This is a genomic window from Variovorax sp. P4_B11 (assembly GCF_056402355.1).
Map to the genome: position 1 here is coordinate 56,452 of NZ_JBFUHO010000017.1, position 55,759 is coordinate 112,210.

Genomic DNA, 55,759 nt, shown 5'->3' on the forward strand with positions numbered 1-55,759 from the left:
GGTGCTGCCGATTGCTGCCGAGAAGCTCAATTGCGGCCATTTCCACGACACGCGCGGCCTCGGCATGGCCAACGTCTATGCGGCGCTCGAACTCGGCATCAGTCGCTTCGATGCCTGCTTGGCCGGCATCGGCGGCTGCCCGCACGCGCCGGGCGCCAGCGGCAACGTCGCGACCGAGGATCTGGCCTACATGCTGTCCAGCATGGGCATCGAGACCGGCCAGGACTTCGACGCGCTGCTGACCCTCAGGAAGAAGGTCGCGCAGTGGCTCGAGGGCGAGACCCTGCACGGCACGCTGTGGCGTTCCGGACTTCCAAAGACCATGACAGAGGAACAAGCCGCATGACCGATCAGTTGCAAGTCGCTCAGCCTTTGAAGGGCCTGCGCGTCGTCGAGTTCACCCACATGGTGATGGGCCCCACGTGCGGCATGGTCCTTGCCGACCTGGGCGCGGAGGTGATCAAGATCGAGCCGGTCGACGGCGACCACAGTCGCCGCTTGGTCGGCGCCGGTGCCGGCTTCTTCCCCATGTTCAACCGCAACAAGAAGAGCATCGGCATCGACCTGCACACCGAAGAAGGCGCCGAGATGGCGCGGCGCCTGACCGCGACGGCCGACGTGGTGGCCGAGAACTTCAAGCCCGGCACCATGGCCAAGTACGGGCTCGACTACGCATCGCTTGCAAAGGTCAACCCGCGCATCATCTACGCCAGCCACAAGGGCTTCCTGCCCGGGCCCTACGACCATCGCACCGCGCTCGACGAGGTGGTGCAGATGATGGGCGGCCTGGCCTACATGACGGGGCGCCCCGGCGATCCGCTGCGCGCGGGCACCAGCGTCAACGACATCATGGGCGGCCTGTTCGGCGCAATCGCGGTGCTAGGTGCCCTGATCCAGCGAGGCATCACCGGCCGCGGCATGGAGATCCAGTCAGCACTCTACGAGAACAATGTCTTCCTGATGGGCCAGCACATGCTGCAGTTCGCGGTGACCGGCAAGCATCCGGCACCGATGCCCGCGCGCGACAATCCCTGGGCGGTCTACGACGTGTTCACCGTCAAGGACGGCGAGCAGATTTTCCTGGCCGCCGTCAGCGATACCCAGTGGCAGACCTTCTGCGACACGCTGGGCTTCGCCGACCTCAAGGCCGAGCCTGAACTCGCCACCAACAATCAGCGGGTCTCGCACCGGCCTCGCCTGCTGAAGACCATCGCCCTGCGCATCGCCGAGCGCAGCGCGGGCGAACTGGCGCAGGCGATGGAAAAGGCCGGACTGCCATTCGCGCCCATCCGCAGGCCTGAAGACCTCTATGACGACGAGCACTTGCTGGCCACCGGCGGCCTGGCCGACATGCGCCTGTCGGATGGACCCAAGGCCGGCCAGACGGTCAAGACCACCCTGTTCCCCATCACGCTGGAGGGACGCCGGCTCGGCGTGCGCATGGACCCGCCTCGCCTGGGCGAGCACACCGTCGAGCTATTGAAGGAAATGGGATGCAGCGACGCAGAGGTCGACGCCATGCGCAGCCGCAAGGTCGTGGCCTGATCGCGGCAGGACGGCAGACTGGCAGAAAACAAAGGAGACAGACATGAGCACTTCGCGCTTTCGTATTTCGCGCCGGTCGCTGCTGGCGGCTTCGGCGGCCGCCTTGGCTATCGGTCCGTGGACACTGGCCGCGCACGCGCAGTCCGGCACGGTGCGGTTCATCCTCCCCAATGCCGCCGGTTCGGGCGTGGATGCGATCACGCGCGCGGCCCAACCGGCCCTCTCCAAGGCCTTCGGTGCCTCGGTGATCGTCGACAACCAACCGGGTGCCGGCGGCATCGTCGGCCTGCAGGTGCTTGCGCGCTCGGCACCGGACGGCAACACGCTGTCGGTCGTGTCGAACAACGTCGTGATCTTCCCCAGCGTGATCAAGTCGCTGTCCTTCGACATGCCGGGCGACTTCACGCCGATCGCGATCATCGGCGCCACGCCCATGGTGTTGGTGGTCAATCCGTCGCGGGTCCCGGCCACCAACAGCAAGGAGTTCATCGCCTTGCTCAAGAGCAAGCCGGGCGAGCTCAATTTCGCCTCGGGCGGCAACGGCACGATCCTGCACCTGGCTACGCAGCTGTTCCTCGAGGAAGCCGGCGTATCGGCCAAGCACATCCCCTACAAAGGCGTCGGGCCGATGGTGGCTGGCCTGATCGGCGGACAGGTCGACTTCGGGACCGCCGCCCTTCCCAGCGTGCAGCCGCACATCAAGAGCGGCACGCTGCGCGCGATCGGCATGCTGACGGCGCAGCGCACTCCGGCGGCGCCGGAGATTCCCACCTTTGCCGAGCAGGGGTTGCCGAACTTCGTCGTCGACGCATGGTTCGCGGTCATCGGGCCCAAGGGCATGAGCCCCGCCAGCGTCGCAAAGGCGCACGATGCGGTGATCGCCGCGTTCGCGGATCCGGCAGTCAAACAGGCGATGACCACCCAAGGCAACACCATCAGCATCAGCACGCCCGAGCAGGCCCAAGCCACATTCCGCAGCGAGATGAAAAAGTATGCGGCGTTGGTCAAGAAGGCGGGCATCGAGCCGGAATAGGGACGACTGCCGATTGCGTCTCCAAACGGATTGGCTTGCTTTGGTCAGTCGTCGAAAGAAGCGCAGGGCGGGGCCAACAACGCCGCAGTCGGTCACCAGCCAATGTCGGCTTGCAAGTGGAACTGACAGTGGGAGCAGTCACAGCGGGAAGGGCGGAATCGTGTCACGCATGGTCCTGCATGAGAGCCCACCTACCTGGAAAGGAAATTTCTGGCAAACGAGAGTCCTCGCCACCGCGCAAATTAGGAACGGGCGCTTCCGCTCAGTGCGGAATTGCATTCAACGGCGCGTTCTGCGCCATCCACGATATACCAATGGAGACAAATACAATGCGCTACCAAATCCAAGCTTCGCCGAAAAGAGCACGCTCAGCACAGTTCTTTCGAGCAACCATCCTCCCATCTCTCCTTGCGCTCACCGCTTGTGGCGGCGGCGGCGGCGGCGCTCTCAACAACGTCATCGGTAACGCAACTGCGGCGCCACCCACACCTGCGGCACAAGCGAATCTTTCATGCGACGACAGCATGAAGACGGCCTTCAGGCCCGACTCAGCTACGAGCGTATTGCTCGTCAAGCAGTTCAAGGCGGGCGACCCTCTCCTCCTCTCCGGTACTGCCACCGCGTCCTCGCCAAAGGCTGGCGCGGATACTTGCGTGGTGAAGCTGTTGGTCGGCCCAGGCAATCCGGGACCGGCCGGAGCGCCTTCCACGACTGCTGGCATCGGGATAGAAGTGTGGCTGCCGAACGCTTCGTCCTGGAACGAACGCATCCGGGTATACGGCAATGGTGGATTTGCTGGCAGCGATGAGACGAACTTAACCAAACTAGCTAATGGCGGCAGTGGGAGCCCTATCCCAGTCAAGGCTGCAGCGGTCGCCAAAGGCTTCGTGGTCTCGACATCCGATGACGGCCATTTCGGCAGCGGAGGCGCGTTCCTGATGAACCCGGACGCAAGCATCAATACGGTGGGATGGAAGGACTTTTCCGAGCGTGCGATTCACGAGCTCGCTGCGAAGACCAAGTTGCTGGCCAAAGCCTTCTATGGCAAGCCTTACAGATACGCCTACTGGGACGGGTTCTCGCAAGGCGGCCGGCAAGGCCTGAAGATGGCGCAGGTGTTTCCGGACGAGTTCGACGGCATCCTCGCGGGCGCCCCGGGGATCAACTGGGTTCAGCTATTCGCCGGACTGGCGTACCCACAAGTGGTTATGCAGAGAGATCTTGGCGCGCCCATCGCAACTTCCAAGCTGAATGCAGTTACCACAGGTGCCATCAATGCGTGCGGCGGAGCGGCGCTCGGGTTTCTGATCGATCCATTCTCCTGCCGATATGACCCTTCGAAGGACGCCGCTGCATTGTGCAGTAGCGTGGCTGGAAACTCGGGCGTTGTGGGCACCAACTCCAGCGCAAACTGCGTGAGCCTCGCCGAAGCAACCGCGATCAACAAAATGTGGTCCGGGCAAACGGTTGACGGCACCGCGCCAGATCCTGCAGTCGAGTTCGACAACACACCGTTCTTGAGCAACGGCAATCGCGTTTGGTTCGGACAAACCCGCGGGTCAAGCCTCGTCACGCTCGCTGGGCCTACTCCGCTCAGCATCGCCACCGATCAACTGGCCCTGACGTTGCAAGATCCCAGATACGCTACGCCAGACTTTGTAAATGCGGTCAGCAACGGCCAAGACAAGTGGAAGATACTGAGCTATGGCCAATTGGCAAACTCGGCGGCGCAGGGACTTCTGCTGCAAACGCAATTCAGCAATATCAACACCGACAGCCCAGATCTCAGCGCTTTCAGGGCACGCAAAGGCAAGTTGATCATGTATCACGGGTTGGCTGACAACATCATCATGCCGAATGGGTCGGTCAACTACTACACACGAGTCGTAGATAGCATGGGAGGCATGACGGAGGTTCAAACGTTCTATCGCTTCTATCTCATTCCTGCGTTGTCGCACACCGGTGCTTTTGTTGGCGGTGCCGCCGAGCCGCTACCGCAACCCGCATCGGGGCGCGATGAAATGTTCACCAATCTGCAACGCTGGGTGGAGAACGGCGTGGTGCCAGACCGCATCAACGTTTCGTCGCCCAATGCAGGAGTCTCTCTGCCGCTTTGCGTGTATCCAAAGAAGATCACTTACAGCGGCTCGGGCGCTGCGACGGCTGCCGACAGCTACATGTGTAGTTAGGTCTCTCCAGGAGGATTTACAGCTACTTGGCCCCCTTCACCAAGAGCCAGTAGTTGAGAAGTACGCCCGACGATCATTGATCGTCGGGCGCGTTTATGCGAAGGAGCGGCTTCCTGATGGACGGCGGCGTGACGGCGTCCTGCTGGTACGGAGAACTCGCTCCGAAGTGACGGGCCAGAAAGCTGCGCAACCCGTCAAATACCTCAAACCAGCAATCCATCTCCAAGGAGACTCATCATGCAACTCAAACGTCCCGGCTCGCAGCCATCCGCAAAAGGCCCGGAGGAGTACTTCACCGGGAACGTGCGCATCGACATGCTCAACATTGCCCCCGCTCCCTCGCGCGTGTCATGCGCGAGCGTCACGTTTGAGCCCGGTGCCCGTTCTGCGATGCCGTACTTCTTCAACTCACCCGCTTGGAATCCGAACTCGGTGCACGGCACCCGATTCCGTTGGGAGTTGCGAACGATGTCGAACACTCGGTCGAAGGTCACGGTGACCTGATTCATGGGCGCTGGGCTGAAATTTTTGGCTTGCTGTCGATCACTCTACCGGCCACGGGCAAGGCCACGATGCTTGATCGCAGCAAAACTGGCAGGCCGTGACGAAAGTCCGGTTGTGGCCGATCTGAGTCACAGATCGGCTCGCTGCGAACGACGGCTCCCGCTTGCTCAACTGCCTTTAAGCGGAGGAGGGCGGGAGTAGTCGTAGATGCGCGATAACGCGCTGCTTATCGACCCCGATCGGAGGCCGTCGATGAGTCCTGGCACTACGGGCGTCCAAGCGTCCGATTCCTCAGTCCCATCCCGGCGACGGGGGCGCGCGGTGTGCAGCTGGAAGAGGTGGTCCAGGCGGCCGACGCGCTGTTCGCCCGTAGCCTTAACCGACCATTGAGCACTTGCGCCAGGACCTCGGCGGCGGCTCGCCCAACCGCTTAACCATACCCTCTATTGCGTCCACATCATTTATCGCGGACGCGATGCCTGTGACGTCTTTGAAACCGGCAGAAGGCTAGTGCGGGAGTGTGAGTCTTGGGCGCCAACGCCAAGCGCCAATCGTGCAAATTCTGCTCGCTGGGGCGTTGCACGGCTCTCTGGCGTTGCGAGCGAAAGGGGGCAAATCTCCCACTCGACCTGTTGGCCGCGATTGCGGAGGCGACCCGCGTGGCGCACACAGCACATTTTTCGGGGCTCCTTGGCACGCTCAGACCGTTCACGGCGCGCGCAGTCGGTGACACTGCGGCGAGAGGTCGGCTCGCCGGCGAGCAGGGCGAAAGTCTACGGGAATAGGGGTGCGACGAGCCAGCAACTTCGGTGATTTTTCTGTGTCTTGAGGGAGTACACGGGCGGATACTGCTCCGATTTTTGAAGCTCGAGGACGTGCCCACCATGATTGAAACTCGCTGGCCGCCGATCCTGCGATGGTCGACTGACGCCGTGCCTGCGTCGCAACGTTTTGACTATTTTCAGCAAATGCTGGAAACCGCTGTCATTCCGATGTGGGTGTCAAGCGACCGCCGCGACGTCTTCCGAAACGAGGTTGCCGCAGCGACTCTCGGTCCCGTCTCGGTCCTCCGCATCATCGGAAGCCCGCATTCCTCTCATCGCGGAGCCAAGGAAATCGAGCGCAGCCTAGAGCGTAGCTTTCACCTCATCGTCAACTTGGTGGCGCCTTGGATGCTCGAGCACGCTGGCCGCAATCGGCTCATGCCTGGTGATGCCATTTTGACGGACTCGGCATTCGGACACATGCTGCGGACCGATTGTGACTACGACATCGTGCATCTCAAGTTATCCGAGGGATGGCTGCGCCAGTGGATACCTTCGCCCGCGGCCTTGGTTGGCCGCCGCATCTCCGTCACATCCGGTTGGGGGCGGGCGCTGGCTGCCTATGCGATGCAGCTCACTCCCCAGTTTGTGGTCGACTCGCCGCTACCTTCACCGATACTGGCCGATCAGCTGGGCGCGCTGCTTGCGCTGGCTGCTCATGAAGTGTCGGGTACCGTGCTGCAGCCCAGGCCAGCCGAGAAAGGTCTGCGAGATCGGATCTCCGAGACCATCACGCAGCGCTGCACGGAGTCTTCGCTCACGGCGGCGGAGGTCGCTGATTCGCTGAAGATTTCGGCGCGTACGCTGCATCGCAGCTTGGGTTGCTTTGGCGAGAGCTTTGGCACGTTGCTGATGGCTGCCCGTTCGGGCGTTGCACTGCGCATGCTCGAGTCGCCGATCCATCGGCGATTGACCGCTGCAGAGATCGGGAGGCGCAGCGGCTTTGTCGACGCTTCGCATTTCTCGCGGGTCATGCGCAGCCGGGTCGGACGTACGCCAAAGCAAATTCGGGCAGCCGCCATCCCGGTTCCCGATGCTGAGGAGCATTGAAATGGAGTCTCTTGCCCCTTCCGAAATCCTGCGCTGGTCTACCAGCGAAGTACCGTCCTCCCAGCGATTCGACTACTTTGCGTCGGCGTTAAGCTCAGCCCTTGTTCCCATGGGCATCGAGCTCGAGCCGGGATTGCGCGATGGTCTCCATGCGGAGATGACGCTCGCTCAATTGGGGCCGATCGCCATAAGCCGACAGAGGGGCAGCGCCCATCGGTCCTACCGTCGAGCCCCCGAGCTGTCGCGCAGCGGTGAGCATACTTTCCACCTGATCATCAACCTGGTTTCGAACTGGACTATGTCGCACTGCGGAGAGGTTCGACTCGCGCCTGGCGATGCCGTGCTAGCAGATTCAGACTTCGAGCACCAACTCGAGATGCCCGACCGCTATGAATGCATGCATCTGAAGCTCGCGGCCGATTGGGTGCAGGGCTGGGTGAGCGAGCCGGCCGTCTTGGTTGGACGCAAGATCCCCGCCGACTCGAGTTGGGGCCGTGCTCTGACTGCCTTCGCTTCGCAGTTGACGCCGCAATTCTTCGTCGATTCACCTTTGCCGCAAAGGGTGGTAACGGACCAGGTGGGAGCGCTGCTTGCGCTCGTAGCGAGCGAGGTGGGGGGCGTGACGAGAAGAATCACCCGAGGCGAGGTCGCGTTGCACGACCGTATCGAGGCTTGCATCGTCGAGCGCTGCGCGGAGCCTGCACTTGACGCCGGACAGGTGGCTGAAGCCTTGGGCATTCCGACTGAGCTTCTGCACGGGGCGCTCGCGGTGCGTCGACAGAGCTTTGGCGAGGTGCTGATGGGTACCCGCGTAGGCATCGCGTCGCGGATGCTCAAATCTCCGATCTTCAAACGCCTGAGTTTGGAAGAGATCGCCACAAGGACGGGCTTCGCCGACGGCTTGCACTTGGCGAAGGCGTTGCGAGACCGCACCGGCTTGGCCCCTTGGCAGATGCGCTGTCATTGACCCTCGTGTCCCGAGTGATCGCATGAAAACTCCCACGATTTCTCGCTGGTCGACCGACGGGATCTCCCAGCGCGAGCGCTTCGACTACTACGTCGATGCCTTGTCTTCGGCCCTCGTTCCCATGGAGGTGCAGTGCCTTGACCGTGGGGGGTTCTGGGCCGACATGGAGATTGCCGATCTGGGTTTGGTTTCTGTGGTGCGGCAACGCGGATGTCCCCATCGTGCCTACCGCGCGGATCCCGAGTTCGGTCGCGACGAAGCGCGCACCTTCCATATCCTGCTTTCCCTCAGTTCGCCATGGAGCATTTCGCACATAGGTGAGCATTGCATGGAAGCAGGCGACGCATTGGTCACCGATTCGCGCTTCAACCACGATATTCATATCGATGCGACTTACGAGTTCGTCCATCTCAAGTTGTCCGAGACCTGGATACGTCAATGGGTGCCGCATCCTGATGTGTTGGTTAGCCGTCGCATCCCGGGTGCAGATGGCTGGGGCCGGGCGCTGACGTCCTATGTCGCACAGCTGTCTCCACGCTTCCTGACTGAAAGCCCGTTGCCGCTGGGCGTGATCACAGATCAGGTAGGAGGGGTTCTGGCGCTCCTGGCCAACGAAATCGACGGCGGCACGTTTCGGACTAGTGGTGCCGGTCTTGATTGGCGACAGCGCATCCACGATTCGATTCAGGAGCGCTGTGCGGAGCCTTCCCTTACTGCGGCGAGCGTTGCAGAGGCGCTGGGTATCTCGACGCGAACGCTGCATCGGGGCTTGGCCCGCTTCGGCGAGACCTTCGGTGGAGCCCTCATGACAGCCCGGACGAACTTGGCTTTACGCATGCTGGAATCGCCGCTGTTTCGCCGCCTGACCACGGCGGAGATTGGCCGGCGCGCAGGCTTCGTTGACGCGTCGCACTTCGCGCGCGTCTTTCGCCTGTACTTTGGCGCAACGCCAGCGCAGATTCGTCGAGGGAAGGGCACCGCGACGCGCGAGGCGAATGAGGAGCAGGCGCCGCTTGAACCTGATCGATAGCGCCGTCACGCCGACTGACTGGATTGATATGCCGGGAGCCATACCCGGAAGAGGTCTGCACCAGTTGACGCGAAATTGACTACCAATGCTGGATTTGTGCAAGAGCTACCCAGCGCGGGGACCGATGCTCAGATGGTCCAACGCAAACCATTCGCTCGCCGCATGATCGTCGCCACCACTCCGACCTATGGTCCGGATGCGCCGGCCGTCGTGCTAGTGCCCGATGCCTGGACAGATGGTTCGGCGTGGGGTGATGTGATCTCCAGGTTGCAGATCAGGGGTCTGTCAGTGTTGGCCGTGCAGCACCCGCTAAGCTCGCTGGTCGAATGTGCGGAGGCGGTGCGTCGTGCCGTTGCCGCGCAGAAGAGCTCGGTCGTGTTGGTCGGACATGGCTGGGGCGGAGCTGTCATCAGCCAGGCAGGCACCGCAGCAGCGGTGCACGCGCTGGTCTATGTGGCTGCATACGCGCCGGACATCGGCGAAAGTGTGGAGAGCCTGCGGCGCGGCGATGACGCTTTGGCCTTTACCGACGTTTTCCAGCTTGATGCGGCGGGTTGGCTGGACTGCCCGCAGGATGCGTGGCCGCAATACTTTGCCCAGGACCTGCCCAACATCAATTCCCGAGTGCTCGCGGCTACGCAGCGGCCGATACGGATGGAGTGCTTGGAAGAGAAGCTCACCGATGCGGCCTGGCATGAGCGTCCCTGCTGGTTTCTGATAGCCGAGCGCGATCGTGTGATGCCTGCAGCGCTTCAGCGCCGCATGGCGACACGAATGAGCGCGAAACAGTACAGTGTGCGATCGAGCCACGCGCTATTCATGTCTAGGCCGCGGGAGACGACTTCGATCATTCTCGAGGCGATTGACACGGTAATGCGCAAGTGATCAGGATCGAGGAAGAGGCCTGCGACGTGAGATCTCTCCCGACAGGAAGGGCAATTCGCGCTTGGGTTAGGACTGCCCTTCACTGGGCCCTTCGATCTGTCTTACCGCAGGCCCTGAGGAAGGACGGCAACTGGCTGTCAAGATGGCGCGTTTGATCATCAAGCTGGTGCAGCCGAATGCCGAGGTTCGCGAGGAACTTCGCGCCGTCTACGAGCTCGACGCCGACATGTTGATTCGCATCGGACAGGTGGTCGCGGCCGAGTTCGCCACCATCGCTGCCGTCAACGGCTACTGGGTTCGTAAGGGCTAGTCGCCAAGGCCGTCATGGCCAAATCCCTGGATGCCCGTTCAGTGTTTGAGTTGCTCATGGTTGTCTTGATCGCGGTCGGGCCGTGGGCGCTCGGTTGGCTCACCTGGTCTCAAGAGGCGCACAACCAGGACCGCAATGCGGCGTCAGGCTCCAACCCGGCAGCCGTACAAGCCCTCAAGCCACCGGCGCCGTGACGCCGGGACCGCCGAATTGCTTCCGCGGGGCATCGTAGACCGCCAAGCGGCGCAGGAATTCGATCCGCCGCGGGCCGGAGAGCAGCGCCGGCAGCGATTGCTCGTAGGCGAGTCGGTAGGCCTTTGTGAGATGGTTCGTGATGAAGTGTTCGCGCGAGCACGACCAAGTCTCGTAATTGACGATCACGTTCGAGTCGTTCATATCTTCGTGCACCGACGTGCCTACGAAGTCCGGCTCATGAGACATCTCCTCGATGATCTTGAAGAGGAGCGCGCGTGCGTGATCTCGCACTTCGGGACGAAAGGGTAGGTAGACGATAAATGACACACCGTCGCCGATGGTTTCGCTCGTATTAGTCATGGCATACCCCTGTCTGTCGAGAGTTGCCTATGGTGCATGGCCAGAATGGTTCGGGATTGAACGTTTGCGGCAGGGTTGGATGAATTGCGAGGGATTATTGACGGCGCTGACCTTCCTGCGCCATTGCTGCAGCTCTTATTCAAGATCGAAGTCATGCCACGCTGAATGATGACGCCTTTTCGGGATGAAGGCGTCCTCATGAACAGATCCATGTGCTTGGTCACTTTCGTAGGAGCGGCAAGCATCTTCTCGCTGCTTTCGACGGCGACCTACGCCTTCGATACACCGGCCGCACCATCACAGTGGTTCGTGCAGGCAGGCTTCGCTGGCGGCACTCGCAGTGCGACACTTGGGCTACGCTGGCCATGGGAGTGGCGCTCACTGTCATGGGGCGCAGAACTTACGGTGTACACCGAGGCCTCGATCTCGTTCTGGACCTTCGACGATGCCAATGGCAGGAGAGCGAATCTCTATCAAGGGGCGATCGGGCCCGTGGTACGCCTGCGCCCCGATAGCGGAGCGGCCGCATGGTTCGTCGAGGGCGGGATCGCCCTGACGAACATGACGCATCGCTACGAGACTGACCGCAAGTCGTTCTCGACGTGCTTCAATTTCGGCACCCAACTGGCTATCGGGCACGACTTCGGGGCGCAGCAGGCGCACGAGGTGTCGCTGAGAATCGAGCACTTTTCCAACGCAGGCGTGCGCAAGCCGAACCCGGGCGAAAATTTCGTGCAGCTTCGTTACCCGATGAAGTTCTGAGCCTGCAGTCCCGCATGCTGGGGGCCATTTGCAGCAAGGGCATTCAAGGCATTGCGCACTGGTCGTCATAGCCTTCAGTGCATGCCCAACAACATGCAGAGCCGGTGATGGACAGCACGCTGCTCAGTCTGCTCGGAGCCTTCGTTCTCTCACTCATCGGCCTCTTCGCCTTCATCTGGTCGCTGCGCAAGGGCCTGCTGGTGGAGAATCCGCGCGGTGCCTCGGTGATCTTCGTGAGCGGAGAAGTCGGCGACGTCGACGACCCGGCGCTAGGTGCCGACGCACGCGCTTCGCTGCAGCAGGAAGCCGATCGGGCGCGCGGCGCCGAACCGGTGGCCGGCGGCGCGATCGACGACAGCGAGCTCGAGGAGCGCCGCGCGGCCGATCGGTCCTCGGCCTTTCCGGTCTTCATGTTCCTCGCGTTTGCCTGCCTCTGGCTGCTGATCGGCTCGGCCGCTGGGCTGATTTCCTCGCTCAAGCTGCACGAGCCCGACTGGCTGGTGTCGCAGGCCTGGATGACCTTTGGGCGGCTGAGGACCGTGCACCTCAACGCCGTCCTGTACGGCTGGATCACCAATGCCGCGCTTGGTGTGATCCTGTGGGTGCTGCCTCGGCTCCTGCGCCAGCAACTGATGGGTGGCATCTGGGCCATGATAGGCGGATCGCTCATCAACACCGGCATTGCCGGCGGCATCGGTGCCATCGCAGCGGGGTGGAGCGACGGGATGGAATACCTCGAGATTCCGTGGCCTATTGCGACCTTCATCTTCGCCGGCTTCGCGCTCGTGATCCTTCCGGTGCTCTTCACACTGGCAAACCGCCGCGTCGAGCACCTCTATGTGAGCGTCTGGTACATGGTAGCGGCGCTGCTGTGGATCGCCTTGCTGTTCCTGGTCGCCAAGCTGCCGGGTGTGCACACGGGAGTGCAGCAGGCCACGACGAACTGGTGGTACGGCCACAACGTGCTGGGCCTGTGGTTCACGCCGGTGAGCGTGGGCGCCATCTACTACTTCCTGCCCAAGACCATTGGCCGACCAGTGCGTTCTTACAACCTATCGCTGCTGGGCTTCTGGACCTTGGCCTTCTTCTACGGGCAGGTCGGCGGCCATCACCTGATCGGCGGACCGGTGCCGGGCTGGCTGGTCACGCTGTCGATCGTGCAGAGCGTGATGATGATCATTCCGGTTGTGGCCTTCGGCATCAACATGGCGTCGACGATGAAGGGCCGCATGCACCTGGCCATCTATTCGCCGACTCTGCGCTTCATGATGTTCGGCGGCTTCATGTATCTCGCCTCGTCGCTGCAGGGGTCCTTGGAGGCTCTGCGCAGCATCAACGCGGTGACGCATTTCACCCATTTCACGGTCGCCCATGCCCACCTTGGCGCCTATGGCTTCGTGTCGATGGTGCTGTTCGGCGCCATCTATTTCATGATGCCGCGGGTGCTGCATTGGGAATGGCCCTTCCCGAAACTGATCGCTGCTCATATCTGGCTCGCCGCAGTGGGCATATGCATCTACTTCGCCGGACTCACCGTTGGCGGCTGGCTGCAGGGCGTGGCAATGCTCGACGCGTCGCGGCCCTTCATGGAATCGGTGCGCCTCACGTTGCCGTATCTGCAGGCGCGCTCGGTCGGCGGTTCGCTAATGGTGCTCGGTCACGTCGTGTTCGTAGGCCATTTTCTGGCGATGGCGCTGCGCTTCGGCCCCGCACGTACCGGCGCGGCGCTGTTCTGGCAACAGGCCCGGCAAACCCCGATGAGTGCAGTGCATGGACAGTGACATTCGCCTCGCCGCAGGCGCCATGGTGGCGCTGGGCTGTGCCACCGCCGCGCTCGTGGTCATGCCGTACATCGAGGTGAGGGACATTCCTCCCGCGCCAGGCCTTCAGCCCTATAGCGCCGCGCAGTTGCGGGGGCGGCAGGTCTACATTGCCAATGGCTGCGTGTACTGCCACACCCAGCAGCCACACGACCGCAAGGTGGGGCCCGACGCCGCGCGCGGCTGGGGCAGGCCCTCGGTGCCGGGGGACTACGTGTTTGACAACCCGCACCTGTTGGGCAGCATGCGCACCGGTCCCGACTTGTTCAACATCGGCGTGCGCCAGCCGGGCAAGGATTGGCACCTGGGACACCTCTACCAGCCACGCGCCTTCGTGCGGGGGTCGATCATGCCGGCCTTTCCATACCTGTTCACCGTCAAGGAAGCGCCGGATGCCGACGAGCAAGCGATTGTGTTGCCGCCGGGCTGGGGGCCGGGTTCCGGCCGCGTGGTGGTGCCGACTCCGGAGGCGCTCGACCTCGTCAAGTACCTGCAGGCGCTGAGGCACGACGACCCAATCCTGCCGCCTCTGCCGCGGCCCTGATCCGCGGAGTCCACCATGCCGCCTTCATCCCGCGCGCAGCGCGACGCCGCCCAGCTACGGGAGACCGCCGACCCGGTCGAGCGCACCCGCCCCATGCCGCTGGCCGTGGCCGCCGTCACGCTCGGCGTCGTGGCAGTGGGCGTGGCCTACATCCTTCTGTCGGAGCCGACGGGCCCGGCGTTGTACGGTGACCGCCGCACAATCGCCGACCTGCGCGGCGAACGGGCGGGCCAAGGGGTGGGCGGAAAGGTCGATGGCGCGCAACTTTTCACCACGCATTGCGCGGCCTGCCACCAGCCGACGGGGCAGGGGCTGCCAGGCGTGTTTCCCCCGCTCGACGGTTCGGAATGGGTGGGGGCGCAGGGGCGCGTCATCGCGAACATCCTGCTGCATGGCGTGACCGGGCCGCTCACCGTGAAGGGCCAGAGCTATTCCGGTGCCATGCCGTCGTTCGCCCGCCTCGGCGATGCGGAGCTCGCGGCCATTGCGAGCCACGTGCGCGGCGCGTGGTCGAACAAGGCGGGGCCTGTCGATGCCGCGCTGTTCGAGAGCGAGCGCAAGGCGAGTGCAGCCCGCGGCGAGCCCTTCGCGGGCGAGGCCGCGCTCCAGGTGCTGACCAAGCCGTGATGACTTCGCACACCGCCCCCGCAGCGATTTCGATCGCGCGCACGGCGGGTGCCACGCTCTCAGTGATCGCGCTGGCCTTTGCAGCGGCACACTGGCTCTCGCTTGGCTTCGAGGTATGGACGGCCGAAGGCGCGCGCCGGCTCGCATGGGTGCGGCAGCCGGCGGCGGTGCCGGAAGTGGTTGTCGAAAGCCCCGGCCTGCAAGCGCAGCCGCTGGCTGGCCTGTTGTCGCAAGACGGGCGGGCGACGCTGGTCGACTTCGTCTACACGCGTTGCGAGACCGTGTGCTCGGCGCTGGGCGGCGCCTTCCAGCAGGCGCAGGCCGCCATCGTGTCGGCCCCGGGTCTGTCGCGGGTGCGGTTGCTGTCGATCAGCTTCGACCCCACGCACGACGATGTGCCGACCCTCGCGGCCTACGGCGCGCGGCTTCCAGCCGATCCGGCCGTGTGGCGGTTCGCGCGCGTGGCGGATCCGGCGCAACTGCGCCGGCTGCTCGACGCCTTTGGCGTCACGGTGATCGACGATGGCCGTGGCGGCTTTGAGCACAACGCTGCCCTGTTGGTGGTTGACCCGCGTGGTAGGCTGGTGCGGGCTTTCGACTACGACGAGCTGCAGGGCGCGCTGCACTACGCGTCGTCGCTGCCCGCAACTCACGGCGAAGCGCCATGACGCCACGGGCCGGCTTGCGCCTGGTGGTGGCAGTGGCCACGGTGGCGGCGGTTGCCGCCCTGGCCTTCACCCCGCTTCGGTCGATGCTCGAGGCCGGCATGCGGCCGCACATGTTGGTGCAGTACCCACTGCTCATGCTGGCCGGCGCATTGATCGCATCCGTGCTGCCGGCATCTACCACGCGTCCGATCGCACGGTTCAACGGCTTGGGCATCAGCGGGCTCACGCTGGCCGCCGCCGTGCTCGCGGTCGCGATGATTCCGCGCGTACTCGACTTGGCGCTGCTCGACACGCGCGTCGAGGTGCTGAAGTTCGCTGCGCTCATGGCCGCCGGCGCCGTCGCTCCTGCGTCGTGGCGCGCGGCGGGCGCGGTGGTGCAGGCTTTCTTTCTGGGCATCGCGCTGCCGATGACGGTGGCCGCCGGCTCGGCCTATATCGAAGCGCCTGTGCGGCTTTGTAATGCCTACCGGATCGACGAACAGCAACGGCTGGGCGCCGAGCTGATCGTGGTCGCAACCCTGTGCGGCGTGGCCTGGGTCACGCTGACGTTGTACCGACACGCTGTGCGCGGCGATGGCGCGTGATAGTTGCGCCGCCTCACGGCCCGGCCGTCGTTGCGCCTGAGGACGGGGCTTGCTGCAATCGCCGAAATTGCCGCATTCGCCGGTAGCGAAGCACACGTTCCGCCAGCACCGCCAGCAGGCACAGTCCTGCGGCGGCGGCAATGGCGACGAAGTAGTCCAGCGAGGCCATGAAGCTCGACTGCTGCAGCAGCAGGCCGTTGACCGTGGCGGTCGCCATGCGGGTGGCGGTTTCGGGGTCGTGCGTGGCGCCGTAGCGCTGAGCGAGTATGCGCAGCGTGTCCTGCAGCGCCATGCTCGACGGGCCGAGCGCCTCGCCCACGCGCACGTAGTGCAGGGTGGTGCGCCACTGGATGAACAGCGTGGCGATGCACATGCCCGCGGCCACGCCGAATTGCGCGAGCACGTTCTTCACTTGGTTGGCGTGCGAGAACAGCGTCTCATCGCGCTGCAGGTCGCGAAAGGTCTGCACCGCCGTGGTCGACAGCACCGCAATCACGAACGCGCCGTTGCACAGCAGCGCTGGCAGCAAATGCGCCTCGGGGTCCACTGTTTCGCTCAGGCGGCCTAGCAGGATGCCGCAGGCGGCCAGCAGCGAGAAGCCGAGCACGTAGTAGCGCGTCGGCCCGGGGTTGCGCGGGACCAGTCGGGCCAGCAGGATCCATACCATCACACCGCCCATCGCGCCGATCGCTACGTACCGGCCGATGACTTCCAGCGGCAGGTTCAACCCTCGCAACAGCAGCAGCGGGACGGCCGTATTGTTGCCCCCCAGCAGCGCGTAGCTCACGCCGAAGGCGGCCAGGCCGATGAGGTAGCGGCGCTGCGACATCTCGTGCAGACGGATGGCCGGCAGCTCGCTGCGAAGCACCAGCCAAACCGCGAGCACAAGCGCGAGCGCGCCGACCGTCACATAGACGTACAGCGATGGACGCTCCGAAAAGAAATCAAAGGCGCTGCGCTGCAATGCGAAGAGCACCAGCGTGCTGCCGCCCGCCAGCGTGACGAGGCCGCGCGCATCGAAAGGCGCATGCGCCAGCGGTGGAAGGCGCGGCAGCGCGATTTCGCCGAACATCGCGATCAGCGCGGCCGGTACCACCTGTGCCGCGAAGGCGAGCCGCCAGTCCTGCACCGACAGCGCCGCCGATGCCAGCAGTGGCCCGCACACGCCGCCCCAGGCGATGCCCGAGGCAAAGAACTTCACGCCCGTGAAGCGCTTGGGCGACGGCGGAATGCGGTTCACCAGCACGCGCCCGGCCGTGAAGAAGGATGCGCAGCCCAGCGCCGTGACCAGCCGCCCCGCGGCGAAGGAGGCCAGCGTGTCGCTGGTGGCGCACACGATCGCGCCGGCCGCGAAGAGGAAGCTCGCGCCGCGCATGAACCAACGCCAGCCCAGGCGCTCGACCAGCCAGCGGTGGTTGAAGATCATGCCAATGGCGGTGACAGCGTAGAAGGTGGCCACGAGGCTGTACTCCTCCGGACTGGCGCCGATGTCGCCCATGATCGGTGCGGCGTTGAAGGCGAAGACACCCGTCTGCAGAAAGTCGCTGAAGGGCAGCGCGCCGATGAGCAGCAACAACGAAAACTGCTGTACGCGTGAAGGTTCCAGCGCAGGGGGGGACGTCGGGACGTCGCGCATGTCGGACATGGCAGTCCACGTGTTCAGCGGGAAGCGCTCACGACGAGAAGGTGCCCGTGCGGCCGTGCGCCCGGCGGGGATGCCGGGGACGGGCTCGCGCCGGTCTTGCGTGTTGTCGCCCTTGCGGGGTTCTCCGCCAGGTTCTCGCTGATGATCCGTCGTACCGCTTCGTCGGCAGCGCGGTCGTCTCCGTCGAACACGTTGGTCACGGCCGCCGTCGGCCGAGCGACCTCGTCGAGCCGGGCTCCGTCGGAGCGGTGCGTCTCGACGGACACCTCTACCGACAGCCCGATGCGCAGCGAATGCGCTGCGACCTCGCGCGGGTCCAGCAGGATGCGCACGGGCACGCGCTGCACCACCTTGATCCAGTTGCCTGTCGCGTTCTGCGCGGGGAGCAGCGCAAAGGCTGCGCCTGTGCCCGCACCAAGGCCGGCGACGATGCCGTGGTAGCGAACGTCGCTGCCGTACAGGTCGGACACCAGCGTCGCCGACTGACCGACGCGCAGGTGGCGCAGCTGCGCCTCCTTGAAGTTGGCATCGACCCAGATGCCGTCCAGCGGCACTACCGTCATCAGTCCTGCGCCGGCCTGCACCCGCTGGCCGACCTGCACGCTGCGCCGAGCCACGAATCCGTCGACCGGTGCGTGCACTTCGGCGCGGCGCAGGGCCAAATAGGCCTCGCGCACGCGTGCCGAGGCGCGCAACACGTTGGGGTGGCGTTCGACCGTCGTCCGGTCGGTCAGCGACATGTTTGCTGCAAGCTGGGCCTGAGCGGCGCGCGTGGCGGCACGGCTCGAAGCAAGCGAGCTGCGCGCCGAAGCCAGCTGGGTGCTGGCGTGCTCGAATTCCTCGCGACCGACGGCGCCGTCCTGCACCAGCGCGTCGCGACGGCGTGCGTCGACTTGAGCCCGCGCGAGCTCCGATTCGAGCCGACTCACGTCGGCTTGACGCAGTGCGATCTGGGCACCGAGCACCTCGTTATTGGCATAGAGGGTACGCACCTCGCGCACGGTCTGTGCCAGCTGCGCCTCGGCCTGATCGAGCGCCACGCGCGCGTCTGACGGGTCGAGTCGCACCAGCGGCTGCCCAGCGCGCACGAAGTCGGTGTCATCGGCGCGCACTTCCAGGACGGTGCCAGCAGTCTGCGGCGTGATCTGGATCACGTTGCCCTGCACGTAGGCGTTGTCGGTGGTCAAGGTGGCTCCGAAGCCCAGCGCCTGGTAGCCGATGTAGCCAAAGGTGACGGCCAGGACCAGCCCGCCGAAGGCGAAGGCGAGCAGGTTGCGCGACGTCCTTTCGGCAGGAGCGGCACGGGCGGAGTCCGGCGTTGGAATGGGCGCAGGGGCTTGGGTCGGTATGTTCATGGCATGAATTCCCGGAAGACCCGATGGTCGGCCGTATGCCGTCTTGCTTCTTTCATGAATCGGGTCGCCTTGGACGAATCCGATCACGCGATACGGCCGAAACATCTGTTGCTTGATGGCGGCCAAATGCGCCCGCTTTGTGCCATCGTCCGGGCGTGCTTCGCGCCATGATCTTCGCCTTGTCGATCACCTTGGAGTCACCATGCCCCTTCGAAGATCCGCCGTCGTCCTGGCCCTCGCCTGCACGGGTGGCCTGCTCGTCCACGCACCGCCTGTCGCCGCACATGAGGGTGGCGAAGAGACTGTGTCGCCCAAGTTCACGCAGGCGCTGCCTAACGTGCCGGGCAAGACCTTCACCACACTCATCGTCGACCTTCCGCCGGGCTCGAAGGCGCAGCCGCATCGCCATGGCCAGGCCTTCGTCTATGCCTACGTGCTCAAGGGCTCCGTGCGCAGCGCTCTGAACGACGAGGCGCCGCGCGTTTACCGCACCGGCGACAACTGGTTCGAGCCGCCCGGCGCGCGCCATCCGTTGACCGAGAACGCGAGCCGCACGCAACCGGCCCGTCTACTGGTGGTGTTCGTCGCGAACACCGGCGATGCGCTCAAGACCCCCGACCAACCTTGAAAGAGAAAGCACCATGGAACAACGTCTGGACCATCAAGCCATCGCGCCCGAAGGCATGCGCAGCCTTGGCGGCGTCTATATGTACGTGCGCAAGTCGGGCCTGCCGCACGAGCTGGTCGACCTCGTGTACCTTCGCGTGTCGCAGATCAACGGTTGTGCCTATTGCGTGTCCTCGCACTCGCGTGACCTGTTCAAGGCCGGCGTCCCGGCAGGCAACTTGCTGATGCTCACGACCTGGCGCGAGGCCGGTGCCGTGTTCTCTGCACGGGAGCGCGCTGCGTTGCAGTGGGCGGAGTCGCTCACAACGGTGTCGCAGACGCATGCGCCCGACGCCGACTACGAAGCCCTGTGCGAGCAGTTCAGCGAGCGTGAGCGCGTGGACCTGACGCTGGCCATTGGGCTGATTAACACCTTCAACCGGCTGGCGATTGGCTTCCGAAAGACGCCCGAGGCCGTGACACCCGAATGACGAGCAACTCACAATTTGCCGCATTGCCCATTTCACCCCGCTGGCATGAGCGTCGATTCCGAAGGTCACCCCGCGCGGGAAGCCGCTGAACGGCTTGAAGGACTGAAAGACGTGCTGCACCAAGGCGGGCCGGCGCGCATGTCTTGTTTGACCGGCTGAACGATTCGCGCGCGCGCATGGAGAGCACTTGCCGCTCGCCGCAGTCACGCCCCTGCATCAACACATCGGCATGCCTGAGTGACGTAGGCGAGTGCATCGCAGCGCTCGCCTCGGCGGCCGCGCTAAGAACTCGGACACTGGGGAGTCCTGCTGGAAGGCCTCAACGAGGGAGATCGCGCTGCACGACTGGTACGAGTTCGTCAACGTGGCCATCCCCGCCCGTCGCTCAAAGTTGACTCATGCCGCCGTCAATGATGATCTCGGTTCCGATGATGTAGGCTGACTCAGTCGCCGCCAAATGCAGCACGGTCGATGCGAGTTCAGCGGGCGTGCCGAAGCGGCCGAGGGGAATCTGTGCCTGGATCGCCTTGGCGGTTGATTCCAAGGCTGCCGCGTCCATGCCCAGCTTGCCATACAACGGGGTCTGTATTGGACCTGGACTAACCACGTTTACGCGAGCGCCCTGCGGCAGCAATTCTGCCGACATCGTCTTTGCGAGAGAGATCACGGCCGCCTTGCTCGCCGCGTACACGGCGGTGTTCGGCATGCCGATGTGCGCGTTGATGGAGCCGTTGATGATGATCGACGCTCCTGCGTTGAGCAGGGGTGACAGTGCCTGAATCTGGAAGAAGACGCCTTTGACATTGACATTGAAAGATTCGTCCCAGAAGGCTTCGGTTACTTCGGCAAGACTGGCGAACTTGGCGATGCCGGCATTGAGAAACACCGCGTCGAGCTTTACCCCCTTTTCGGCTATGGCGGCTGCAAGTTCTTTGGCGGCGCCAGGAGCACCGGCGTCGTTGCAGATTGCGATCGCGTCCGAGCCTAGCTGGGCGCGTGCCTGCTCGAGCGCAGTGGTATCGCGGCCAGTGATGATGACGCGCGCGCCCTCGGCGGCGAACGCCTTGGCGGACCCGAAGCCGATGCCGCTGCTGCCGCCGGTGACCAGAGCGGTCTTGTTTTGAAAACGATTCATGGTGAACTCCAGTGCTGTGCGTGTTTCGGAGACGGTCGTGACTGAGACATGAGGTTGCTGGACGATTAAGAACGTTCTCGTAGCTTGCAGAAGGGACGCCCTTCGATTTGCGCCCAGATGCATGCACGGATGCACGCGACTACGACGCGAGGATCCTCGGTTGCGGGAGAGTTGTTGAGCACGATGAGCATGCTGTTGCCTCCGGCCAGTGTAGGTGCTGTCGATGAAGTGATCAGAAGCCACTGGTGAACGTATGTCACAGGCCTGACGGCGGCTCCTTCGCATTGCTTCAGCCGCCAGTGTGATACCGCTGTCGATAATGATCTGGCTCGCGCGCGCCAAGCCTCATACAAAGGATGGGACAAGAGTGCCAAGTCTTGATTCCGAACATCTTGCGGCTGCATGGACTCGGCCGAGCTTGCACTTGTGTTGAGCGAAGCCGTACTTGTGCTGGGATAGATCGACCCCTCAGGTTTGGCGGCCGCCTTCCTTGAGATCGCGATCGGTGTCCCTGGCAGCGACGTTCCCATCCGGACTTATGTTGGTGCCGCGAACAGGCTCATGAGCGGCTCCTGCGCGGTCTTCGGTGGACCGATGCCGCTTGTGGGATTCCCTGAGTCATTCCTGCGCTCGCCGACCTCTCACACCTCGAAGTCCCGATAGCGCGCCTATTGTCGTTCGCTGAACGAGATCGGGTAAGCCGTGGTGCGCAGGCTCAGCATGGGATCTGCCGCTTCGATTCCCGAATGCGCCAGTCCTGGGAGGAAGAGCGTCTCTTTGTCGGTCGATGGGTCATCGGCCAATGACTTGATCGTGATCACTCCCAACTTGACCAGTTTGCGGTCGTTGGGCCAGGCGATGGACGGGTCTTCAATCTTGTCGCTGTCGTCGGCAATCTGCGCATACCAATCGAAGACGATCGGGCCCTGGCCAAGCCGCTGCGAGAGTTCTTCGCGCAAATAGTCCACGCCCTTGGCCTTCGACTCCTGCGGCGACAGGTAGTGTTCACCGGCTCGCGGAACGAATCGATAGCGCACATGGATCGATTTGCCCGCGGCATTGGTGTACCTGAACGAGTTCACGCCGAAGTAGGCGGCTGTGGCGTACGACACAGGCGGAGGTTTCTGCGTCGTCAGGAAGGTCTTGGCGATCGGATGGGTGGTCAAGAATCGTTCGGCCGCCGTCGGATGAACAGCGTCCGGCCCGCTTGCGCCGACGCTGCGCAGCAAGGCCGCGAACTCGTCACTGGTCGACGTGGGAAAGCCGTTGAAGCTGTGGGTCACGACGTCGAAGGCCTCGGCGTCCTTCGACTGGATTTTGATTGCGAAACCGTGTGGATTCGCTTCCGGAATGTTGTCGGGAATATCCGGAATGCCGGTGAAATCGGAGAACCGAGCCGTCACCGGCAGCGTGCCTCCCGCGAAGATCGGCGCCTTTGAGAGCGCCTTGGCACCAGGGTCAGCGATGAAGCCGCCTTGGAGAATGACTCCCTTCGCATGCACCGCGCGCGCATGGTGCTCACCGAAGGCGACGTGCAGCGCATCTACGAGGTCTTTCGGTGACTGGTCCGGCAGGACCGATTCAGGAGAGGCGCCTGCAGGCAGGGGCATGGTGGCGGCCATGACTGCGGAAATGGTGACGGCGGCAGCAATGCTGAGTCTCGTCGCGCGAAATGCAAGCTTGTCGTCGTGGTCGTCCTGAATGCTCATGGGGAAGGCTCCTTGCGTTTGGGCCGCACGGTTGCGGCGGAACAATTCTTGACTCGAAGCGAACAGCGTTCTTTGCTCAGGCTGCCATCGCGTCGAGCAGTCCTGGACCTGCGTGCCAGCGGGCGCGCCGTTCAAGGCGCCTTGCTGTCGAGGAACCGCACCAGCGCATCCATCGTGGGTTGAGGAGCTTCTTCCATCAGCCAGTGGCCGGCGCCCGGAACTATCACCCCGTTGACATGGCTGGCGACCAGGCGTGCCTGCGTGATCAGGAAGTCGCCGGATGCCTTCTCGCCCCCCATGACCAGCATGGGCATGGACAATGGGGTTTTCGCGAAACCTGCGAAATCCCGGGCGTCCTGTTCGAAGGTGTGGAAATACTCGAAGGTAGCGGCCATGGCGCCGGGCTGCGAGTACTGGCGTGCGTAGTAGCGGCGATCGGCTTCGGGGATCGAATGCCTGGCGTCTGCCGCGAAGTCGTTCCAGAAATGCTCGAGATAAATGCGCTCGCGGCCCTTCACAAGCTTCTCAGGCGTCTCGCCATAGAAGTTGAAATGCCACTTGTCTCGCAACAGCCAAACTTTCTGCCAGTCGCCGACGCCGGGCAGGAAAGCATCCATCAGCACGATGCTCTCGACCTCGTCCGGATACTGCGCCGCATACGCGTACGCCACCATCAGGCCGATGTCGTGGCCCACAATTTTGACGCGCCTGAAGCCCAGCGACTGCACCAGCGCGTGGATGTCCTGCGCCATTGTTTTCTTGTCGTAGCCCACGGGCGGCCGCGACGATCCGCCGGCCCCGCGCAGGTCGGGGGCTACCACCGTGCGCGTCGTGGCCAGACGCGGCATCAACGGCAGCCACATGTGGCTGGTCTCGGCGTAGCCGTGCAGGAGGACGACGGGCGTGTTGGGGCCATGACCGGCCTCGTTGTTGTGTAGCCACACGTCATTGACGCTGGCGGAGTGGGTCGTCACGGAGCCGGACTTTGGGGCGGCGTTGGCCCCTGTCACGCTCGACACAGCACATGTCAATGCCAGAAGCAGGGCAGAAACCAAGATCTTCATGGGGAACCTCGCTGTTGCACAAGGGCACCATGGTCGTCCGGCGCGCGGAAAGCCTCTATGGAGAAGCGCGCGCCTATGGCTCAAATCGATCGTCGATACTTGAAGGGCGATTGGCCAATGGTTCTGCTGAACGCGCGCGAGAAGTGAGACGGGTCGGTAAAGCCTGCGCGCCGGCCGATCTGCTCCGTCGTCAGGCGGCTGAACAGCCTCGACTCCAGCATCCGGGCTGCCACCGCAACGCGCGTTACGATCAGGAGGCTACCGAACGTCTTGCCGCCGTTGGCCAAGTGGCGATGCAGCGTGCGAGGTGAAATGTTGAGTGCGCTCGCAACATCGGCAGCAGTCAGCGAGAACTCACTGCAGCGCTGCCGGATGCAATCTTCGATACGCTGGCTCAATACTGCATCGCGCGGCGGCTTTGTACTGCCGTCTGGGTCGACCTCCGCGGCCGCCAGCGCCATCAGCGAGCCGAGATGGTCCGCCAAGAGGTGCGGCGGAAGGGGCCTGCCGGCCACGCTCTCGGGCGTCAGCGCCGTCATGAAGCTCGTCAGTGCGCGGCCCCACGGCGTCTGCGAGGTGAACGGGCGGCTCAGGATGATGTGCGGATCGGGCAACCATTGGCGCACCCAGTCGGCGGGTAACTGGATGTTGACAAAGTCGTACTCCTCCAGCGTTTCGAGCGTAATCGGCATGCGCGAATCGGTGAACGTGGCGACGTCGCGGCCAAAGCCTTGCTCGCAGCGATGCGCAAGCCGCCACGAGCCCTTGCGGCTCGCCAGCACGTTGAAACAGCCGTCACGTTGCTGAGCGATTTCGAGCTTGCCGCTGCGCACGGTTTGAACGCCGCCGCAATGGCGCATGAGCGACAGGCCGCCCATATCCACCGCCTCGATCGATGCATGGAAGTTCGCCCTGTCGGCCGCCGACACGACGCGGAAGGGGATTATTGCAGTCGCGCAAGCCTCTTCAAAATACTCGACCCGTTGTGTCTGCGGGACCGTATCGGTCGACCAGGTCTGGACGCGCTGGCTAGGACTGTGGCTCATGGATCGCAACGCATGAACGGGAAGTTGACAAGGATAGCGTTGGCGCGGTCGGACGTCTACGTTTCTCTCGGAGAAGAATGCAGTTATTCTGATGCGCGCGGCTGTCGCCCGGCAGACTGGCACGCAGAGTCGGATCTGACGTGCGGTGTGGCGCACCCGGTCGAGTTCATCGCGGGCGACGTGCCGACGATGGCGTCAACTGCCATAGCGCTCGATGCAGCTTCACACCATGATCAAGAAAACGCACTCGGCACGAGGCTGGTCCACGGATCTGGTCCCGCAAGCGCAGCGATTTGACTACTGGTCGAACATTCTCAGCACGACCCTCACGCCAATGACCGTGATCAGCGACGACGTGCGCCATTTCGATGCATCCCTCACCGAGGCGGCGATGGGATCGTTGTCGGTGATCGAGCAGCGCGGCAGCGCTCACGAGTCGTTGCGTCGCGCCAAAGATGTGGACCAGAGCCAGTCGCACACCTTTCATCTGCTGATGAGCGTGCGATCGGAGTGGGACCTGGAGCATCGTCAGCGCATGCGCCTTCGGCCTGGCGAGTTGGTGCTGACCAACTCCAACTACGGGCATCACATCCAGATCCGCGAGCGCTATCACTTCGTTCATCTGAAGCTTCCTCCGTCGTGGCTTGAGGCCTGGCTTCCTGAACCCGATGTGCTCGTGGGAAGGCCCCTGAGTAGTCAGAGCGACCCCGGTCGGGCCCTGGCATCCTTCGTCACCGATCTCAGGCCCGAGTTCGTGGGCCTCAATGTGCAAAACGGAGGCGCCGCATCGGACCACATCGGCGCTCTTCTTGCTATGCTCGCCGACGAGTTGCCCGACGACGGACTGGCCGTTCGGTCCCTGGCGCAACGCGTTCTCGACTCCATGCGGCAGCGCTGCCGGGAATCTGAACTGACCGCCTGCGAGGTTGGTCGGACGCTCGGGCTTGCGGAATTCGAGGTTCACCGAGCATTGCTTCATGAGAGGACCACCTTCGGTGCCGCCCTTGGAAAGATGCGCGTCGGACTGATGAGGGGCAAACTCACACACCCCAAGGAATAAAGTCGCAGTCCGAAACGATGGCGATGGCGATGTCGTAGGCGTGCGTGAGTCTGCCAGTACCACGTCGTCGCGGCGCGGTGAGCGTCTCCCCGGTGTCTGAACATGGGAGGGTCTGCGTGCGGCACGTGCGGCACGTGCGGCACGTGCGGGGCCGTCGGGTTCACCGATGCGCCATGCGTGGCACGCACAAGCCGGAAATTTCGATTCCGCTGGCGCAAGCACGCCACACGCAGCGCGTTGCGAATCTCACACTGGAGGCGACGGACCCTTCTCAATGTTCAAACCACTTCAGATCGAACATGACCCTTTCGCTCTCAGCTTCTCTGGCGCTTGCCGATGACCTGCCTTCCTATACGGAAGCCGCCGATGGCGACGAGGAGCGCACCTTCGGCGACACGGCGAGCTTCGAAGTTCGCGTGTGGAACGAGGGCGAATTCCGGCGCGAGGGCAGCGCGCACGCAGCCGGCGTTCACCTCGTACTGAGCAACTTGCGACAGCCCGGCGCTCCGCTGTTGGACGCAGAGAGCCTGCATGCTAGCCTAGCTTCGGGCAGGGCGCGGCTGCTCCTCATGTCGCGCAACCAAACGATCGAACTCGCGACTCCGGCGGCGCCTACGTGTCGCGGCGGGCTGCCTCCGGGCGCGCTGCGCCGGGTGCGGGAGTTCGTGGCGCAACGCCTGGCCGAGAAGATCGAGCTCTCGCAACTCGCGGACATCGCCGGATATTCGGTGTGCCACTTCTCGCGGGCCTTCAAGCAGAGCATGGGCGTGCCGCCGCATCGCTACCTTATGCGCGAGCGCGTGGGTGCGGCGGCTCGGCTCATCCAGCGCACCGACCGTCCGCTGGTGGAGATCTCGCTCGAGGTCGGTTTCTCCGACCAGAGCCACTTCACGCGCTGCTTCTCCGACGTAATGGGGGCCACTCCGCGCGACTACCGCCGCAGGCATCGCTAGCCAGCGCGCCGGGGAGAAGTGCCGATGCCATCGATCGAGCAGCTGCTGGCGCAGTTCGCGGCCACCGGAAACCAGACCTGCTTCCACGACCGCCACATCAGCCCGCAGATCTATGCGGGCCTGAACGGCCGCAACTGGCGGCTGGCCGACTACGAGGCGCGCGGCGGCTACCAGGCCCTGCGCCAGGTGCTCGCGATGCCGCCCGAGCAGGTGATCGCCGAGGTCAAGGCCTCGGCGTTGCGCGGCCGCGGCGGCGCGGGATTTCCGACCGGACTCAAGTGGAGCTTCATGCCGCGCAACTTTCCGGGCCAGAAGTACATCGTGTGCAATTCCGACGAAGGCGAGCCCGGCACCTTCAAGGATCGCGACATCCTGCTCTACAACCCGCACATCGTGATCGAGGGGATGATCATCGCCTCCTATGCGATGGGTGCGAGCGAGGGCTACAACTACGTGCATGGCGAGATCTTCGAGGCCTACGAACGCTTCCAGGACGCGCTGGACGAGGCGCGGGCTGCAGGCTACGTGGGGCAGGACATCCTGGGTAGCACGCACAGCTTCGAGCTGCATGCAACGCACGGCTTCGGCGCCTACATCTGCGGGGAGGAAACCGCACTGCTCGAATCGCTGGAAGGCAAGAAGGGGCAGCCGCGCTTCAAGCCGCCGTTTCCGGCGAGCTTCGGCGTGTATGGCCGGCCGACCACCATCAACAACACCGAGACCTATGCGGCGGTGCCATGGATCATCCGCCACGGCGCGGCCGCCTTTCTCGCGTGCGGGATTCCGAACAACGGCGGCACCAAGATCTTCTCGGTGAGCGGGGACGTGGAGCGGCCCGGCAACTACGAGATTCCGATGGGCACGCCCTTCGGCGACCTGCTCGCCCTGGCCGGCGGCGTGCGCGGGGCGGATGCTGAAAGCGGTCATCCCGGGGGGCGCCTCGTCGCCGGTGCTGCCTGCCGGGGCGGCGATGAACCTGCACATGGATTTCGACAGCATTGCGAAAGCCGGCTCGATGCTGGGCTCGGGCGCGGTGATCGTGATGGATGACACCCGCTCCATGCCCCATTGCCTCCGGCGCCTCTCGGCCTTCTACATGCATGAGTCCTGCGGGCAATGCACCCCTTGCCGCGAGGGCACCGGATGGCTCTGGCGGATTCTCGACAGGATCTGCCGCGGGGAGGGGCGCCGCGCGGACTTGGACTTGCTGAACTCGCTGGCCGACAACATCCAGGGCCGCACCATCTGCGCACTCGGCGACTCCGCTGCGATGCCGGTACGCGCGATACTGAAGCACTTCAGGGCGGAGTTCGAAGCGATGATTCCCTGATCGCTTCTCATCCGCCGCAGAGGAAGTGGGTGGCGAGCGCAGCCTCGAACACGGCGTCTGCGTCGCTCGCCAGCGCCAGCGCCGGAATCCCGCCCTGCAGGTGCCCATGGGGCTGCACGAACCACTGGGCGAGTTCGCCGTCGTCGAGCACGCCGCGCAACTGTTCGATGACGCGGGCTGCGCTCGGCCGGATCGCACAGTCCACCGGATCGAACTGGAAGCAGGGAAGCATCAGCATCGAGTGACGACTGAAATGCACGACACGGCGGTCGACGATCCAGCGCGCCAGCACCGACACCGGTTGCGGCCAGAAGGCGGCCATCCGTGAAGCCCAGGCATCGCCGCCGACACTGCCACCGCAGCGGTGGAAGGCGGCCACCAACGCGCCGGATCCGATGTCTTCGCCCGACTCGACGAGGGCGCCCCGGAACGGCCACGCATGCGGCTGCGTCGTGTCGTGCCGGACCGTCGATGGCCGCGAACCGATCACGGCGTGCCTCCACCAAAGCGCCATTGCAGGCGCAAGAGATAGCCTGGCGGCAGGAGACGACGGGACTTGCGTTTCATGGGGTGTTTCCTCGCGGGGCAGGTCTTCATTGCGGTCGATCGCTCTCGGCCAAGGCCGAGTAGCCGCCGCCCAGCGCCCGCATCAGCTCGGTCTGCCCGTCCAGGGCGCGGCCCCGCAGGTCGGCCGCGGCGCGGCGCTGGGCCAGCACGCTCGACTCCGCCGTCAACACGACCAGGTACGAACCGAGGCCGGCCTTGTAGCGCTGCACGGCGAGGTGATAGGCGCGTTCGGCAAAGACCTGCGAGCGCGCCTGGTCCTGTTGCTGGCGATCGATCGACTGCAGTGCCAGGATGCGGTCGGCCGCGTCGCGCACCGCCTCCAGCACTGCGACGTTGTATGCGGCGATGGCCGCATCGAGTTCAGCTGCCTTGGCGCGCTGGTTGGCGCGCAGCCGGCCGGCGTCGAAGATCGGAAGTCGCACCGCGGGGCCGATGCCGTACTGCCGGCTTCCGCTCTCGAGCAGGTTTCCGAGGCCCAGTGCGCTGAAGCCTGCGAAGGCGATTAGGTTCACGCTGGGATAGAAGTCCGCATGGGCCACATCGAGATCACTGGCGGCGGCTTCGGCGCGGCGTCGCGCGGCCGCGATGTCGGCGCGGCGGCCGAGCAGGTCGGCCGGCACGCTGGACGGCAGCGGTGCCGGACTGAGCTGTGCCATGCGCGGATCCAGCCCGGCGAGCGCCGCAGCGGGCTGCACGGTGAGCGCCGCCAGCGCGTTTCGGTGCACGTCGATCTGCTCGTCCAGCGCTTCGATCGACTGCCGACTGTCAGGGATGGCGCCTTCGGCCTGCTGCAGCTCAATCGCAGTGTCAAGGCCCGCGCTGGTGCGACGTCGCACCAGCGCGAGGACCTCGGCGCGCTGGGACAGCGATCGCTCCGCTACCTCGCGCAGGGCCAGCAGCCGCGCCATCTGCACGTAGGTCCGGACGACCTGTGCCGCCAGCAGCAGACGCGCCATGGCGGCGTCTGCCTGCGTCGCCCGCGCCGTGCCGAGCGCCGCTTCGAAGGCAGCGCGATGCTGGCCGAAGAAGTCCAGCTCCCAGACCATCGCGAGCTGCGCGGTCGCGAGATGCTGCCGTGTGCCCGCGACGGTGAGCGGATAGAGCGCATGCTGCGGAAAGCGCTGCAGCGTGTCGTCATAGCGGGCCACGATCTGCGGCCAGTCTTCGCCATCGACGCGGTCGGCCAGCGCGTTCGCACGCCGGAGCCGGGCCTCGGCGATGGACAGCGAGGGGTTGTCCTTGATGGCCTTGTCCACCAGCGCATCGAGCGCCGAATCATTGAAGATTCGCCACCACGCCTCGTCGACCGGCACCGGGGCGGCATCGGCGGGCACGCCGAGTACGGCCATGTCCAGTCGGGACGCCGGCGGGTCGAGTTTCGCCGGCAGTGCGCAACCCGCGAGCAGCAGCGCAGTCGAAGCGACGACCGCCCAGGTGCGAGGCTCTCCGATGCAGTCGACACTGCGGTTGCGATGGAAGGCGTGGCGGGCGTTCATCGATGACTCCGGGTTCGTTGCCCTAATGTTCTGCCGCGCGACACTTTTCCTCTTTGACGATTCGCTTGAGTTTGGACCGGGACGATCATGAAGATGGACTGTCCGTGCACGGGTCCCGTCACCGCATCACCAGATGCTCCGCGACCAGCCAACGCTGCCGTTCGTTCGAGCGCACGAATTCGGTGACGATCCACTCGTCGATTTCGTTGCCGTCGAAGATCGCTTGGCGAACCATGGGTTCGGTGTTGGAAAGCACGAGGCCATGTACTTCCAGAAGGCGCCTGAGCGCACCGTCCATCGTCTCCTTGTCCCACCGAACAGAACCGAGTCGAGATTCATCGACGACGCTGCGTGCCTGCGGCTGCACCGGATCTCCGAGCGTTCGCGCTCGGCCGGACAGCAGTTGTGCGAGGGTCGCCTGCTCAATGCAGTGTCGCTCGAGCAAGCAGCCCAGTTCGAGGTACCCGACGCCTCCATGCAGCAGCTGCGCCCGCCGGTAGAGTTCAAGCAGGAGTACTGCGTGCGAATGAAGGCTCTTGAGTGTCGCGATGCTTCGCCGCCGGATCGCGCCGGCGCCGGGAACCGGGGGCGGGATGATCACAGCGGACATGGCCACTAGGCAACCGGCAGGCCAGCGCTACGTTCTGCCACCCGGATGACCGCGGCAAAATCCAGATCGGCGTCACCTTGCGCAACGGCCGCATGGAGGGTCTGTCCAACCGCTGCCGTGAGCGCCATGGGCACATGCAGTTGCGCGCCCGCGTCCAGGATGAGACCTATGTCCTTCTGGAAGCGGGTGACGGTGAAGGTGGGGCTGTAGTCGCGTTCGCGAAGCTGCATCGACTTCACCTTGACGATGGGCGAGCCCACCGCGCTCGCCGCGATCACATCCCACGCCTGACGCCAGTCGAGACCTCCCTTCTCGCCAAGGGCCAGTGCTTCGGACAGCATGCCGGCAGTGGTCGCGATCATCAGGTTGACAACGAGTTTCATCAGTCGCGCCTGCTCCTTCTCGCCCAGGTAGAACTGCGACGGACCGAGAAGTTGAAGCAACGCCTTGACCCGCTCGTACGCGTCGCGTGGACCGGAGGCCATGACGGTGAGTTGCCCCAGTTCGGCCATCCTGCTGTTGCCCGACACAGTGGCCCGGACGAAGGGCAGGGACTTTGCTTCGCAGAGCGCGGCCGCTCGGGCGCTCGATTCAAGCGAGACGGTACTGGTGTCCACGAAGATGGCATGGGCCGGCGCTTCGTCAACCACCTCCTTCGCCACGGCGATCAATGCGTCGTCGTTCGGAAGCGAGGACAGCACGACATCCGATGCCGCGACGGCCGATGCGATCGAGGGGCACGCTGCCATCCCCGCCGCCTGCGCTGCACCGCGCGTGGCGTCGCGCCTGTAGTGCACGGTGACGGCGTGTCCGGCCTTGGACAGGTGCTGCGCCATTGGCCATCCCATCTGGCCGGCTCCGATGAGTGCGATCTTCATGTGGGCTCCTGATGCTGGAGCGTCGATGTTCTCGCCACCGGAGCCCGGCCGTCTTTGTTGAATCCGTCATGGATGGCCGCATCCCAGCGCGGCCCTGGAACCGGCCGACCCTCGATCGGGGAATAGTGTCTATTCCGCTGCGACCGATGGTGCCGCGCGCCTGCGCCGCCTACTATTTTCCTCACCCGCAGAGACCAATCCGGCCTCTGTCCCAACGGCCCTGAGGAGCGAAGACATGACCCACCATGTATCGAACGATGCAGTCGAATCACTGGCCGGAGGAGGGGTCTCGGACCTCGAATTCCGGGAGGCCCTGGCCCATGCGGTGACGGCCGTGACCGTCGTGACGACCGCCGGTCCTGCCGGCATCGCCGGTGTCACTTGCTCGGCCGTTGCTTCCGTTTGCGCCGATCCGCCCACGCTGCTGGTCTGCATGAACCGGCGCAGCTACGTCAATGGTGTCATCAAGACCAACGACGTGCTCTGCGTCAACTGGCTCAGCGCGCATCAGCGCAGCACCTCCGACCTGTTTGCCGGCGTCGGCGCCGTACCGATGAACGAGCGCTTCGAGCAGGGCGGCTGGAGCACCCTTTCCACCGGCGCGCCCTACAGCGAGGATGCGCTGGTCGCGCTCGACTGCCGCGTGGTCAGCGCGACCGAGGTCGGCACCCACAGCATTTTCATCGCCCGTGTGCTGGCCACCGCAGCGCACACCGAAGAGCACCGCGATCCGCTTGTGTACTGCAAGCGGTCCTATGCGACCACCCAGCCGACCGCTCATGCCTGAGCCAACGGTTTTTTTCGCCACCACCACCAAGGAACAGCCATGCTGAGAACCGGAAAGCAATACCTCGAGTCCCTCAATGACGGCCGTGTCGTCTGGGTCGGCAACGAGAAGATCGACAACGTCGCCACGCACCCGAAGACCCGCGACTATGCCCAGCGCCATGCCGACTTCTACGACCTGCACCACCGCCCCGACCTGCAGGATGTGATGACCTATGTCGACGAGGCCGGCGAGCGCCGCTCGATGATGTGGTTCGGCCACCGCACCAGGGAAGAGCTGAAGAAGAAGCGCCGCTACCACGAGACCGTGATGCGGGAAATGATGGGTGCGTCGTTCCCCCGCACGCCGGACGTCAACAACTACGTGCTGACCACGTACACCGACGATCCGATGCCCTGGCAGACCCAGTCGATCGGCACCGAGGGCCAGCCGCTGGCGCAGAACATCATCAAATTCGCCGAATTCGTGCGCCAGCGCGACCACAACTGCGCGCCCAACTTCGTCGACCCGCAGATGGACCGCTCCACGCCCGATGCGCAGGCCAGGTCCCCGGGTCTGCGTGTGATCGAGCGCAACGAGTTGGGCATCGTGGTCGACGGTGTCAAGGCCGTGTCGACCGGCACCGCCTTTGCCGACTGGGTCCATATCGGCGTCTTCTTCCGCCCGGGCATTCCGGGTGACCAGATCATTTTTGCCGCCGTGCCGGTGGCCACCAAGGGCCTCAGCGTGGTGTGCCGCGAGAGCCTGGTGAAGGAGGACGCGGTCGAGCATCCGCTGGCCTCCAAGGGCGACGAGCTCGACGGCATGACCGTGTTCGACCACGTCTTCATCCCCTGGTCGCATGTGTTCCATCTCGGCAATCCCGAGCATGCCAAGCTCTATCCGCAGCGCGTCTTCGACTGGCTGCACTACCATGCGCTGGTCCGCCAGATGGTCCGTGCCGAACTGATGGCCGGACTTGCCGTGCTCATCACCGAACACATCGGTACCAGCAAGATCCCGGCGGTGCAGACGCGGGTGGCCAAGCTGATCGGCTTCCACCAGGCGATGCTGGCGCACGTGGTGGCGAGCGAGGAACTCGGCTTCCATACGCCGGGCGGGCTCTACAAGCCGAACATCCTGATCTACGACTTCGGCCGTGCGCTGTACCTCGAGAACTTCTCGCAGATGATCTACGAACTGGTCGACCTGTCGGGCCGCAGCGCGCTGCTCTTCGCCACTGAGGATCAGTGGGAAGACTCGAAGCTCAACACGCTGTTCGAGAAGATGAACTCCGGACCGGTCGGCCGGCCGAAGGACCGCCTTCGTATCGGCCGCGTGATTCGCGACCTGTTCTTGACCGACTGGGGCAGCCGGCTCTTCGTGTTCGAGAACTTCAACGGCACGCCACTGCAGAGCATTCGCATGTTGACGATGCAGCGCGCCGAGTTCTCGGGTTCCGGAACCTACGGCAAGCTGGCGCGCCAGGTCTGCGGCATCGAGTCCGAGATCGACGACAACACCGACTACAAGGCCACGGCCGACTACGCGAAGGCGATGGACGCCGCGCGGCATCAGGAGAAGCTTGCGCTCAACAGCACCCTCGCGATCTGAGGTGGCGCTATGAAGGTTATCACTGACTCCTGTGGTTTCTCGCCCGGGGGCGCGGTCGTCTCGATCGGCATGTTCGATGGCGTCCACCGCGGCCACGCGAAGGTGCTCCGACAACTGCGAGCACGGGGTGAACGGCTCGGGCTTCCGACCGCGGTGGTGACCTTCGACCCGCATCCCCGTGCGGTCGTCCGGCCGGATGCATGCCCCAGGCTGTTGTCGAGCGTGGACGATCGCATTCAGTTGTTGGCTGCTACCGAAGCGGTTGACCACTGTCTGGTGCTGCGCTTCGACGAGCAGAGAAGCCAGCAAGACGCCGAGGCGTTCGTGCGCGACACACTGTTGATGCAATTGGGCATGCGCGAGCTGATCGTCGGCGAGAACTTCGCCTGCGGACGCGGGCGCGTCGGCACGGTCGCCTATCTCTCGGCGCTTGGACTGGCGCTCGGCTTCAGCGTGGCGCCCGTAGCGCTCGACGCGGTGCCCGGCACCCAAGAGGCCGTGCGTTGTTCTTCCACCGAAGCGCGGCGCCTGATCCAGATCGGGGACCTGGCCGGTGCGTCGTCGGTGCTGCAGCGGCCGCACGAGATGACCGGCACCATCACTCGCGCTTCACGGGCATCACGCGCCTCGCGCCGGCGCATCGACGCCGCCCTGGCAAGCGCGATGTGCGCACCGGCCGAGGCCGACTATGTCGGCGCGGTTCGTCGCAGCGGCTCGGTGGCCCCCTGGATTCCGGCCTTGCTGCAGGTGCGCGACGACCGGCGCTCAAGTCGGCGGATGGTGCGACTTCTGGCGGAAGACGAGGTGGACGCCTCGCCCGGCGACGAACTGCGCATCCGCTTCGTCGACCGCGCTCGGCATGGACATGCGCGCACCGCGCAGGAAAGCGTGCTTGCATGAAGACCTTCACTCATTCCACCCACGCCCAGCGCGTCGTGTTCGGAACCGGCACGCTCGACCATCTGCCTGCCGAGATCGACACTCTCGGCGCGACCCGCGCCCTCGTCCTCAGCACGCCCGGCCAGCGCTCCGAAGCCAAGCGCGTCGCATCGATCCTGGGCACCGCCTGCGTCGGCATCTACGATCGCGCCGAGATGCACGTGCCGATCGAGACAGCCCGCGAGGCCCGCACGCTCGCCCGGCGCCTCGGCGCCGATTGCGCGGTGGCCGTCGGCGGCGGATCCACCATCGGCCTCGGCAAGGCGATCGCCCTGGAGTCGGCCCTGCCGATCCTTGCGATACCGACCACCTACGCCGGTTCCGAGATGACCGCCATCTACGGCATCACCGAGGCCGGCCTCAAGAAGACCGGCAGCGATACACGCGTGCGTCCGCGCACTGTGATCTACGACATCGACCTCACCCGCTCGCTGCCGCTGGAGATCAGCGTCACCAGCGGCATGAATGCGCTGGCCCATGCGGCCGAGAGTCTCTATGCCGCCGACATCAATCCGGTCGTTGCGTTGATGTCGCAGGAGGGGATCGCCGCCTTCGGCCGTGCGCTGCCCGCTTTCGCGAGCGCGGATGCTGCAAAGGTCTCGGCCGCCCGTGCCGACGCGCTGTATGGCGCCTGGCTCTGCGGCACCGCGCTGAGCGGTGCCGGCGTGGGCCTGCACCATAAGCTGTGTCACACGCTCGGCGGCAGCTTCGACCTGCCGCACGCGCAGGTGCACACCATCGTGCTGCCGCATGCGCTCGCCTTCAACGCCCCCGCGGCGCCGGAGGCCATGGCGCGCATCGCCCAGGCGCTCGGATGCACGAATGCGGCGCAGGGCGTGTTCGATCTCGCCAGGGGCGCTGGCGCGAGCATGACGCTGAAGGACCTCGGCCTTCGCGGCAGCGACCTCGACCGGGCCTGCGCCTTGGCGATGGAGAACCGCTATCCCAACCCGCGGCCGCTGGAGGCGCGGGCCATCCGGCAGTTGCTCCAGAACGCCTTCGACGGCGACCGGCCTGCGCCATGAACCCTCGCAGCTCGCAACTGGGCGCGCTGTTCGCGCTCGCCGCCTGCTGGGGCTCGGCAGGTACTGCTTCGGCCACCGAGGGCGGGGGCAATTCCTATCCGATTGGCGTCGACAACACCTTCGCCGGCTACATGCTGCCCGAAGGTGCCCACTGGCTGCTGTTCTATCAGCACTACACGGCTTCGCAGTTCAAGGACAACGCCGGCCACGACAGCCCTCGCTTCGCTGACTTCCGGCTGCAGTCCAATGTGGTTGCCCCGCGGCTGTCCTATGTGTGGCCGGGCGTCGTCTTTCTCGGCGCCAACGTTGAGACGCGGATCGTCCAGCCGATCAGCGCGGTCGACCTCAGGCTCGGCGTCGCGCGGCCCGCGCCGTTGCTGCCGCTGGATCGCGGCGGACAGCGGACCGGGCTGTCCGACCTGTCGTTCTCCCCGATCATCCTCGGCTGGCACGGCACGACCTTCCACCAGACGCTGGGCGTCGAGACCAACCTGCGCACCGGGAGCTACGACGTGCACGACTACGTCAACACCGGCCGCAACTACGACCAGATCGCGCCGGTCTATGCGTTCACCTGGTTTCCGACTCCGCGCAGCGACATCAGCGCGAAGTTCCGCTGGGGCTTCAATGACCGCAACAAGGCGACCGGCTACCAATCCGGCAACGAAGCCTCGATCGAGTTCAGTGCCGGCTACCGTGCGATGCTGGAACTGCTGGTCGGTGTCAATGGCTACATCTATCGCCAGACCACCGACGACGAAGTGAACGGCGTCGCGGTGAAGGGCAGCAAAGGCCGAGTCAACGCGCTTGGGCCCTTCACCAGCTTTCGCTTCAACCCGAATTTCTCGCTGACGCTTCGCATCCAGTCCGAGTTCGGCGCACGCAACCGTCCGCAGGGCACGCGCTTCTGGGTCATGGCGCTATGCCCTCTTTGACCTTCGACCCGCTCAATCCAAGGAGACCCCACCCATGCGCACTCTCAATCAGCACACCATCACCGAGGCGGTGATCGAACGATTCGCGGACACGCCCAGTCCACGCCTGAAGCACGTCCTGACGAGTCTCGTGCAGCACTTGCACGATTTCGCCCGCGAGGTCGAATTGACCGAGGAAGAGTGGATGCAAGGCATCCAGTTCCTCACGGCGACCGGCCAAAAGTGCGACGACAAGCGGCAGGAGTTCATCCTGCTGAGCGACACACTGGGCCTGTCGATGCTCACCATCATGATGAACCACGACAAGCCGGCCGGCTGCACCGAGTCAACCGTGTTCGGACCCTTCCATGTCGAGGGTGCACCGCACTACGAAAACGGCGGCGATGTCGGCAACGGCGCCAGCGGCGAGCCTTGCCTGGTGCGCGGCACGGTGCGGTCGCTCGACGGCAGCCCGATCGCCGGCGCAACACTCGATGTCTGGCAGGCCGACAGTGGAGGCCACTACGACGTCCAGCACGTGGAGCTGGACCATGCCCAGGCGCGCGGCGTGCTCCACGCCGACGCGCAGGGCCGCTTTCACTTCCGCACCATCGCCCCAGTGGCCTACCCCATTCCCGATGACGGCACAGTCGGCGACATGCTGCGTGCCACGCGCCGCCATCCATGGCGCCCGGCCCACCTGCACTTCATGGTGAAGGCACCAGGCTTCCAGACGCTGGTGACCCACGTGTTCCGCAAGGGCGATCCCTACCTTGATTCGGATGCGGTCTTCGGCGTGCGCGAGTCGCTGGTGGGCGAGTGGGTGAAGCAGGGCGATGGCAGCTACCTGCTGGACCTCGACCTGATCCTCAATCCCGAAGCTCGAAAGCCGGCCGCGGCGGCATCCGTCCCGCTGGCCGAAGCTCAGGCGGCCTGAGCGGCGTCGCGCAGAAACAGGCGGCGGAACACCCCGCGCAGCCATTGGCTGCCCGGATCGCGGTGGAAGCGGTCGTGCCAGTAGAGCGCGATCTCCATGCTGGGCAACGGGAGGGGCGGCTCGACTGCGACCAGGTCCAGGTCATGGGCTAGAGCGACTCCCAGCGTGCGCGGCACGGTCGCGACGATGTCCGAGTTCCTTGCGATGTGCGCGGCCGCGGCGAAGGTCGGCACGCGGCACACGATGTGGCCGCGCGGTAGCGTAGCTTCGAGCAGGCGCTCGGCATTTGCGTACCCGTGGCCGGTGCCTGCAACGGAAACGAGTGCGTGCTGTTCGGCAACGAAGCGCTCGAGTGCCGTGGGCGTCTCTGCTTCGTCTGAAGGCGCCACTAAGGTCTCGGCATTGAGTCGAGGATGCCCCTTGCGGAACAGGGAGACATAGCTTTCTGTCCACAAAGGATGACGCCTGATCCCTTGCGTCAGCGATGCGAAGGAGCCGATTGCCAGATCGACCAGACCCGATTCGAGCCATTGGTCCAGGTGATGGACATCGCATGGAACGGCCTGCACGTGCACCTTGGGGGCCTCGACGCGAAGGATCGCGAGCAGCGGCGGCAGCAACTGGACCACGGCGGCATCGATCATGAAGAAGCTGAATCTCCGCTCGGAAACCTGGGGGTCGAAGGGCGCATGATCTGAGCGTAGTGCCCGCACACTATCAAGAATGGCGCGTACGGGTTTTGCCAGTTCGAGGGCTTTGGGGGTTGGCTCCATCTTGAGCGCAACGCGCACGAAGAGAGGGTCTCCAAAGTAAAGGCGAAGGCGCGCCAGTGTCTTGCTCAGCGCAGGCTGCGTCATGTTGAGCACGCGCGCACAACGGGTCAGATTGCGCTCTGCAAGCAGGATGTCGAAGATCTGCAGATGTTGCAGATCGAGTTCGCCATCATTCATCCTGGGAATTGCGTCCATAAGCTGTAGTGAGCAAGGAGCGTACCCGCGCAATAGGCGTACTGCAAGCTACGCGTGGTGGAGCGGGATGGGCCAATACCGCCCAAGGGGGTGCGTGGACCGTGCGCGGGGGTGCTGAACTACCGGCACGTCCGGAACCGCCGAACGCGGCGCCCTTTGCGCGAGCTTGCCCCAGGTTGCGTCGAGTGGCCCAAGTCGAGCGCTGGCGACCGTCGAGAAGTTGATATTGAGAAAGCCGTAACGAACTACTGGCGCACACATCGCGAAACAGCCTCACATGGGCATCACTCTCGGCATGCGCGTGGACACCCTGACGACGCGACGGGAGCCCTTGCTGCGAACGCTGGAAGAGGCGGCTCGCTCTCCTTGCTCCCTGAAAACTGAACTTGTCCGCGGGTCGGGCGTCCGCGCCAGCGATTCCCGCGAAGATCGACTCACTGCGGTGGTCGCTGGCGGTGGAGCAATTGCCACGCCTCGTATCCCAGCAACGCGGAGAGGCATGCGCTGGCGAAGATAGCGACAACGACGAAGTAGTCGAGCGATGCACCGAACGAGGCTTCCTGCGCGACCATTTCACCAAGGTGAGCCATGGCCAGTCGCGGCGCAAGTATCGGATCTTGGGCGCTGGCGTAGTACTGCGTCAGCCGGTCGAGCGTCTGCTGCGCGGTGATGTTCGACGCCGACAGGGTTTCACGGATGCGCGTGTAGTGCAAGCTTCCACGCCATTGCAGGCAAAGCGTGGCCAACGTCATGCCGGCAGCTACGCCGAATTGGGCCAGCATGTTCTTTACCTGGTTGGCGTGCGAGAAGGTGGCGTCGTTGTGCTGAACTCTCTGGAAGGTCTGCATTGCTGTTGTGGCGAGCACCAGGATAACGAAGGCGCTGTTGCAGAACAGCGCGGGCACCGCGCCCGACCACGGGTTTGCCGATTCGCTCAGAGTTGCCAGTTGAGCGCCGCACAGCAAAAGCGCACCGAAGCCGGCGATGTAGTAGCGCGTGGGCCCGGGGTGCCGCGGCAGCAGGCGCGACAGCACGATCCACGTCAGCACGCTGCCGAGCGCCCCCAACGCCAGGAATCGGCCCACGATTTCGAGCGGCACGCCGAGCGCGCGTTGCAACAGTACCGGCAGCATCGCATTGTTGGCGCCGAGCACGATGTAGGCCACAGTGAACATGGCCAGCCCCGCGAGGTAGCGTGTGTGGGCGAGCGCGCGGAAACGGATTAGCGGGTGCGCCGTGCCAAGGTTGTGCAGCAGAACGAAGGCTGCGAGCGCGAGTAGGGAGAGACCAACGCCGACCCACAAGAAGGCGGGATGGTCAAAATGGTCAAAGGTCGACCGCTGCAGCGCATGCAGCAACACGAAGCTGCCAGTGATCAGCGCGATCAGCGCGAGCAGGGTAACGGGCGCCGATTGCGAATTCGCCGCCGGAATGGTGACCAACCTGTCGTCGAGCACGAAGACCGCCAGCACGGCAAGGAGGGCTGCGGGCACGAGCAGCGCAACGAACGAAGCTCGCCAACCGTAAAGCGACAGCGCTTGGGCGCCCAGTAGCGGCCCGGCGACCAGCCCCCATGCGAGCCCGGCCGCGAAAAACCTGATGCCGGTGAAGCGGTGCGGCGACGGTGGAATTTGGTTCACCAGCACGCGCCCGGCCGTCATGAACGATGCGCACCCGAGGGCCATCGTGATGCGGCCGAGTGCGAATACCAGCAGGGTCCCGCTGAAAGCGCAAACCAGCGCGCCTGAGGCGAGCGCCGCGGCCGAGGCTGTCATCAGAGTGCGCCAACCCAGCCGCTCGAGCAACCAGCGGTGGCTGGCGATGATGCCGATGGCCACTACGGCATACGCAGTAGCGACGAGGCTGTATTCCTCCGGGCTGGCGCCGAGGTCGCCCATGGCCGGTGCGGCGCCGAAGGCGACCAGCCCGGTCTGCAGGAAGTCGGTGAAGGGCAGGGCGGCTATGAGAGCGTACAGGCCAAGCCGTGAGCCAGCGGTTGCAGGATCCTCGGCGGTCAATTCCGGAACCTCACGCAGTCAGTGTCTTGCGAAAGCCGATCGACAGCCGGTTCCAGCTGTTGATGGCGTTGATTGCCATGGTCAGGTTGACCTGTTCGGCTTCGCTGAACTGCGCAACCAACGCCTCGTAGGCGGCGTCCGGCACGTGCATGAGCGACACCTGCGTCACAGCCTCGGTCCAAGCCAGAGCGGCGCGTTCGCGCTCGGTGAAGAATGGCGTTTCGTGCCACACGCTGAGCGTGGCCAGACGGCGGTCTGTCTCGCCAGCCTTGCGCAAGTCGGCGGTGTGCAAGTCGACGCAATAGGCACACCCGTTGATCTGCGAGGCGCGGAGCTTCACCAAGTCGATGAGCGTGGGCTCCAGGCCGAGCTTGCCGATGGCGACTTCGAACGCGATCAACGCTTTGAGGGCATCGGGAGAGGCCTTGTAGAAATCGAGGCGGGTTTGCATGGCGGTATCCTTTGTTGGAAGTGGTTCAATGTGGCTCCATGCTAGGAGGGGAGCGCGCCGACGGAGGCAGCCAATCCGGAGCATTCACAGGAGACCAATCCGATGGAGTTGCACGTCGTCATCGAGGGTGGCAAGGACCTGACAGGGCAGCTGTACCGGCAATTGAAGGAAGCCATCCGCGTCGGCCGCCTCGCTGCGGGCGAAAAGTTGCCGCCCTCGCGCCTGTTGGCGGAGCAGTTGGGGCTGTCGCGCAAGACGGTCTCGGAGGCCTACGCCCGACTGACCTTCGACAAGTTGCTGACAGGACGCGTCGGTAGCGGCACGTTCGTCGCCGAAGGGGTGGCGCGCAAGCCGTCAGCGTTATCGCCGTGCCGTCCGTTGGCCGGGGCGGCCATGGCCGAGCACTGGCGGGGGATGAGCACTCCATTGCGGCACCCGGCGCCGGCCGGCAGCTCCCGCTACGAGTTCATCGGCGGCGCGCCAGCGCGCAATCTATTTCCCCATGCGGACTGGCGCCGCTGCGTGCTACATGCGCTGCGCCAGGGCGCTCGCTCGCGCGGGCTATATGGTGACGCCGAAGGGCTGCACGAATTGCGCGACGGCATCGCGCGGCATGCGAGCTTTTCGAGGGGTGTGCGCTGCGCGGCGTCGGACGTCCTGGTAACCAATGGCGCGCAGCAGGCGCTCGACCTGGTCGCGCGAGTGCTGGTCGAGCCCGGCAGCACGGTTGCGATGGAAGAGCCCGGCTACCCGCCGGCGCGGCTACTCTTTAGCGCGCAAGGCGCGAACGTCGTCGGCGTTCCGGTCGACAGCGAGGGCATGGTGGTCGAGTGCATTCCCAACGGCACGCGGCTGATCTACGTGACGCCTGCGCACCAGTTCCCGCTGGGAATGCCGATGAGCGAGCGCCGCCGCAAGGCCCTGCTGGCGCGTGCGGCGGCATTGGGCGCGGTCGTAATCGAGGACGACTATGACAGCGAGTTCCGCTACGAGGGCCGCCCCACTGACTCGCTGCAGCGCATGGACGCACACGGCAGCGTGGCCTTCGTCGGGACTTTCTCAAAAACGCTGTCGCCGGAACTGCGGCTGGGCTACCTTGTCGCACCGCCGGCCGTATTGGAAGCGGTTGGCACGGCAAAGCACCTGGCCGACTGGCACACCTCCACGCCTGCCCAGTGGGCTCTAGCGAAATTCATCACTGACGGCGACTTGCACCGGCACATCAGGCGCTGCCACGCCGCCTACGCGGCGCGGCGCGAGCGAATATTGCGACGGTTCGCGGATGACCTGGCGCCTTGGTTCGAACTGGTTCCCGCCACGGCCGGCATCCACCTAGCGGCGATGTGCCGGCGCGAGTTCGACGTGGACAGGCTGATGGCACTGGCGCGGCGCGTCGACGTGGGACTCTATCCGCTAGCGCCGTTCTTTCATTTCTCGGCGCCGCGCGCCGGGCTGATGCTTGGCTACGGTGCCATTGACGAGGCAGACATCGACCCGGCGCTCGATCGCGTGAGGGACGTGCTCATGCAAATGAATTGAGTGTTCGCGCGGGCATATGCTTTCTAGTGGCGGAGATCTAGGAGGTGGTGGGCTTCGTTGTGGCCCACTGATGAACCATCGTCGTTACCAGCTTCGTCACCATTGTCCGAGTATCCGACCAGTCCATGGTCCTGGTCATGCAAGGAAAGACGATGGTGCCGTGCACGGCTGCGATCAACATATCTGCAGCAAGTCGAGCCGGCATCGGGGGATGAGGTAGCGTCTTGAAGAATTCGTCGACGGTCTCGTAGTAGAGGTCAAGGCTGTCACGAACCACTTCAGACTTGCCGAATGGAACACCTTCAGCCACCGGTGCTGACGCACGAGCGCTAGGCGCCGGGAAGATGATCAAGAACTCTTCCATGTGGCTCAGCCAGTAGTCGGCCGTCCCGATGAATAGTTTCTGGACACGCTTTGCAGGATCACGCGTGCGAGCGATCAGTTGCCGAAGCTCCTCCGTGGCGGCGTGCATGTCGTGCGCGCGGATTTGAAAGAACAGGTCCTGCTGGTGGGCGAAATATTGATAGACCGCTCCCGGCGCGTATCCGGCCTCCGCCGCAATGCGCCTTACCGAAATGCGCGATGGATCTTCTTGTGCGAAGAGTCTTCGGCCCGCGGCGATGAATGCCTCTCTGACCCTAGCCTTGTCCTCAGGGGTGCGCGCGCGACTCAGAACTTCGGTTTTGGGGTGTCGAAAGGGCATGGTGCGGAGCAGCATCTAGTGGGGCGAGCGTCGAAGACGGATAGAAAAGTATAGGCGTGCGCCGGGAAAACCCCCATTTTAAATGAACGCGTTCAGTTAAAATACGAAAATGACCCAAACTACTCCTGCTCCAGTGCGTTCGTGCTGCAGCGGCGGGGCCACGCCAGCGGAACCTGGGCGGACCACACCGATCAGCGGCGCGTTCGACCTGATCGATCACTTTGGCCAGCCGGTCAATGAACGCAGCTATGGCGATCGGCATTTACTTGTCTTCTTCGGCTTCACGCACTGCGCGGTGGTCTGCCCGCGCGAACTCGGCAAGCTCGGTCGTGCCCTCGAGCTGCTGGGCCCGCTGGCATCTCGCGTGCAGCCGCTCTACGTGACCGTCGATCCCGCGCGAGACGGTCCGGCTGCAATGCGACTCTTTCTCTCGCAATACCCCGGAGGATTTGTCGGCCTGACCGGTTCCGCGGAGCAGGTCGAGGCCGCTAAGAGGGCATACCGGATCTTCGCCTCGCCGGTCGAAGACAGAGTTGCGCCCGGCGGCTACGTCGTACCGCACACCGCTTTCACCTACCTCATGGGGCCGGGCGGGCGGTACGAAGCGCACTTTTCAGAGGTTCTCGACGCCGAAGCTGTAGGAGACAGGATCCGACAGCGCTTGGGGTAGGGGCATCATGCTGTGCTGCGCCTTGCTCACGCTGCTTGCGAGTCCGGCTCTGGTGTGGTGGCTCCGTTTGCGCAACAGTTGGAAGTCGGAACGGTCGTTGCTAGGACGTCTGTGTTGCGCCGGCAGCGGCGTTGAACGACAAGGCCGTGCTCGCTTGATCTTTTGCGCACTCGGCCCGCTTGTGGTCCTCTCATTGCTCGTAGGGGGCGCCATGCACCTGGACCATCCGAAAGGCGCGCGCGACATTTGCTCATCACCGGAGGCAGTGAACGCATCCGGCCTTCTGCTGCCGGGGCCATGACCGGGCGCAGGGCCTATACCGAAGAGGATCGGGCCCGGCTCCAGCAGGCATTCATCGACGCTGGCCGGCGCATCCTCGCCGGCAAAGGTGGCGGCGCGATGTCGATGCGTAAGATCGCCGCCGAATCAGGCTATTCGCCGGCTTCGATCTACCAGTACTTCCATGACCAGCGAGCCCTGATCGTTGCGATCCGCGAACTCGACATGAACGCGGCAACGGATGCGATGGAGGAAGCGGCGCGGCATACCACTGACCCGACGCGGTGCGTACGCGATGTCTACCTGGCCGCCGCGCGGTACTGGCTCGAGCATCCCGACCATTTCGACGTCCTGTTCTCCGGCCCGCCGAGCAGGGCGGCGATTCACACCGTCGAGGGGACGCCCTTCGGACGTTCCGCAAGCGTCCTGCGCTCTCTGGCCCTCTACACGCGCGTCGTCGACGAGTTCCTGGCATCACTGCCGGCACGGCCGATCGCGACGTGCCTTGCGGTGGACACGCTCATCGCTGCGGTGCACGGCGTGATCGCGTTTCCGCGCGTCACGCCCAGCATGAGCTGGTCTTCCACCCAAAGCATGGTCGGCTGCGTGATCGACGCGCTGGTGGAGAAGTGGGCTCGTCAGGGGCATGCCCGCGGCGCCGCTGATTGACGCGTTGCAGACGGTTTCGTTGCCTCAAGGGTAAACACTAGTCTTTTATTGAACGCGTTTAATTAAAGTCCAACGAACGCAGCAGGCTGCTTCAACGGTCTGTCTTTTCTCGGCGCCGCACACGCACGCGGCAGTGTTCTGGAGAACTCACTTGGCGAAACTCAACGGCGGTCAGATCCTGATCGATGTGCTTCGGCGCTTCGGCGTCGACACTGCATTCACGCTTCACGGTGGCCACCTCGACGCGGCCTACCAGGCCGCGCGCGATGCGGGCATGCGCGTGGTCGACACGCGGCACGAGCAGGCGGCGGGCTTCGCTGCTTCGGCCTATGCGCGCAGCAGCGGGCGGATCGGCGTTGCGATGATCACGGCAGGCGGCGGCATCACCAACGTGGTGTCGCCGGTGGCCAACGCGCTCGCCGATTGCGTGCCGATGCTGGTCATCGGCGGCGCTCCGGCGCTACAGGACGTGGACTCGCTGCCGGTGAACGGCGGCGTGGACCAGATGGCCGTGATGCGCGCGGTAGCGAAGTGGGCGATCCAGGTGCCGCACATCAACCGCCTCGCCGACTTGCTGGGGCAGGCGATCCGCAAGGCGAGCAGCGGCAAGCCCGGCCCGGTGTATGTCGAGGTGCCCATCGACATCATGTTTGGCCTGCTCGAAGAGACCGAGGTGCGCCATCTCGACGGCGAAGCAGTGCCGACCCGCCCGGCGCCCAATGCGCAGACCGTAGCTCGCATGGTCGAGCTGCTGCGCAGCGCGCAGCGCCCCGTCATCCTGGCGGGTGGTGGCACTCTCTATTCGGGTTGCGCGAAGGAACTGCGCGCATTCGCCGAGCGTTCGGGCATCCCGGTGCTGACCAACGGCAAGTCGCGCGGCGTCCTGCCGACCGACCATCCGCTCTGGGGCCGCGGCTATGCCACGCTCGCACCGGCGCGTGGGCAGGGCCTAGTGCCTGATGTGTTGCTGGTTCTTGGCGCGCGCTTCGGCATTTACACTGGCGGGCGCCGCAAGTCTTTCCTGCCGCCCGAAGCCCGCATCGTGCAAGTCGACATCGAGCCGGGCGACATCGGCCGCATCCGCGAGGTCGATCTCGCCGTGTCCGCGGATTGCGGAGAAACGCTGCGCGCGCTGCTGGAAGCCACCGAAGACCGGCCGCTTCCCGACACCCGGGCCTGGGCCGAGCGCCTGTGCGGCGTGGGCGCGGCGTCGAAGCAGAACTACGCCGCGGCGGCGAAGACCGAGAGCGGCCCAGTGCATCCCTACCGCCTGGCTCTAGCGGTGGCACAGGCGCTGCCGCGCGACGCTGTCGTGTGCCTGGACGGCGGAGAATCGCATTCCTGGATCGACATGACCGCACATAGCGACGCGCCGGGCCGATGGCTCGGTCACGGTTATGTCGGTTCGATGGGCGAGGGCCTGCCGTTGGCAGTCGGAGCCCAGGTGGCAAACCCAGGCCGGCGCGTGGTCTGCTTTACCGGCGACGGGTCGGTGGGTTTCAACTTCGCCGAGTTCGACACCTTCGTGCGGCACCGTTTGCCTGTGGTCGTGGTGATCAACAACGACCAGATGTGGGGCATGTCCGCCCACGGCCAGGACCTGATGTACGGTGAGGGCAAGCGCATGGTGAGCGAGCTCGGGCACACCCGCTACGATCAGGCGGCGGCCGGCTTCGGCTGTCATGCCGAGTTCGTCGAGGACGTGGCCGATCTCGATGCGGCACTCGAACGCGCGCTTGCTTCCAACAAGCCCGCCTGCGTGAACGTCATGACCGATCCGAGCGTGATGCATCCCATCACCCAGCGCTTCGTCGGCCGCATGGCAGAGCAGGCGGCGGACAGGAACTTCGTTCCGTACGCAGACGACCTGGAGGCGTGAGATGAGCCTCTCCAACAGACTTGAAGGGCGCGTCGCGCTCGTCACCGGCGCCGGCTCCGGTATCGGACAGGCAATCTGCCGTCGCCTTGCCGACGAAGGCGCCCGCATCGTCGCGTTGGACCGCGACGAATCAGCGGCGCGCGCGACGGCCGGCGCCATCGGTGGCGACGCATTGGGCGTCGTGGCCGACGTGGCCAGTGTCGATGACATGCACCGCGCCGTTGCGGAGGTCGTCGCGCGCTTCGGCCGTCTCGATATTGCCGTGAACGCGGCCGGTGTCGGCGCTAGCGCCTTGCTGGTGGACACCACGATGGAAAGCTGGCAGCGAGTGATGGACGTCTGCCTGACCGGCGTCTTCGTGTCGTCGCAAGCCCAGGCGCGCCAGATGATCGCGCAGGGCGGGCCCGCCGTGATCGTCAACATCGCATCGACCAATGCGCAGCAGCCCGGCGAGGGCCTTGCGGCCTACTGCGCCGCCAAGGCCGGCGTCGACATGCTGAGCCGCGTCTCGGCGCTGGAACTGGCGGCGCACGGCATTCGCGTCGCCGCAGTTGGACCGGGCCTGACCGACACGCCGATGGTGGCGCGCCTTCTGGCCAATCCCTCGGCGCGCGGTGAGTTCCTCGACAACATTCCGCTCCACCGGCCCGCACGGCCGGATGACATTGCTGCCGCCGTCGCCTTCCTCGCAAGCGACGACGCCGCCTACGTGACCGGGCAGACGCTTTACGTGGACGGAGGCGCATCGATGATGCGGTACCCGAGCCTGGCGTCGCGCCGTCCGAGGGCGACAGCATGAAGGCACTGGTCTATCTGGGGGACGCAAAGGTGCGCCAGCTTGACGTGGCATCGCCACGCCCTTGCGCCGGCGAGGTCATGGTCACGGTGCTGCAGGCTGGCATCTGCGGCACCGACATGTGCATCGTTCGCGACGAGCGGCCCAAGGCGAATGCGCCGATGACGCTGGGCCACGAGTTCGTCGGCCGGCGACTCGATACCGGCGAGCGCGTGATCGTCAACCCGCTGCTGGCCTGTGGCCATTGCCGCGCCTGCGGCGAAGGGCGGGCGCACCTGTGCGAGCGCCGCCAGGTGATCGGCGTGCACCGCAGCGGCGGCTTTGCCGAGACGGTCGCGGTGCCCGAGGGCAACCTGGTGCCGGCCGGCAACACCACCGGCGCACAGGCGGCGATGGCCGACCCGATCGCGACGGCGCTGCACGCGTTTCGGCTCGCACCGCCCGCGCTAGGGCCGGTGGCGGTGTTGGGCGCGGGCTCGATCGGCTTGTCGATGCTCTTCGTGCTCAAGCGCTTCGGCGTGCGCGACATCACGGTGACCGATCTTTCGCCCGAACGCCTCGCCTTCGCCAAGGAAGGCGGAGCCGACCTCACCGCGACGGGAATCGATGGCGTGTACGACGTGGTCTTCGACACCGTCGGATCCGTCGGCACGCGCAAGGACGCGGCGATGAAGATCCGCGCTGGCGGAACCGCCGTGCTGGTCGGTCTGCACAGCGCCGACTTCGCGATGCCGGCCGGTCCGTTGATCGGCGGCGAACGCACGCTGAAGGGCTCCTTCGGATACACGCCGGCCGAGTTCCGCGAAGCCGCGGCCATGCTGCCGGACCTGGACACGGGCTGGGTCCACACCGTGCCCTTCGACGAGGCCGAGGGCTTGTTCACCGCGCTGCTCGAAGGCCGATCGGCCCCGGGCCACATCAAGTTGCAGATGCGTATGGGCGCATGAGCCCGAACCACCAGAACTAGGAGACGAGAACCATGATCAGTCGTCTACTCCGCAGCGCGGCTCTCGCCGCCGCCTGCTTCGCAGCCCTTGGCGCATCGGCCCAGGACGAACCCATCCGGATCGGCGCGGTGCTGTCAGTCACCGGCCCGGTCGGCTTCATCGGTGACCCGCAGCAAAAGACATTGGAGCTGCACGTCAAGCGCCTCAACGACAAGGGCGGGGTGCTGGGCCGGAAGATCGCGCTCACGGTGTACGACGACCAGTCGGACCCGAACAACGCCAACACTTTCGCGAAGCGGCTGGTCGAGTCCGACAAGGTCGACATCCTGCTGGGCGGCACCGTTTCGCCGCCGGCGCTAGCGATGGTTCCGTATTCGGAGCGCGCAGGCGTTCCCTTCATCTCCACGGGCGGCAGCCTGATGCTGGTGGACCCAGTGAAGAAGTGGGTCTTCAAAACCCCGCACTCCGACCGCATGGTGGCCGAGCGCATCCTGCAGGACATGAAGGAGCGCGGCATCACGCGCATCGCACTGCTGTCGGAGACCAGCGGCTTCGGCCAGTCGGGCAAGAAGGAAGTCAACGCCGCGGCCAGCAAGTTCGGCATCACGGTGGTCGGCGAGGAAAGCTACGGGCCCAAGGACACCGACGTCACGCCGCAGTTCACGCGGCTGCGCAATTTGCAGGACACACAGGCGATGCTGATCTTCTGCGGCGCCGGCACCGGCCCGGCGATGGCGGTCAAGAACTACGCGCAGATGGGCATGAAGCTGCCGGTCTACATGCCGCATGCCGCCGTGAACCAGGAGTTCATCAAGCTCGGCGGGCTGGCGGCCGAGGGCGTGCGCATGCCGACCACCGGCTTCGTGGTGCCTGATGCGCTGCCCGATAGCGACCCGCAGAAGAAGCCGTCGCTCGACTACTACCGCACCTACAAGGAGGCCTACAAGACCGACGCCTCGCCGTTTGGCGGCAACGTGGCGGACGCGCTGGCCATCGCGGTCGACGCCATTCAGCGCGCGGGCAGCACCGACCGCGCGAAGGTGCGCGACGCGATCGAAAGCACCAAGGGCCTGGTCGGGCTAAACGGCATCTTCACAATGTCGGCCGCCGACCACAACGGGCTCAAAACCGATTCGCTGCGCATCATCGAGGTGCGCAACGGTCGCTTCGAACTGGTGAAGTAGGCCGCGGCCCATCATGTTCTCCGAACTCTTGCAGTTCCTCTTCTCGGGCCTGACGGTCGGTGCGATCTACGCGCTTGCGGCGCTGGGCTACGCGCTGATCTACAACGCCAGCCATATCGTGAACTTCGCCCAGGGCGAGTTCATCATGCTGGGCGCGATGACCGCGTCCGCGCTGGTGGAAGCCGGCAGCGGTCTGCCGCTGGCGATCTCGCTCGCGATTGCGGTCTCGGTGCTCGCGGGCGTGTGCATGGAGCGCTTCGCCATCCGCCCCGCGCGCGGGGCGCCTCTGGTCACGCTCCTGATCGTCACGCTGGGCGTCGCGCTTGTGATTCGTGGCGCCGTGCAGCTCGCGTTCGGCAAGGGCAACCACACGCTGACCGCGTTTTCCGGCGACGCGCCCATCCGTGTGGCCGGTGCGACGCTGGCTCCGCAGAGCCTGTGGGTGCTCGGTGTGACCTTGCTGGTTGTCGTCGCGCTCGCCTGGTACTTCGGCCGGACCGTTTCAGGTAAGGCCATGCTCGCGACCTCGCACAACCGCCTGGCGGCCGAACTCGTGGGAATCAGTACGGACCGTGTGCTGATGGTGTCGTTCGCGCTGTCAGGCGCGCTTGGCGCGATCGGCGGCGTCATCACGGCGCCAATCACCTTCACGAGCTTCGACGCGGGCGTGGTGCTGGGCCTCAAGGGATTCGCCGCCGCGGCGCTTGGAGGCATCGGCAGCGGCCCGGGTGCCATCGCGGGCGGGCTCGCGCTCGGCGTGATGGAGGCATTGGCGGCCGGCTATGTCTCAGCCGCGTACAAGGACGCGGTCGCCTTCATTCTCATTCTGTTGGTGCTCATGTTCATGCCGCGCGGGCTGTTCGGCGCCAAAGTCACGGAGCGCGTATGAAGCTGCAGTCACGCCACGCCGGTCTTGGCGTCCTCGTCATCGCGCTGTTGGCGTTCCCCTGGCTCGGTCCGGACAGCTTCGCCTACGACATCGCTATCCGAATCGCGATCAATGCGGTCGTCGTAATCGGGCTGAACCTGCTGTTCGGCTATGCCGGGCAGATCAGCCTGGGCCATGCGGCCTTCTTCGGCTTCGGTGCCTACGCCTCGGCCATTCTGACCACGCACTTCGGCTGGCCGCCGCTGGCGGCGCTCGCGGCGGGGGGCGCTGCCACCGGCGTGCTGGCCTTCGCAATCGCACGGCCGATCCTGCGGCTGGTGGGCCACCATCTGGCGATGGCGACCCTCTCGCTGGGGCTCATCGCCACCATCGTCTTCAACAACGAGTCGCGCTGGACGGGCGGCTCCGACGGCATGGCGGTGCCGCCGTTGGCCGCTTTCGGCTTCACGCTCTCGGGCGAGCCTGGGTGGTATGCCCTGACGGCGGTGGTGCTTTTCCTCGCAACCTGGGCGGCCTCCAATCTCGTCGAGTCGCCGGCGGGCCGCGCACTGCAAGCCATTCGCGGCTCGGAGGTCGCTGCTCGAATCGTGGGCATCGACGCGGCGCGTTTCAAGACGCGCGTATTCGTGCTATCTGCCATGGTCGCGAGCGTGATGGGCAGCCTCATGGCCCACTACGTCGGGTTCCTCACACCCGCAGCTGCCGGGCTGACGCGTTCGGTCGAGTTCGTGATGATGGTCGTGCTTGGCGGTACGGCCTCGGTATTCGGTTCGATCGTCGGCGCGGGAGTCATCACCCTGCTGCCCCAGTTCCTGCATGCCTTCGAGTCGTGGGAGACACTGCTGCTGGGGCTAATCCTTACCGCGGCCATGATCTTCATGCGCGCTGGAATCGTGCCTTCGCTGCAAGCGGCCCTCGCCGGCCGGCGTCGTAGCGCGGAGACGAGGAAGCAGACGGAGCCTGGGGGCGCGGGGAAATCCCACGGCGCTGCGGGGAGGCGGGCATGAATGCGTTGACCGTCCATGGCCTGTCGAAGTCTTTTGGCGGCGTAAAGGCGATCCAGGACCTGAGTTTCGATGTCCATCAAGGTACTGTGCACGCCATCATCGGGCCGAACGGGGCCGGCAAGACGACCTTGATCAACCTCGTGACCGGAATCTACACGCCGGACAGAGGCAACGTCGAGCTGTTCGGCCAGAGTGTGGGGGGGGCCGCACCGGAACGTCTTGCGGCGCTGGGGCTCAGCCGGACCTTCCAGAACCTGCAGGTCTGCATGAACATGAGCGCTGTCGACAACGTGATGATCGGAGCTCACCTGTCGCTGGCGTCGAGCCTGCTGGGTGGAATGCTGCGGCCGCCGTCGCTGCGCCGCGCCGACGTCGCCTGCCGCGAACGAGCGCTGGAGCTAATGACGTTCGTCGGCGTCGCGCAATACGCGCGCTCGCAGGCCAGCCAGTTGCCCTACGGCGCGCTCAAGCGACTGGAGATCGCGCGCGCGCTCGCCGCATCGCCCCGGTTACTGCTCATGGACGAGCCGGCCGCCGGGCTCAATCACACCGAGACCGCCGAAATCGAGCAGCTCATCCGACGCATCGCCGAAGGCGGCACGACGGTCGTGCTGGTCGAGCACGACATGAAGCTGATCATGGGCGTATCCGATCGCATCCTGGTGCTCCACTACGGCAAGCGGCTGGCGCTGGGCACCACCGAGGAGGTGCGACGCCATCCCGACGTGATCTCGGCCTACCTGGGGACCGCCGCATGAAGAGCCTGCTTGAAATTCATGGCCTCACCAGCCACTACGGGCGCATACAGGCCCTGCACGGCATCGACCTCGAGGTTCGAGAAGGCGAGCTCGTCGCGCTCGTGGGTGCCAACGGCGCGGGCAAGACGACCTTGCTGCGTAGCATCTCCGGTGTCCAGCCCGTGACGGGCGGCACCATACGCTTCGACGGCCGTGAGATCGTGCGCAATCAGCCCGCCGGCCGGGTGCGGCAAGGCATCTGCCAGGTGCCGGAAGGTCGGCAGGTCTTTGGGCCGATGAGCGTGGAAGACAACCTCCGGCTTGGCGCCTTCGTGCGCGACGACACTGCGGCGATCCGCGGCGACCTGGTGGCGATGTACGCATTGTTTCCAATTCTCGGCGAGTTCCGACACCTCGCTGCCGGCACGCTGTCCGGGGGCCAACAGCAGATGCTCGCTATGGCCCGGGCGCTGATGGGGCGGCCGAGGCTCCTGCTTCTGGACGAGCCCTCGATGGGCCTTGCGCCGCTGATCGCCCTGGAGATCTTCGGCGTGGTCCGCCGGCTGCGGGAGGAGGGCAGCACCATCCTCCTCGTCGAGCAGAATGCGCAGGCCGCGCTCTCGATCGCCGATCGGGGCTATGTGATCGAGACCGGCCGCATTACGCTTGGGGGCGGCGGCAGCGAGCTGCTCGCAAACCCGGCCGTTCAGGCGGCCTATCTCGGCATGTGATGCGAAGGACGACACCCTCATGACCAACGCAATCACCGAGCAAGTGTGCAAATCGGAGCGACACACGACTCACTACCTCGCGGCCGGCCCCGTAGACGGGCCATTGATCGTCTTCATCCACGGCTGGCCGGAACTGGCGATCAGCTGGCGCAACCAGCTCGAATGCTTCGCGGCGCTGGGCTTTCGCGTGGTGGCTCCCGACATGCGCGGCTACGGCCGGTCGAGCGTCTATCCGCGCCATGCCGACTACGCCATGGAGGCACTGGTGCAGGACATGGTCGAACTTTTGGCCCACTTGGGCGGAGATGCCGCGGTCTGGGTCGGGCACGATTGGGGCGCGCCGGTGGTGTGGAGCATGGCGAGCCACCACGCGGACAAGTGCCTGGGCGTCGCCAATCTCTGCGTGCCCTACCTGCCGCAAGGGTTCGCGCCTGATATCTTGGTCCCGCTGGTTGACCGCAGGATCTACCCCGAGGAGACCTACCCGGCCGGTCAGTGGGACTACCAGCTCTACTACCAGGCGCATTTCGATGACGCCCGGCACGCACTGGAAGCCGACACCATGCGTACCATCAAGGCGCTCATGCGCTCCGGCAATCCGGCCGGCCACGGAAAGCCCTATCGCACGGCAACCTTCCGGCGCGAGGGCGGTTGGTTCGGCGGCGCGCCTGCGGCGCCGGATGTGCTCCGCGATGCGGCGGTCTTGACGGAGCAAGCACTGAGCCAGTACGCGAGCGCGCTCGCCGCGAACGGCTTCTTCGGGCCTGACGCTTGGTACATGAATGCGCAGCACAACATGGCGTTCGCGGCGCAGGCGCCGTCGAGCGGGCGTTTGGCCATGCCTGCGCTGTTCCTGCACGCGCGCTACGACTGGATCTGCGAGACGCTGTCATCAAAGCTTGCCGACCCGATGCGTAGTGCGTGCGACGACCTCTCAGAACGCATTGTCGACAGCGGCCACTGGATGCAGCAAGAGAAGTCCGAGCAGGTCAATGCCTGCCTTGCGGGCTGGCTCGCGCGGCGTGTCGCAGCGGCCTGGCCGGGCGAGCCGCTTCGTCTTGATCTACGGAGTGCTTAGATGAACAACTTTCCCGCAATTTCCGAAACGATCACCGACCGCCAAGCCGGCCACCTGAGACATTTCGCCAACCTGTCCCGTCAGCCCGTCAACGACTGGTCGTCAATGCAGGGTCGAGGTGCCGGGCAAGACGACTTCGGCGGCTATCGATTCCAGTTGGCCTACATGGCCTATGCGTTGGCGCTGGCCCATAAGCATCGGCTTCCGGCGGCGCCAGGCGCGTTCAAACCGGTCTTCGAGCGGTTGATGGAGAAGATGCTGCTGCCCGAAGTCTGGATGTACTGGGCACGCGTGGGCCGGGGCGGCAGTGTTTTCAACGCGCACCTGTCAGACAACTACAGTGAGGACTGGAACCCGGTCGGCCGCGACAACATCATGTACAGCGCCTATGTACAGTCGATGGCGTTGCTCTATAGCTACCTGTTCGGTGACGACCGCTATGCTGCTCCGGGCGCGCTGACTTTCAAGTACTGGTCCTATTTCTGGGGCGGCAAGGAGCGCCGCTTCGAATACGACCAGAACAGCCTCAACGAACACATCTACTGGCAGATGGTGGAGAGCGGATACCTGGGCGTGGCCTGTGAACCAAATTGCGTGTTCCAGATCTGCAATCAGCCGGCGATCCTCGGCTTCCGCATGCACGATCTGCTCAAGGGCGGTTCCGTAGCAAGCGAAGTGACGACGGCCTACCAGCAGGCCTGGCAGCAGTTTGGCCGCGTTGGGGAGAACGGCCATTACCACATCATGCTGTCGCAGGATACGAAGACGGTGCGGCCGAACGTCGGAAAGGCGGTGTGGGTGGACGCGTGGTGCGGCACCTTGATGAACATGTGGAACCGTGACTTCGTGCACGAGCACTATCCGTCCCAGATCCACGATTGGCTTCTGCCGGGCCGCGATGGCGCGCTCTCCGTGAAGTCCGCGCCGAGGCCTGAGGTGATGGGCCAGAAGATCGTCAACGACGATTCGGACTTCGGCTGGGCGGCGACCTGGGCATCGGAAATGGGCGACGCCGAGACGCTTGCGGGCCTGCTGCTGCACGCCGATCGCCACATGGCGCCGACGTGGCGCGATGGCGGGCTCTACTTTCCGCGAAACGACTCACCGGAAGACGAGGAGGGCAACCGTACCTTGGTCGAGCCGATGGCCGGCAACGTGCTGCTGGCCTATGCAAGCC

The 55,759-nt window shown here is 64.9% G+C and carries 54 protein-coding genes and 2 pseudogenes (2 of these 56 running past the window's edge); 41 read left to right on the top strand and 15 right to left on the bottom strand.

Annotated features, from left to right (window positions below):
- The 11 genes and pseudogenes from AC1DYD_RS17030 to AC1DYD_RS17080 form a co-directional block, all read left to right on the top strand.
- Positions 1 to 346 carry the end of a hydroxymethylglutaryl-CoA lyase gene (locus AC1DYD_RS17030; protein ID WP_478173925.1) on the top strand. It extends 599 nt beyond the left edge of the window, so the window shows 346 of its 945 coding nt (coding positions 600–945); its start codon lies beyond the left edge, outside the window; it ends in the stop codon at positions 344 to 346.
- On the top strand, positions 343 to 1,545 hold the full coding sequence (locus tag AC1DYD_RS17035; RefSeq protein ID WP_478173926.1) for a CaiB/BaiF CoA transferase family protein: 1,203 nt from the start codon (positions 343 to 345) through the stop codon (positions 1,543 to 1,545). The genes AC1DYD_RS17030 and AC1DYD_RS17035 overlap by 4 nt, the downstream gene beginning before the upstream one ends.
- 43 nt (positions 1,546 to 1,588) lie before the next feature.
- Positions 1,589 to 2,578, top strand: coding sequence for a Bug family tripartite tricarboxylate transporter substrate binding protein (locus AC1DYD_RS17040; protein WP_478173927.1), 990 nt, complete (start codon positions 1,589 to 1,591; stop codon positions 2,576 to 2,578).
- A gap of 329 nt (positions 2,579 to 2,907) precedes the next feature.
- Positions 2,908 to 4,767, top strand: a complete 1,860-nt coding sequence (locus AC1DYD_RS17045; RefSeq protein WP_478173928.1) for a tannase/feruloyl esterase family alpha/beta hydrolase — start codon at positions 2,908 to 2,910, stop codon at positions 4,765 to 4,767.
- A 237-nt stretch (positions 4,768 to 5,004) separates the two neighbouring features.
- Positions 5,005 to 5,154, top strand: a pseudogene (locus tag AC1DYD_RS17050) ((R)-mandelonitrile lyase); the annotation flags it as partial.
- Between the two features lie 1,001 nt (positions 5,155 to 6,155).
- Positions 6,156 to 7,145 carry a helix-turn-helix transcriptional regulator gene (locus AC1DYD_RS17055; protein WP_478173929.1) on the top strand — a complete coding sequence of 330 codons (990 nt, stop codon included), beginning with the start codon at positions 6,156 to 6,158 and terminating at the stop codon, positions 7,143 to 7,145.
- A 1-nt stretch (position 7,146) separates the two neighbouring features.
- A complete protein-coding gene (locus AC1DYD_RS17060) occupies positions 7,147 to 8,112 on the top strand; it encodes an AraC-like ligand-binding domain-containing protein (protein ID WP_478173930.1) in 966 nt (321 codons plus the stop codon).
- Positions 8,113 to 8,134: 22 nt separating this feature from the next.
- On the top strand, positions 8,135 to 9,142 hold the full coding sequence (locus AC1DYD_RS17065; protein WP_478173931.1) for a helix-turn-helix transcriptional regulator: 1,008 nt from the start codon (positions 8,135 to 8,137) through the stop codon (positions 9,140 to 9,142).
- A gap of 162 nt (positions 9,143 to 9,304) precedes the next feature.
- A complete protein-coding gene (locus tag AC1DYD_RS17070) occupies positions 9,305 to 10,027 on the top strand; it encodes an alpha/beta fold hydrolase (protein WP_478173932.1) in 723 nt (240 codons plus the stop codon).
- Positions 10,028 to 10,121: 94 nt separating this feature from the next.
- Entirely contained in the window at positions 10,122 to 10,337 is a 216-nt protein-coding gene (locus AC1DYD_RS17075) for a hexameric tyrosine-coordinated heme protein (protein ID WP_478173999.1), read from the top strand.
- Positions 10,338 to 10,351: 14 nt separating this feature from the next.
- Positions 10,352 to 10,531, top strand: a complete 180-nt coding sequence (locus AC1DYD_RS17080; RefSeq protein ID WP_478173933.1) for a hypothetical protein — start codon at positions 10,352 to 10,354, stop codon at positions 10,529 to 10,531.
- Here AC1DYD_RS17080 and AC1DYD_RS17085 read toward each other — a convergent pair.
- Entirely contained in the window at positions 10,512 to 10,892 is a 381-nt protein-coding gene (locus AC1DYD_RS17085) for a putative quinol monooxygenase (protein WP_478173934.1), read from the bottom strand. The genes AC1DYD_RS17080 and AC1DYD_RS17085 overlap by 20 nt on opposite strands.
- A gap of 198 nt (positions 10,893 to 11,090) precedes the next feature.
- Between AC1DYD_RS17085 and AC1DYD_RS17090 the strand changes: the two genes are divergently transcribed.
- The 6 genes from AC1DYD_RS17090 (at position 11,091) to AC1DYD_RS17115 (ending at position 15,897) form a co-directional block, all read left to right on the top strand.
- Complete coding sequence (locus AC1DYD_RS17090) at positions 11,091 to 11,654, top strand: acyloxyacyl hydrolase (protein WP_478173935.1); 564 nt, start codon at positions 11,091 to 11,093, stop codon at positions 11,652 to 11,654.
- Positions 11,655 to 11,761: 107 nt separating this feature from the next.
- Positions 11,762 to 13,435, top strand: coding sequence for a cbb3-type cytochrome c oxidase subunit I (locus tag AC1DYD_RS17095; RefSeq protein WP_478173936.1), 1,674 nt, complete (start codon positions 11,762 to 11,764; stop codon positions 13,433 to 13,435).
- Positions 13,425 to 14,018: a cbb3-type cytochrome c oxidase subunit II gene (locus AC1DYD_RS17100; RefSeq protein WP_478173937.1), complete on the top strand. Its 594-nt coding sequence runs from the start codon at positions 13,425 to 13,427 to the stop codon at positions 14,016 to 14,018. Before AC1DYD_RS17095 ends, AC1DYD_RS17100 begins: the two co-directional genes overlap by 11 nt.
- A gap of 15 nt (positions 14,019 to 14,033) precedes the next feature.
- A complete protein-coding gene (locus AC1DYD_RS17105; RefSeq protein WP_478173938.1) occupies positions 14,034 to 14,645 on the top strand; it encodes a c-type cytochrome in 612 nt (203 codons plus the stop codon).
- Positions 14,645 to 15,313: an SCO family protein gene (locus tag AC1DYD_RS17110; RefSeq protein WP_478173939.1), complete on the top strand. Its 669-nt coding sequence runs from the start codon at positions 14,645 to 14,647 to the stop codon at positions 15,311 to 15,313. Before AC1DYD_RS17105 ends, AC1DYD_RS17110 begins: the two co-directional genes overlap by 1 nt.
- The gene (locus tag AC1DYD_RS17115) at positions 15,310 to 15,897 is read left to right on the top strand and encodes a hypothetical protein (RefSeq protein ID WP_478173940.1); all 588 of its coding nucleotides are present in this window, start codon (positions 15,310 to 15,312) and stop codon (positions 15,895 to 15,897) included. The genes AC1DYD_RS17110 and AC1DYD_RS17115 overlap by 4 nt, the downstream gene beginning before the upstream one ends.
- Before the next feature lie 13 nt (positions 15,898 to 15,910).
- Here the strand turns inward: AC1DYD_RS17115 and AC1DYD_RS17120 are convergent, their stop codons facing one another.
- Together AC1DYD_RS17120 and AC1DYD_RS17125 are read right to left on the bottom strand one after the other, a co-directional pair.
- Positions 15,911 to 17,473 carry an MFS transporter gene (locus AC1DYD_RS17120; protein ID WP_478173941.1) on the bottom strand — a complete coding sequence of 521 codons (1,563 nt, stop codon included), beginning with the start codon at positions 17,471 to 17,473 and terminating at the stop codon, positions 15,911 to 15,913.
- An 83-nt stretch (positions 17,474 to 17,556) separates the two neighbouring features.
- Positions 17,557 to 18,897: an EmrA/EmrK family multidrug efflux transporter periplasmic adaptor subunit gene (locus AC1DYD_RS17125; protein WP_478173942.1), complete on the bottom strand. Its 1,341-nt coding sequence runs from the start codon at positions 18,895 to 18,897 to the stop codon at positions 17,557 to 17,559.
- Between the two features lie 202 nt (positions 18,898 to 19,099).
- Between AC1DYD_RS17125 and AC1DYD_RS17130 the strand changes: the two genes are divergently transcribed.
- Entirely contained in the window at positions 19,100 to 19,525 is a 426-nt protein-coding gene (locus tag AC1DYD_RS17130; RefSeq protein ID WP_478173943.1) for a cupin domain-containing protein, read from the top strand.
- Positions 19,526 to 19,538: 13 nt separating this feature from the next.
- Entirely contained in the window at positions 19,539 to 19,994 is a 456-nt protein-coding gene (locus AC1DYD_RS17135; protein WP_478173944.1) for a carboxymuconolactone decarboxylase family protein, read from the top strand.
- A gap of 385 nt (positions 19,995 to 20,379) precedes the next feature.
- Here AC1DYD_RS17135 and AC1DYD_RS17140 read toward each other — a convergent pair whose 3' ends face one another.
- The 4 genes from AC1DYD_RS17140 to AC1DYD_RS17155 all read right to left on the bottom strand — a co-directional run bounded on the left by AC1DYD_RS17140 (position 20,380) and on the right by AC1DYD_RS17155 (position 24,948).
- Positions 20,380 to 21,129, bottom strand: coding sequence for an SDR family oxidoreductase (locus AC1DYD_RS17140; RefSeq protein WP_478173945.1), 750 nt, complete (start codon positions 21,127 to 21,129; stop codon positions 20,380 to 20,382).
- Positions 21,130 to 21,797: 668 nt separating this feature from the next.
- Positions 21,798 to 22,838: a catalase family peroxidase gene (locus tag AC1DYD_RS17145; RefSeq protein WP_478173946.1), complete on the bottom strand. Its 1,041-nt coding sequence runs from the start codon at positions 22,836 to 22,838 to the stop codon at positions 21,798 to 21,800.
- Positions 22,839 to 22,969: 131 nt separating this feature from the next.
- Complete coding sequence (locus AC1DYD_RS17150; RefSeq protein ID WP_478173947.1) at positions 22,970 to 23,902, bottom strand: alpha/beta fold hydrolase; 933 nt, start codon at positions 23,900 to 23,902, stop codon at positions 22,970 to 22,972.
- 80 nt (positions 23,903 to 23,982) lie between these two features.
- On the bottom strand, positions 23,983 to 24,948 hold the full coding sequence (locus AC1DYD_RS17155) for a helix-turn-helix domain-containing protein (RefSeq protein ID WP_478173948.1): 966 nt from the start codon (positions 24,946 to 24,948) through the stop codon (positions 23,983 to 23,985).
- 229 nt (positions 24,949 to 25,177) lie between these two features.
- Here AC1DYD_RS17155 and AC1DYD_RS17160 point away from each other — a divergent pair, with 229 nt between their 5' ends.
- From AC1DYD_RS17160 to nuoF, 3 genes and pseudogenes are all read left to right on the top strand, one after another.
- On the top strand, positions 25,178 to 26,008 hold the full coding sequence (locus AC1DYD_RS17160) for an AraC-like ligand-binding domain-containing protein (RefSeq protein WP_478173949.1): 831 nt from the start codon (positions 25,178 to 25,180) through the stop codon (positions 26,006 to 26,008).
- Positions 26,009 to 26,307: 299 nt separating this feature from the next.
- Positions 26,308 to 26,961 (top strand): helix-turn-helix domain-containing protein, encoded by a 654-nt coding sequence (locus AC1DYD_RS17165; RefSeq protein WP_478173950.1) that lies wholly within the window; start codon positions 26,308 to 26,310, stop codon positions 26,959 to 26,961.
- 24 nt (positions 26,962 to 26,985) lie between these two features.
- A pseudogene (gene nuoF, locus AC1DYD_RS17170) lies at positions 26,986 to 28,291 on the top strand (NADH-quinone oxidoreductase subunit NuoF).
- Positions 28,292 to 28,298: 7 nt separating this feature from the next.
- Here nuoF and AC1DYD_RS17175 read toward each other — a convergent pair.
- The 4 genes from AC1DYD_RS17175 to AC1DYD_RS17190 form a co-directional block, all read right to left on the bottom strand.
- Positions 28,299 to 28,781 (bottom strand): hypothetical protein, encoded by a 483-nt coding sequence (locus tag AC1DYD_RS17175; RefSeq protein WP_478173951.1) that lies wholly within the window; start codon positions 28,779 to 28,781, stop codon positions 28,299 to 28,301.
- Positions 28,782 to 28,884: 103 nt separating this feature from the next.
- The gene (locus AC1DYD_RS17180) at positions 28,885 to 30,354 is read right to left on the bottom strand and encodes an efflux transporter outer membrane subunit (RefSeq protein ID WP_478173952.1); all 1,470 of its coding nucleotides are present in this window, start codon (positions 30,352 to 30,354) and stop codon (positions 28,885 to 28,887) included.
- Positions 30,355 to 30,472: 118 nt separating this feature from the next.
- Complete coding sequence (locus tag AC1DYD_RS17185; protein WP_478173953.1) at positions 30,473 to 30,964, bottom strand: hypothetical protein; 492 nt, start codon at positions 30,962 to 30,964, stop codon at positions 30,473 to 30,475.
- A 5-nt stretch (positions 30,965 to 30,969) separates the two neighbouring features.
- Entirely contained in the window at positions 30,970 to 31,842 is an 873-nt protein-coding gene (locus tag AC1DYD_RS17190) for an NAD(P)-dependent oxidoreductase (protein ID WP_478173954.1), read from the bottom strand.
- A gap of 235 nt (positions 31,843 to 32,077) precedes the next feature.
- Between AC1DYD_RS17190 and AC1DYD_RS17195 the strand changes: the two genes are divergently transcribed.
- From AC1DYD_RS17195 to AC1DYD_RS17220, 6 genes are read left to right on the top strand one after another with little or no spacing between them, the layout of a single operon-like run.
- Positions 32,078 to 32,629, top strand: a complete 552-nt coding sequence (locus tag AC1DYD_RS17195) for a flavin reductase (RefSeq protein ID WP_478173955.1) — start codon at positions 32,078 to 32,080, stop codon at positions 32,627 to 32,629.
- A 39-nt stretch (positions 32,630 to 32,668) separates the two neighbouring features.
- Positions 32,669 to 34,222, top strand: a complete 1,554-nt coding sequence (locus AC1DYD_RS17200) for a 4-hydroxyphenylacetate 3-hydroxylase family protein (protein ID WP_478173956.1) — start codon at positions 32,669 to 32,671, stop codon at positions 34,220 to 34,222.
- 9 nt (positions 34,223 to 34,231) lie between these two features.
- Positions 34,232 to 35,122, top strand: coding sequence for an FAD synthetase family protein (locus AC1DYD_RS17205; RefSeq protein WP_478173957.1), 891 nt, complete (start codon positions 34,232 to 34,234; stop codon positions 35,120 to 35,122).
- A complete protein-coding gene (locus tag AC1DYD_RS17210; RefSeq protein WP_478173958.1) occupies positions 35,119 to 36,186 on the top strand; it encodes a maleylacetate reductase in 1,068 nt (355 codons plus the stop codon). The genes AC1DYD_RS17205 and AC1DYD_RS17210 overlap by 4 nt, the downstream gene beginning before the upstream one ends.
- Complete coding sequence (locus tag AC1DYD_RS17215) at positions 36,183 to 37,121, top strand: SphA family protein (protein ID WP_478173959.1); 939 nt, start codon at positions 36,183 to 36,185, stop codon at positions 37,119 to 37,121. Before AC1DYD_RS17210 ends, AC1DYD_RS17215 begins: the two co-directional genes overlap by 4 nt.
- A gap of 34 nt (positions 37,122 to 37,155) precedes the next feature.
- The gene (locus AC1DYD_RS17220; protein WP_478173960.1) at positions 37,156 to 38,037 is read left to right on the top strand and encodes an intradiol ring-cleavage dioxygenase; all 882 of its coding nucleotides are present in this window, start codon (positions 37,156 to 37,158) and stop codon (positions 38,035 to 38,037) included.
- On the opposite strand, the gene AC1DYD_RS17225 is transcribed toward AC1DYD_RS17220, so the two are convergent.
- The 3 genes from AC1DYD_RS17225 to AC1DYD_RS17235 all read right to left on the bottom strand — a co-directional run bounded on the left by AC1DYD_RS17225 (position 38,025) and on the right by AC1DYD_RS17235 (position 41,474).
- Positions 38,025 to 38,987, bottom strand: coding sequence for a LysR family transcriptional regulator (locus AC1DYD_RS17225; RefSeq protein WP_478173961.1), 963 nt, complete (start codon positions 38,985 to 38,987; stop codon positions 38,025 to 38,027). The two genes, AC1DYD_RS17220 and AC1DYD_RS17225, sit on opposite strands and share 13 nt — an antisense overlap.
- 452 nt (positions 38,988 to 39,439) lie before the next feature.
- A complete protein-coding gene (locus AC1DYD_RS17230; protein WP_478173962.1) occupies positions 39,440 to 41,023 on the bottom strand; it encodes an MFS transporter in 1,584 nt (527 codons plus the stop codon).
- Positions 41,024 to 41,033: 10 nt separating this feature from the next.
- Positions 41,034 to 41,474, bottom strand: a complete 441-nt coding sequence (locus tag AC1DYD_RS17235) for a carboxymuconolactone decarboxylase family protein (protein WP_478173963.1) — start codon at positions 41,472 to 41,474, stop codon at positions 41,034 to 41,036.
- Positions 41,475 to 41,576: 102 nt separating this feature from the next.
- On the opposite strand from AC1DYD_RS17235, the gene pdxR reads away from it, so the two are divergent.
- Entirely contained in the window at positions 41,577 to 43,013 is a 1,437-nt protein-coding gene (gene pdxR / locus AC1DYD_RS17240) for a MocR-like pyridoxine biosynthesis transcription factor PdxR (protein WP_478173964.1), read from the top strand.
- A 37-nt stretch (positions 43,014 to 43,050) separates the two neighbouring features.
- On the opposite strand, the gene AC1DYD_RS17245 is transcribed toward pdxR, so the two are convergent.
- Positions 43,051 to 43,731 (bottom strand): TetR/AcrR family transcriptional regulator, encoded by a 681-nt coding sequence (locus AC1DYD_RS17245; RefSeq protein ID WP_478173965.1) that lies wholly within the window; start codon positions 43,729 to 43,731, stop codon positions 43,051 to 43,053.
- Between the two features lie 94 nt (positions 43,732 to 43,825).
- On the opposite strand from AC1DYD_RS17245, the gene AC1DYD_RS17250 reads away from it, so the two are divergent.
- The 12 genes from AC1DYD_RS17250 to AC1DYD_RS17305 all read left to right on the top strand — a co-directional run.
- Complete coding sequence (locus tag AC1DYD_RS17250) at positions 43,826 to 44,386, top strand: SCO family protein (RefSeq protein ID WP_478173966.1); 561 nt, start codon at positions 43,826 to 43,828, stop codon at positions 44,384 to 44,386.
- 246 nt (positions 44,387 to 44,632) lie between these two features.
- Entirely contained in the window at positions 44,633 to 45,334 is a 702-nt protein-coding gene (locus AC1DYD_RS17255) for a TetR/AcrR family transcriptional regulator (protein ID WP_478173967.1), read from the top strand.
- 151 nt (positions 45,335 to 45,485) lie between these two features.
- On the top strand, positions 45,486 to 47,213 hold the full coding sequence (locus AC1DYD_RS17260) for a thiamine pyrophosphate-binding protein (protein ID WP_478173968.1): 1,728 nt from the start codon (positions 45,486 to 45,488) through the stop codon (positions 47,211 to 47,213).
- Position 47,214: 1 nt separating this feature from the next.
- Complete coding sequence (locus AC1DYD_RS17265; RefSeq protein WP_478173969.1) at positions 47,215 to 48,012, top strand: SDR family NAD(P)-dependent oxidoreductase; 798 nt, start codon at positions 47,215 to 47,217, stop codon at positions 48,010 to 48,012.
- Complete coding sequence (locus AC1DYD_RS17270) at positions 48,009 to 48,956, top strand: zinc-dependent alcohol dehydrogenase (protein ID WP_478173970.1); 948 nt, start codon at positions 48,009 to 48,011, stop codon at positions 48,954 to 48,956. The genes AC1DYD_RS17265 and AC1DYD_RS17270 overlap by 4 nt, the downstream gene beginning before the upstream one ends.
- 32 nt (positions 48,957 to 48,988) lie before the next feature.
- Complete coding sequence (locus AC1DYD_RS17275) at positions 48,989 to 50,140, top strand: ABC transporter substrate-binding protein (protein WP_478173971.1); 1,152 nt, start codon at positions 48,989 to 48,991, stop codon at positions 50,138 to 50,140.
- Positions 50,141 to 50,153: 13 nt separating this feature from the next.
- Positions 50,154 to 51,029 carry a branched-chain amino acid ABC transporter permease gene (locus tag AC1DYD_RS17280; protein ID WP_478173972.1) on the top strand — a complete coding sequence of 292 codons (876 nt, stop codon included), beginning with the start codon at positions 50,154 to 50,156 and terminating at the stop codon, positions 51,027 to 51,029.
- Complete coding sequence (locus AC1DYD_RS17285) at positions 51,026 to 52,036, top strand: branched-chain amino acid ABC transporter permease (protein ID WP_478173973.1); 1,011 nt, start codon at positions 51,026 to 51,028, stop codon at positions 52,034 to 52,036. The genes AC1DYD_RS17280 and AC1DYD_RS17285 overlap by 4 nt, the downstream gene beginning before the upstream one ends.
- Positions 52,033 to 52,794, top strand: coding sequence for an ABC transporter ATP-binding protein (locus AC1DYD_RS17290; RefSeq protein ID WP_478173974.1), 762 nt, complete (start codon positions 52,033 to 52,035; stop codon positions 52,792 to 52,794). Before AC1DYD_RS17285 ends, AC1DYD_RS17290 begins: the two co-directional genes overlap by 4 nt.
- A gap of 5 nt (positions 52,795 to 52,799) precedes the next feature.
- A complete protein-coding gene (locus tag AC1DYD_RS17295; RefSeq protein ID WP_478174000.1) occupies positions 52,800 to 53,504 on the top strand; it encodes an ABC transporter ATP-binding protein in 705 nt (234 codons plus the stop codon).
- A gap of 19 nt (positions 53,505 to 53,523) precedes the next feature.
- Positions 53,524 to 54,582: an alpha/beta hydrolase gene (locus AC1DYD_RS17300; protein ID WP_478173975.1), complete on the top strand. Its 1,059-nt coding sequence runs from the start codon at positions 53,524 to 53,526 to the stop codon at positions 54,580 to 54,582.
- Positions 54,583 to 55,759, top strand: the 5' portion of a protein-coding gene (locus AC1DYD_RS17305; protein WP_478173976.1) for a linalool dehydratase/isomerase domain-containing protein. Its footprint extends 377 nt past the window's final position; only the first 1,177 of its 1,554 coding nucleotides appear in the window; it begins with the start codon at positions 54,583 to 54,585; its stop codon lies off the right edge, out of view.

Bases quoted from the DNA above. Each gene is read 5' to 3' on its own strand.
- AC1DYD_RS17215 (WP_478173959.1), top strand. From the start codon at position 36,183: ATGAACCCTCGCAGCTCGCAACTGGGCGCGCTGTTCGCGCTCGCCGCC.
- AC1DYD_RS17250 (WP_478173966.1), top strand. From the start codon at position 43,826: ATGACCCAAACTACTCCTGCTCCAGTGCGTTCGTGCTGCAGCGGCGGG.
- AC1DYD_RS17210 (WP_478173958.1), top strand. From the start codon at position 35,119: ATGAAGACCTTCACTCATTCCACCCACGCCCAGCGCGTCGTGTTCGGA.
- AC1DYD_RS17125 (WP_478173942.1), bottom strand. From the start codon at position 18,897: ATGAACATACCGACCCAAGCCCCTGCGCCCATTCCAACGCCGGACTCC.
- AC1DYD_RS17205 (WP_478173957.1), top strand. From the start codon at position 34,232: ATGAAGGTTATCACTGACTCCTGTGGTTTCTCGCCCGGGGGCGCGGTC.
- AC1DYD_RS17135 (WP_478173944.1), top strand. From the start codon at position 19,539: ATGGAACAACGTCTGGACCATCAAGCCATCGCGCCCGAAGGCATGCGC.
- AC1DYD_RS17300 (WP_478173975.1), top strand. From the start codon at position 53,524: ATGACCAACGCAATCACCGAGCAAGTGTGCAAATCGGAGCGACACACG.
- AC1DYD_RS17110 (WP_478173939.1), top strand. From the start codon at position 14,645: ATGACTTCGCACACCGCCCCCGCAGCGATTTCGATCGCGCGCACGGCG.
- AC1DYD_RS17165 (WP_478173950.1), top strand. From the start codon at position 26,308: ATGACCCTTTCGCTCTCAGCTTCTCTGGCGCTTGCCGATGACCTGCCT.
- AC1DYD_RS17220 (WP_478173960.1), top strand. From the start codon at position 37,156: ATGCGCACTCTCAATCAGCACACCATCACCGAGGCGGTGATCGAACGA.
- AC1DYD_RS17155 (WP_478173948.1), bottom strand. From the start codon at position 24,948: ATGAGCCACAGTCCTAGCCAGCGCGTCCAGACCTGGTCGACCGATACG.
- AC1DYD_RS17065 (WP_478173931.1), top strand. From the start codon at position 8,135: ATGAAAACTCCCACGATTTCTCGCTGGTCGACCGACGGGATCTCCCAG.
- AC1DYD_RS17245 (WP_478173965.1), bottom strand. From the start codon at position 43,731: ATGCTGCTCCGCACCATGCCCTTTCGACACCCCAAAACCGAAGTTCTG.
- AC1DYD_RS17190 (WP_478173954.1), bottom strand. From the start codon at position 31,842: ATGAAGATCGCACTCATCGGAGCCGGCCAGATGGGATGGCCAATGGCG.
- AC1DYD_RS17150 (WP_478173947.1), bottom strand. From the start codon at position 23,902: ATGAAGATCTTGGTTTCTGCCCTGCTTCTGGCATTGACATGTGCTGTG.
- AC1DYD_RS17285 (WP_478173973.1), top strand. From the start codon at position 51,026: ATGAAGCTGCAGTCACGCCACGCCGGTCTTGGCGTCCTCGTCATCGCG.
- AC1DYD_RS17130 (WP_478173943.1), top strand. From the start codon at position 19,100: ATGCCCCTTCGAAGATCCGCCGTCGTCCTGGCCCTCGCCTGCACGGGT.
- AC1DYD_RS17145 (WP_478173946.1), bottom strand. From the start codon at position 22,838: ATGAGCATTCAGGACGACCACGACGACAAGCTTGCATTTCGCGCGACG.
- AC1DYD_RS17195 (WP_478173955.1), top strand. From the start codon at position 32,078: ATGACCCACCATGTATCGAACGATGCAGTCGAATCACTGGCCGGAGGA.
- AC1DYD_RS17085 (WP_478173934.1), bottom strand. From the start codon at position 10,892: ATGACTAATACGAGCGAAACCATCGGCGACGGTGTGTCATTTATCGTC.
- AC1DYD_RS17180 (WP_478173952.1), bottom strand. From the start codon at position 30,354: ATGAACGCCCGCCACGCCTTCCATCGCAACCGCAGTGTCGACTGCATC.
- AC1DYD_RS17060 (WP_478173930.1), top strand. From the start codon at position 7,147: ATGGAGTCTCTTGCCCCTTCCGAAATCCTGCGCTGGTCTACCAGCGAA.
- AC1DYD_RS17290 (WP_478173974.1), top strand. From the start codon at position 52,033: ATGAATGCGTTGACCGTCCATGGCCTGTCGAAGTCTTTTGGCGGCGTA.
- AC1DYD_RS17035 (WP_478173926.1), top strand. From the start codon at position 343: ATGACCGATCAGTTGCAAGTCGCTCAGCCTTTGAAGGGCCTGCGCGTC.
- AC1DYD_RS17070 (WP_478173932.1), top strand. From the start codon at position 9,305: ATGATCGTCGCCACCACTCCGACCTATGGTCCGGATGCGCCGGCCGTC.
- AC1DYD_RS17160 (WP_478173949.1), top strand. From the start codon at position 25,178: ATGATCAAGAAAACGCACTCGGCACGAGGCTGGTCCACGGATCTGGTC.
- AC1DYD_RS17270 (WP_478173970.1), top strand. From the start codon at position 48,009: ATGAAGGCACTGGTCTATCTGGGGGACGCAAAGGTGCGCCAGCTTGAC.
- AC1DYD_RS17225 (WP_478173961.1), bottom strand. From the start codon at position 38,987: ATGAATGATGGCGAACTCGATCTGCAACATCTGCAGATCTTCGACATC.
- AC1DYD_RS17090 (WP_478173935.1), top strand. From the start codon at position 11,091: ATGAACAGATCCATGTGCTTGGTCACTTTCGTAGGAGCGGCAAGCATC.
- pdxR (WP_478173964.1), top strand. From the start codon at position 41,577: ATGGAGTTGCACGTCGTCATCGAGGGTGGCAAGGACCTGACAGGGCAG.
- AC1DYD_RS17200 (WP_478173956.1), top strand. From the start codon at position 32,669: ATGCTGAGAACCGGAAAGCAATACCTCGAGTCCCTCAATGACGGCCGT.
- AC1DYD_RS17115 (WP_478173940.1), top strand. From the start codon at position 15,310: ATGACGCCACGGGCCGGCTTGCGCCTGGTGGTGGCAGTGGCCACGGTG.
- AC1DYD_RS17140 (WP_478173945.1), bottom strand. From the start codon at position 21,129: ATGAATCGTTTTCAAAACAAGACCGCTCTGGTCACCGGCGGCAGCAGC.
- AC1DYD_RS17100 (WP_478173937.1), top strand. From the start codon at position 13,425: ATGGACAGTGACATTCGCCTCGCCGCAGGCGCCATGGTGGCGCTGGGC.
- AC1DYD_RS17105 (WP_478173938.1), top strand. From the start codon at position 14,034: ATGCCGCCTTCATCCCGCGCGCAGCGCGACGCCGCCCAGCTACGGGAG.
- AC1DYD_RS17280 (WP_478173972.1), top strand. From the start codon at position 50,154: ATGTTCTCCGAACTCTTGCAGTTCCTCTTCTCGGGCCTGACGGTCGGT.
- AC1DYD_RS17275 (WP_478173971.1), top strand. From the start codon at position 48,989: ATGATCAGTCGTCTACTCCGCAGCGCGGCTCTCGCCGCCGCCTGCTTC.
- AC1DYD_RS17095 (WP_478173936.1), top strand. From the start codon at position 11,762: ATGGACAGCACGCTGCTCAGTCTGCTCGGAGCCTTCGTTCTCTCACTC.
- AC1DYD_RS17235 (WP_478173963.1), bottom strand. From the start codon at position 41,474: ATGCAAACCCGCCTCGATTTCTACAAGGCCTCTCCCGATGCCCTCAAA.
- AC1DYD_RS17080 (WP_478173933.1), top strand. From the start codon at position 10,352: ATGGCCAAATCCCTGGATGCCCGTTCAGTGTTTGAGTTGCTCATGGTT.
- AC1DYD_RS17185 (WP_478173953.1), bottom strand. From the start codon at position 30,964: ATGTCCGCTGTGATCATCCCGCCCCCGGTTCCCGGCGCCGGCGCGATC.
- AC1DYD_RS17040 (WP_478173927.1), top strand. From the start codon at position 1,589: ATGAGCACTTCGCGCTTTCGTATTTCGCGCCGGTCGCTGCTGGCGGCT.
- AC1DYD_RS17055 (WP_478173929.1), top strand. From the start codon at position 6,156: ATGATTGAAACTCGCTGGCCGCCGATCCTGCGATGGTCGACTGACGCC.
- AC1DYD_RS17265 (WP_478173969.1), top strand. From the start codon at position 47,215: ATGAGCCTCTCCAACAGACTTGAAGGGCGCGTCGCGCTCGTCACCGGC.
- AC1DYD_RS17045 (WP_478173928.1), top strand. From the start codon at position 2,908: ATGCGCTACCAAATCCAAGCTTCGCCGAAAAGAGCACGCTCAGCACAG.